The sequence below is a fragment of the Bacillus sp. z50 genome (genome assembly GCF_058313585.1).
In genome coordinates, this window is record NZ_JBZFQL010000002.1 from 230686 (window position 1) to 288356 (window position 57671).

The following is a 57671-nucleotide window of genomic DNA, read 5'->3' on the forward strand; positions in this document are numbered from 1 at the left end:
GAGGCTTCAAATTCCATCATGCCATTTGGCATCTTTTCGTTATCGCCGGAAGTGTTATGCATTTCTTCTGTATTCTCTTCTACTTACTTCCATGGGATAAATAATAACATATTCTTATTACAATTTAAGGCAGCTCTCCCTATCCGGAAGCTGTCTTTTTTATCTTTAACGAATGTTTTATTTAGCCTTTAGTCTCTTCAATTATCCAAATTTACCTCGAAGTTTTTTTAAAACTCTAATGGCCTCATGATTCATTTTACTGATCCTTAATGCCTTATTGCCCAAAACTGTGTACCTTCTGTTTTTTCCTAATTGTTTAGTTACATTCTTAGATGTCATATTTTATGCTCCTAACATGTGCATTTTGTTATAGCTTATGCTATAACACAAAAAAGCAATACAAAAAAAAATAACAAAGTCCCATCACTTTGTTATTTTACAGAGTATATATAAGCCAATGCTTTTTTATTCATTTCTTTTACTTTCTTTGTCTGCTTACTGACTGATTTATCAGAGAGATGGGTGATTTTGGGACCTGACTGGGAGTTTTTTGCCATTGCCTCAGCGGAATCGTCAGACTGAATGTTATTTCTCCTACGCCTCATAGCCATCTTACTCCTCTCTTCCTTAACTTTTATACCCTTATTATACCAAAGTTTTACATAAACGAATCATAAATGTGAACTAAATTAGCAATATGAACACCATCCACTTCAATGGGAATGCCCTTATCTTTCTTTAAAACTATAATAAAGTTATACATTTGTAAATGGATAGGAATTAACAAAGCATCGTGGTCTTCAAGGGTGATAACCTCTAAATTGAAAATCGAATCGGTAAAGCTTTGTAAAAGCTGCTGATTAAAATCGAAATTATGTATATGATCAATCCTGATAAGCTTTTGTTTAATTCTCTCCCTGACGGATATATCTAAGTCAATCGAATCGTCAGCTTCGTACTGATTGATATCAACTGACAAACCAAATTCCTCACAATACAGGACAAGATATTTCTTTAACTCTCTCTCATATTCTTCTCCGTTTTCAGGAACAGGCTTTTGCTCAAAATAATAGATAGCATCCTGTACTAATAAGGACATATGCTCTACCTTTGTCACCGTCGCTCGTTGAATTTTTTCATTTTCCTTTATGGTAGCTTCAAGAAATTCAGAACCTGTTATAAACTCTGCCTGCCATATCTTTAAAATGCTTGGTGTTAAAAGAACGGATAAATCGATAAAAACAACGATTGCAGTTAAACTCAATATATATGTCCAGTTGGTTATATTTATTCCGCCTGCAATAATGCCGATTCCGAGGCAAAGCACAAATAACGTATAAAGGCTTCGGCGAAAATTTTTTAAATGCAAGTCAAATATGGAAGGTTTTACGATGGCCATCATACAAGAAACGAGAGAAAAACATACTAGAATAGCAATATAAATTTTTCCAAACATTTCATCCTCCATCGATAATCATTTATATGAATAATCATACCATTTAATTCCAAATTACCATATAGGTATATCTTCTGAATTGTCAGATGACTGTTTGTAATCTATTTCACCTTAAGTTTATAGTGATAGGCAATCTCCTTACCGTTATACATTAGTGCTTTATGATTATTCGTATTTAACGTAACCTTCACCTTGTACACCCCTGGTTTGAGTGTGCCTAAATCATAATATTGACCATAAATTCTATTCTTTTTATCTCCATTCATATATAGATGGGCATGACCTTCATTAATTCGTTGCTCATTCGAACCCAGCTTTTCTGGTTTAAACGAAAAGTTTTTTGTGTTGATTTTCAGCATCCAACACCCTGTTTGATCCTGCTTGATCCATCCATTAATTTCCGGAATTTTCACTTCGCTTATATTGCTTATTTCTAATCCATCATGTTGTCCCGTATGCCCAGCATGAGCATCATTGCTGAAATGGCTGCTTTGTTGATGAAAATATAGCATGATGGATACAAACCCAGCGATAACAATAAAGCTAAGTATTCTATACATGAATCTCTTCGCCACCCTTATGCCTGTACGCACTATTTTTCAAATACAAACCAATCAAAAATAAAATAGCTCCAACTATCAGAAACGCTATATCATAGAATAAAGCATTGGGATCACCTGGTTTTACCCTATGAATCTGCAGGATATGATGATTAACAATCCCTTCCAACATATTGAATAAACCTGAGCCAATTAAAAACCAACTAATAATCTGTTTGACACCCTGCTTTTGGTCTGATGGGTTACCAGCAAGCCATAAAATAAAGCCCCCTGCCACCAAAGCAATCGTCACCGCAAAATGAAAAATCCCATCACTCATGATTTGACCTGAGCGACTCGTTTCCATCACGACACTATGCCATTGTAAAAGCTGATGAAAAATAATCCCATCCATAGCACCCATAAAGCCGAATCCCAACAGAAAGCTTCCTATTACTAATAATTTCTTTTTAGTTTGACTCCTCAATCGAATTCCCCTCCAGCCCCCATTTTTTTACTTAATATCCAATCAGTCTTCATTATAAACAATCCGTTTATCATAATTAGCTGATTTTTTTAACAAAACATGGGTAACTATATACTATATTGGAAAAACCGGAGGGGTTAAAATGAATCAATTACCTAATCAATCGAGTTCATATTGGACGAAGTTCATGCAGAATCAAGAAGAACTGAAATTTAATAAGCTACAAAATGATTTAGAAACAGATGTTGTTATAGTTGGAGCTGGAATAGTCGGTATTTTAACGGCTTATCAATTGGTCAGCAAAGGAGTAAAGGTTGCATTAGTTGAGGCAAGCGAAGTGATGAATGGGACAACAGGCCATACAACAGCAAAAATAACCGCCCAGCATGGATTAATTTATGACAAATTAATTAATTCGATAGGTGAAGAAAAAGCGAAACTATACTATCAGGCAAATATGGATGGCCTTGAATTTATCCATTCTCTCTACAAAGAAGAAGAGATCGATTGTGATTATGAAGAACAGGAAGCCATCCTTTACGCAGAGACTGAAAAATTTGAAAAGAAAATCAAGTCAGAGTTCGAAGCTTATCAAAAACTGGGCATTCCAGGTAAACTTGTCGAACACCTGCCTTTGCCTTACCCAATCAAAAATGCCATTATTATGCCTAATCAAGCACAATTTCATCCAGTTAAATACTTAGGCCATATTTTAAACCTGATTATAAAAAAAGGCGGACAAGTATTTGAACAATCGCCAGTAGAAGCTATTGAAGATGACGATAAAGGACCTGTTCAAGTTAAAGTGAAGAATGGACATACCATTTATTGCAATAAAGTTGTGATTGCTTCCCACTATCCATTCTATGATATGCAGGGACTGTACTTCTCTCGCCTGAGCCCGAAACGCTCTTACATTGTTGCCGCTGAAATCAAGGAAGACCTACCAGATGGAATGTACATTAGCGCCGAGCAGCCTACCCGCTCAATCCGCCATACAAAAGACAGGGATAAAGCCCTGGTATTATTTGGAGGAGAAAGTCATAAAACCGGTCAAAGCGAAAATCCATTTAAGCATTATGAAGCACTAAAGGATTTTGCCGAAAAGTATTACACAGTTAATGACCTTCCATACAGATGGTCAGCACAGGATTTAGAAACATTGGATTATGTCCCTTATATTGGTCCATATTCTTCTATGAAGGATCATATTTTTGTTGCAACTGGTTTTGGGAAATGGGGAATGTCGAACGGAGCTGTCGCTGCTCTAATTTTAAGTGATTTAGTACGTGGAAAAGAAAATCCATATTTTGATCTGTTTACCCCCACTCGTTCAGAAACACATATACAATCTGCCGGTAAATTCATAAAAGAAAATATAAATGTAGCAAAAGAATTAATTAAAGGAAAACTTGCTGATAAAGATATCAGTCCAGATGAACTTAAACCCGATGAAGGCAGTATCGTTACCTTTAATGGTAAAAGAGCCGGTGCCTATCGCGACCATACAGGTAACGTTTGTGTAGTAGATACTACCTGTACCCATATGGGGTGTGAAGTGAAATGGAATAATGGAGAACGTTCCTGGGATTGCCCATGTCATGGATCCCGCTTTGCACCTAACGGGGAAGTCATCGAAGGCCCAGCAGTTAAACCGTTGGAACGTTTGAATTAACAGCTTGAAATGAGATTCCCATATCCCTACTATATATCCTTTGAATCCTAAAACTAAAATGCACTTTTTATGCCGGGTAGATAATCTATGTGACATAAGGAGTGTATTTTTTCTTCATGTAAATACAACTCAAGAATCAAGTATTTAAACTTATATGAAACCAAATACCTTTTTAAATGGAATTGAGTTATAGTTAAAGTTAGAAAAAACCAGAGGAACAAACCGATTCTAAGTACATAAATAAGCGAGGATTTTCATGAGCATACTGTTAGCTTTACTGGCTGCTTTATTTGCAGCATTAACGTCAATATTAGCAAAAATCGGGATTAATAATGTGAATTCAAATTTGGCCACTGCGATTCGAACGTTTGTAGTCCTAATTATGGCTTATGCCGTTGTTCGAATAACCGGGCAATGGGATGAGCTGTATACTATCCATCCTAAGGCATGGATTTTCATTATCTTATCAGGTATAACCACTGGCCTATCGTGGCTATGTTTTTTTAAGGCCATACAAATTGGTGATGTATCAAAAGTAGTTCCTATTGATAAATCAAGCGTCATAATTACAATTATTTTATCCTTTATCATCCTTCAGGAACCGTTGACTCCGTTAGTGATTGCAGGAGGGGTCGTTATTACGATTGGTACTTTTATTCTTATCGGTAAGAGAGAAAAAAAGAAGAAAGAAGGCTATCTTCAGTCGTATATTTTCCTGGCTGTCTTATCAGCCGTTTTTGCAGCACTAACCAGTATATTGGCGAAAATCGGTATCGAGGATGTCGATTCAAATGTCGCCACCTTCATTCGTACTGTAGTGATCTTAATTTTTGCCTGGAGCATTGTATTTTTCCAAAGAACGCAAAAAGATCTTAAAACGATCTCTAATAGGTCCTATGTCTTTTTAATCCTATCGGGTATCGCAACTGGCTTATCTTGGTTGTGCTACTTTGCTGCCATTCAAATCGGAAAGGTGTCTATCGTAGCTCCCATCGATAAATTCAGCGTAGTCATTACAATGGTGTTAAGCTTTATTATTTTAAAAGAAAAACCTAATAAAAACACGATTATTGGTGGTATTGCGATTACAATTGGTACTATTCTGCTTATTTTTTAACAAACGCGTCATTTATCGTCCTTTATATATAAAAACAGTGGGAATTCTTAATCGAATCCCACTGTTTTTATTGTTTTCTATATTAATGGTAAATCCAACAATATAGTATTGATGTTTCTTAATTAGAAGCGGGCAGCAAGTTTAGCTGTTTTCTCAAGCCCTTCTGCAACAATTTCAACCGTACGGTCTGGGTATTGATTATGTCCTTCAATAACCATAACTTCTGGGTTAGTAATTCCCCAAAGGCTAATAGCAGATTTAACTAAATTAACTGCCATTTCCGCTCCTGGTATAGCTGAGTAATCAGAACCTCTTGCAGACAATAGTGCTACCTTTTTATCAGCTGCATATCCTATCGGACCTTCAGCAGTATACTTAAACATTTTTCCGGCTTGAGCCAAATACGAAATATACGTAATTAATGGCGCAGGAACAGTTGAATTCCAAAGAGGGAAGGCAAAAACAATTTTATCCATGGATAAGAATTGATCGATATATTGATTTGCTAAATTAACATATTTAGTTTCTTCTTCTGTTAATTCGATTCCTTGATTGTTTTTATAAAGAGCGGTAATCGCCGCATTTCCATAGTAAGGGAGTTCTACTTGGAATAAATCCAGCTCTGTAATTTGATCAGTTGGATTTGCTTCTTTATATGCATGTAAAAATGCATTGTACATTTGAACAGAAACAGCTTGGTCTGCCGGTCGATCGTTTACTTTAACAAATAAAACTTTAGTCATATGTATACCTCCATGTACGATATATGATTTGTAAATTTATTTTAATATAGTTTGAATTCAAAGCAAAATAATATGCCTATCTTTTACCATTATAAAAAGACTGGACATCTTCTCCTCTTCTCTGCCATAATAAAAAAATTGGATTAGTTAACTAAAGTAACTAATTTATAAGGAGGTAAAATGGAAAGATATCAACAGTTATTTCACGAGTTGTCTATGGTGCATAAACCTTATATTGACCAGTTAAATGAAATTCTAGGTAGATATGCTTTGAACAGACCACAATGGACAATTATGTATATCCTTTTTAATTATGGGCCACATACCCTTGTTGAGATATCTAAATATCAAAGTATCGAAAAGCCAGCGATAACCCGCACAGTCAACAGCCTCGAGCAGCAAGGGTATATTCAGTCATTTTCAAGCTCAGATAAAAGGAAGAAAAATATTCAACTGACTGCTAAAGGAGAGAAACAATATAAAGTTGTAAGAAGTGAGATTGATGAATTTCAGATTGGTAAGTTAATAGGTATTACGACAGATGAACAAGAACAATTCCTAAATATCCTAGAAAGGATTAAGCAAAATTTTAATGAGTAAGGAGATAACTATGCAAACGGAACGAGCAAAATTATGGACAAAAGATTTTATCATTGTATCCACCATTAATTTTTTATTAACACTTGTTTTTTATTTATTAATGGTGTCAATTTCGGTCTATGCTGTTGAACAATTTAGTGCTTCAACGAGTGAAGCAGGACTGGTTACCGGAATTTTTATTATTGGAGCACTTATTGGCCGACTTCTGACAGGTAGAATTATCGATAAATACGGCAGAAAAAGAATATTATTATTCGGACTTATCGTTTTTACATTAACAACTATTTTATATTTTGGGATTAATAGCTTGTCTTTTTTGATGGTTAACCGCTTATTACATGGAATCGGATTAGGAATTGCAAGTACGGCTACCGGTACCATTGTAGCGCAAATCATACCAGCAGAACGACGTGGTGAAGGCGTTGGATATTTTAGCCTTAGTGCCACTCTTGCTACTGCGATTGGTCCTTTTTTAGGTATTTATTTAAAACAGCATACAACATTTGAAGTCATTTTCAGCTTTTGTATAGCATTGGGAGCTGTTAGCTTTTTAACTGCCTTTCTATTAAAAATACAAAATGAACAATCTCACACTTCTGTTGAATCAGAAAACAATAGAGTTAAGCTTTCCAGTTTTATTGAACCAAAGGCTATCCCCATTGCTATCGTTATGATGCTGGGAGCCCTATGCTATTCAAGCGTCTTATCATTTATTACTTTCTATTCAGAAGAGATTCAATTAGTTGAAGCAGCAAGTTTCTTTTTTGTCGTTTATGCAGCAGCGGTTTTAGTGTCAAGGCCTTTTACTGGCCGCTTGTTAGACTTAAAAGGATCTAATATTATTATGTATCCCTGCTTACTTGTATTTGCCCTTGGACTTCTTCTATTAAGCTATGCTAATAACGGATTTATTTTGCTTTTAGCCGGCGCAATTATTGGACTCGGTTTTGGGAATATCCAATCTACAACTCAGGCTATTGCCGTAAAAGTGACTCCTCCTCACCGAATCGGTTTAGCAACAGCAACCTTTTTTATCTTTTTGGATGTAGGCTTCGGAATTGGCCCATATGTACTTGGAATGATTATTCCTTTCACAGGCTATCGAAATCTCTATCTAATCATGTCGATTCTCGTATTGGCATTAATCGTAGTCTATTATTTTATGCATGGAAAAAAGGATTCTTTAGAGATGCGCAATAAATTAACAAAGCTAGAGGAAACAAAATCAAATTAAAATCACCATTAAGGAAAAAAAGCGGAATGTCCGATTTTGGATATTCCGCTTTTTTCTATTAATTCGATTTTCATTCAGCATAATAGCATTCTCATTCTATTTTAACCGCTATGATAAATGCTCTAAAGCAGCTAAAACTTCAAGTAATAAAACGTATTCTCCAAGAAATATTCAGTAATGTAAAAAAGAGTGAGGCATGCATTAAATTGTTGCCCCACTCTTCCCTGCGCTATTCTTCAATATTTTCCTGTTTAATATGCTTGAACTTCAGCGAAAAGGTTGCTGATTGATTTGTACTATTTACATCAATATTCACATCATAAATTTCAGAAACCCTTTTAACAATCCATAACCCAATACCCGATCCAGACGTTATCTGCTTAGCCATACTTAGACGTACATACTTATCAAAGATCTTATTGATATTAGAATAATGGATAGATGAGCCAGTGTTGGTTACGTCAATATTAATAGTATTATCAAGCTTATTCTCTCTAATTCCCACAAAAATGGTTGATTCCTTTGTAGAATATTTCACTGCATTGCTCAATAAATTCTGCATGACTAATTCAAATGAATACTCATCAATCCAGATTTTGGTGGTTTTACTTACATTATCATTAAAAATAAATGTGTAGGAGGGGTAATTCCTCATATAGGCAGCCATTAATGGTTCAATACAGCTTTTTGGTTCTATCCAGCTATCTGGAGGATTTCCTCCTAAATAATAAAGTTCATGCGATAGTTTAATACCCTTTAATAATGAATCTATATTACTAGATTCATTTTTAATATGAAATAATCCTTCCTTTATCTCAGGAAGGGTATCCGTTTCAATCAGGTCCTCCAAATATTCGATGGTATTCTTAATATTATGAGCAGGATTCCGAACCTCATGGACAATCTCTTCTAGGAAAGCATGCGTCTCGTCGGTTACAGCGAGCATTTTTTCAACACTACTATTGGTAACATTGTTTAACTCTTCCATTTCCCTTAACATATAGTCATTCATAAAATGGGGTGTAATATTAAACTTGTTTTTCAGCTTATAATGATTGGTCATCTTCGATAAAGGTTTAAAAATAGTTTCAAATAATAAGGCCTGAAACAAAAAGAAAAAAATGAATATAATCAAATATAAATAACCATTCGTGATGAGTATTTCTTTAAAATCTTCAATAAGCAGAACCGAGAGATTTATTTTCGTATATAACTGACCATTGAATGCTTCCGTATGAATGGCATGCTCAATTTCAGCTATTACAGATCCATTAACTTCATAAAACTCAACCTTAATTTTTTTATCACTTAAACCATCTTTTACATAGATGTCTTCTCGACTCTGACCTAATAACCACTTAATTATTGGTAAATATTTTTTATCTTTTCCTTCATAAATATTGATATTCTTTGATGTTTGGTTATAAGCAATATTTTGATAACTTGAGTCATTATCCAAAATCATCATATACTCATAAGCACCAGGTAGCTTACCGAATTTATCATTTAGAAAGTCTTCCTGTAAACCGTATTCAGCTAAATGAGTTTCAACCAAATAGAAGTTCGGCAATACTTCATTGATTCGATGTTTTGCATAATCGTTTACCCGATTAATATTTTGCAGTAAGACTATGCCTGTAAATATCAAGAACATGAGAATATTGGATAAAATGGTAAACCGTTTAACAGTAAGCCAATTTTTAGTCATTGATTTCATATCCAACATTTTTAATCGTATTAATGCTATTCTTACCTATCTTTCGTCTAATCCGATTTATCGTTGTATTAATAATGTCATCACTCATATCCCCATGCTCAGTCCATATTTTTTCCCATAATTCTTGTTTACTGACAACTTGATTTTTATGTTCTAATAAATACGTATACACCTGCATTGGAATTTTCGATAGCGTTTCAACACTGCCATCTTCTTTCGTAATCGTACCACGAAGAGGCTCAATTTTTAATCCTCTATGTATATAATACGAATTATTTTTTACTGCTGTACTTTCCATAATATTTTTTATGTTAAGGACAAGTTCTTTGTAGCTGAAAGGCTTTGTAAAATACAAAAGCGCACCTTCCTGTAATCCTCGCAATCTTGCATCTGACGAATCTGCTCCGGTAACGAGGACAAAGGGAATATTATGTTTTTTCCTTATAATAGAAGCAGCTTCCAAACCATCAATAATTGCACCATGAATGGTAATATCAAAAATTAATAAATCGTATTTCACTTTATCACAAGCTATAATTGCATCCTCTGGATCGTCAAAATCATCTACTGTATATCCTTGTAATTCAAGCCTTTTCCTTAGTACTTTTCTCGCAACAGGCTCATCTTCTAAAATTAACATTCTAATGGGAATCACCCTCTTTAAAAAAGTAAATAAATTATATCACCATAATTTTTTGAGGTAAATACTTACTTGTATTTTTATGCATAAAAATGCCATCATTATTTCATATAACTATTAAATCTAAAGGGATGTGTAGTTTAAGCAAAAAAAGAGTGATTCCATTAATAGCGGAAATCACTCTGTGTTTATATTGACTTTAAAGTACGACCAATGAGTATACGTTTTATTGATGAAACCACTCTGCTCACCCGCTTTTATTATTAAGAAATTAATAAATTAATAGCTTGATCAACAAAAAACGCCTGCAAGCCATCAATAAATAGACCTGCAGACGTTATATTAGTTTCGTCTCACAAGTTCCACCTTCCTTCTCATAAAACGCTGAGGAGTTAGCTGTCGGATTCGTGCCTACTGAGTAGCCCTACCATAATGGATTCACCCCAGAACACAATGGGTCCCCCGCGCAATTATGCTTAAGCGATTTAGAAATTAGAAACTTTGATAATAATACTCCCGATATGAAAAATGTAAATATTTTCATCTACTAATTTTTGTATATTTTTAATTTATTCACATAAATTTCTTTTTGTTTTTTGGTCACAGTCTACTTTGTATTTCAACCTATACAGAAGTCACAAAAGTAACATCAACCATTTACAAATCAAAGTCCTGAAATGTTGAAGCACTATTCATAATGACTTCTAATACTAACAATCAGTTTTAGTATGATAATGTTTTAAATATCAACCTCATAACTAGGATAAAGCCTCTCTTTAATCCTCATATTATAAGTAGTTATTGCAAATAATTAATATAATTATTAATTTGTGGTTGAAAAATAACCTAAAAGCGAATATTATATTAAATGTCGTCAAAAACGTTCGCTTTTTTGAAGGTGAATAGATGGAGGTATACGAATTGTTAGACAAATTTTTCTCAATTAGCCAAAACGGGTCTACTGTTAAAACGGAAGTTTTAGCTGGTATAACTACTTTCTTTACAATGGTGTACATTGTAATAGTTAACCCGGCAATCCTTTCCGCTTCAGGAATTCCCTTTAATCAGGTATTTATTGCTACCATTATCTCGGCAGTAATTGGTACTTTAATTATGGGCTTGTATGCAAAATACCCAATCGCCGTTGCGCCAGGTATGGGAATAAACGCTTACTTTACGAGTGTTGTTGCGACACAAGGACTTAGCTATCAAGTGGTTTTAGGCGCAGTATTTATCGCCGGACTTTTATTTATGTTATTAAGTTTTAGTAATTTACGTGAAAAGATCATTAATTCCATCCCTCTTTCTATTAAATATGGAATTACATCCGGTATTGGTTTATTCATAGCGTTTCTTGGTTTTAAACAAGCACAAATCTTTGTCGCAAACGAAAGCAATCTTGTTGGTTTAGGTGATTTAACTGCTCCTGTTCCATTATTAACAATTGCCGGTTTATTCATTACCCTTATTCTTATGGTAAGAAAAGTACCTGGTGCTTTGTTTATTGGAATGATTATTACAGCAATTATTGGCTATTTTACAGGCATGCTGGACATTACAGCCAAGCAATTACTCCCTTCACTTCCAGAAGGAATAGCATTTTTTGATTTAGATCTCGGTGGTGTATTCACTAACAGCTTATACGCCGTTGTATTTTCATTCCTACTCGTAACGATTTTTGACACAACAGGTACAATGGTGGCTGTATCCGAACAGGCCGGATTATTAAAAGACGGTAAGTTTCCTAGGGCAAAGCAAGCTTTCCTTGGTGATTCTATCGCTACTACTGTTGGTGCTGCTTTTGGTACAAGTCCTTCAACAGCATATGTAGAATCAAGTACAGGTGTTGCTGCCGGTGGTCGTACTGGTTTAACAGCAGTAGTTGTTGCTATATTGTTCAGCTTAGCATTATTCTTCTCACCATTTATTGGAGCCATCTCAAACTTAGCTTCCATTACAGCTCCTGTTTTAATTATTGTTGGGTGCTTTATGATGGAAGGTATATCAAAGATTAGATGGTCTGAGTTTGATGAAGCTTTTACAGCATTTGTTATTATCCTTGCGATGCCTTTAACTTCAAGTATCTCTACTGGAATCGCATTTGGATTTATTATTTATCCAATCTTGAAATTAGTTGGTGGCAAAGCGAAAGAAGTTCCACCTCTTGTTTACATCTTTGGTGTACTATTCCTTATTCAATTGGTCTTCTTAGGAGGACATTAATAAAAATGCTATATAGAGCTGGATTTCTTATAGATCCAGCTCTATATTTTTATCCAAATAAATTTTTGATATTTTCTGATATCTAGATGATATACTTTTATAGTAAATAATATTGTATGGGGAGGATTAATCCATGAATAATTTTGAAGAAAAATTAGATCGTTATGCTGACTTGACTGTTAAGAAAGCTGCTAATGTACAAAAGGATCAAATTGTATTCATCATATCCACTATTGAAACTGCACCATTTACACGTAAACTTGTTAAAAAAGCCTATGAAGCAGGTGCAAAGCAGGTTTTTGTGGAATGGAGTGATGAAGAAATTAACCGAACGAAATATTTGCTGGCACCTGACGAGGCATTTACTGAATTTCCTTCATGGATGGCTGCCTCCAGAAACGAAATGGTTGAAAGAGGTGCAACTTTTATAACGATTGTCTCTCAAGATCCGGATTTACTGAATGGGATCGACTCAAATCGGATCGCTAATTTTCAAAAGGCTGCAGGTAAGGCTCTCAATAATTTACGCGAAGCAATGCAGTCCAATAAGATCAGTTGGACAGTCGTTGCTGCTGCAGGTGAGGGTTGGTCCAAAAAAATATTCCCTGGACAAGAAAACAGCTTAGATTTACTTTGGGATGCCATCTTTTCTTCAGTCCGTGTTGATCAGGAAAATGTTATCCAAGCATGGGAGGAGCATCTTGATACATTAATCAGTAAAGCTGATTATTTAAATAACAAAAAATATAAATACATACACTATAAAGCACCTGGTACGGATTTAAGAATTGAACTTTCCGAGAAACATAAGTGGTGCGCAGCAGGAGCTAAAGACTCAACCGGCAAAGAATTCGTAGCCAATATGCCTACTGAAGAAGTATTTACGATTCCTTTAAAAAATGGAGTAAATGGCACGGTTTCAAGCACAAAACCGTTAGCTTATGGCGGCAATGTAATTGATGAATTTACGTTAACATTTGAAGAAGGAAGAATCGTAAATGCCGTGGCAAAAAAAGGAAATAAAATTTTAAATCATCTTATCAATGTTGATGAAGGAGCTAAATACCTGGGTGAAATTGCGCTGGTACCTCACCATTCACCGATCTCTGAATCAAATATCTTATTCTATAATACGTTATTTGATGAAAATGCTTCTAACCACCTCGCCATTGGAGCTGGATATCCATTTTGCCTCGAAGGTGGAGAAGAAATGAATATCGAACAATTGCATAAGTATGGGGTAAATATCAGCCAAGTGCATGAGGACTTTATGATTGGTTCAGCTGATATGGACATTGATGGAGAATTGCCTGATGGTACACGTGAGGCCATATTCCGAAATGGGAATTGGGCGTTTTGATTCTATTTACAGGTTTATAACCCTTAAATAATAGTAAAATTGCTTTTAAAAAAACCAAAACGCGCTTAGTAAAATATTTCTAAGCGAGTTTTGGTTTCGTTTAGCTAGTTGTTCATTCTTAAATATCAAAAAAAATTGTTATGCTTTGTGCAATTTATGCCTTCTCTTTTAAATTCTCATTAATTTTTAATTGCTGTGTTGCGAATTCATGGTAGAGCTTGTGAGTTTGCATTAATTCTTCATGTGTTCCTCTACCTGTAATTTCACCTTTTTCAATAAATAACAACTGATCGGCATTGACGACGGTTGATAATCGATGGGCAATAACGATTGTCGTCCTCCCTACCATTAGTTTATTTAATGCAGCCTGCACGATTTGTTCAGACTGGCTGTCTAAACTTGATGTGGCCTCGTCTAGCATTAGAATACTTGGATTTCTCAATAACGCTCTTGCTATCGCAATTCGTTGGCGCTGTCCTCCTGACAGCTTCAATCCCCTCTCCCCTACATCCGTTTGGAATCCTTCTGGAAGCTGCTGAATGAATTCAAGTGCATGAGCCATTTCAGCTGCTTGCTCCAGTTCAGCGGAGGTGACTTCCCTTTCCAAACCATAACATATATTATCCTGGATCGTACCTGCCAACAGCGGGCTTTCTTGAGATACATACCCAATATGCTTCCGCCACGATTGCAAATTGTATTCACCGATAGGAATTTCACCTATCCTGATTGATCCCTCACTTGGTTCGTAAAAGCGTTCAAGCAATTTAAACAGAGTCGTCTTCCCTCCACCGCTTGGTCCAACAATCGCTGTTACTTTTCCCGCTTCAATCTTTGCATTTAAATGACGAAGAATTAAAGACTCCTCTGCATATCCAAATGATAAATCATCGAGAACGATATCGACATTTGCTTTTACTAGTTCTTTCCCTTTGAGTAAATCCTCTTCTTTTTCATTCAGGATTTCAATTATTCTCATGGTTGCTCCCATCGAACGCTGCAATTGAGTAAAAAATGTCGTAATTTGCCCCATAGGCATAATAATTTGAAAAATGTAAAGAATAAAAGCTACAAGCGAACCTGCTGTAATAATTCCGCTCGCTACCTGCATACCGCCATACCCAATAATTCCTACTAGAGCAGCCATTAGCACTAATGTGATAATTGGTGAAACAAGAGACTGGGTCTTCGCTTCTTTTAAACCAAGAGCGAACAACCGGTTTACACCTGACATTCCCCTATTATATTCAATTTCTTCTGCATTGGATGCCTTGACTAAGCGGATTTCAGGTAGGACCTGATTTAATACCCCTGTAAATCTACCAGTTTCAGCTTGGGTCTCCTTCGAGATATTAAGCATAATTCGGCCAATTGGTATTAAAATCATGGCTGCTATTGGGAAAACAATAAATATTAACAGGGTTAATTTCCAGTTCATGATAAATAATATCGTTATAGACCCAATAACTGAAATCATTCCAGTAATAGCCCCAACTAAATGGGTAGTTATCAATTCTTTGACGACCATTGTGTCATTTGTTAATCTGCTAATCATTTCCCCTGAACCATATTTGTCAGAGTACGATACAGGCAGCTTAATCAACTTTTTCCATAATAAATCCCTCAAGCCTGCAATGATTTTTTGACCATTATATCCAAGTGCATAGGTCGCGTATGCACTTAAACCAGCTTGAGCAATAAACACCAATACAATTATGAGAATCTGACTTTTAGATAATGAAGACATACTGAAGCCGTCTACCAATTCCTTTGTTAACAATGGAATGAGCAACCCAATAAGGGTAGTAATAATACTCAGACCGAGTGCAAAACCAAGTCTTCCATATGAAGGGTTCGTTGCATGCAATAACCGAAAAAAGCGTTTATAACTCCCCTTCTGTTTTCTTTCTTTCATAAACTTTCTTCCTCCTGAGTTTAGCTTCTATATATAACGTTACCGAAGAACTGATATAAAGACAATCCTAATTATGTAAAACATTGGGATTTTAAGCTGAATTTAATATGTTTTATACATTATACATTTTTTCATTTCCTATTTCTTTTATTTAACAGACCTACAAAACCATCGTATTTAATTTGTCATATTTTACACTTTCTGAAACCGTATAGCTATATTGACTTGTATATATTATATAAATATAATTTTATTTGCTTTTAATTTGGTTACTTAACTATTAGGAAGACTTTGTTTTAGAGGTGGAGGTATGACAGTTAACAAAGACCGATCAGTTGAAAAATTGATCAGGGCTTTTACACAGTTTGACAAATTGGATTGGGAAAAGAAAACAATAAAAGGATATAAACCAAGTGAAATAAGAGTTTTGACATGTATCAAAGAAAAAACTCAACATATTACCGAGATTAAGGTATCCGAGATCAGCAAGCAGTTAAATGTTAAAATGCCATCTGTTACCCCCATTTTAAATAAGCTGGAACAGCATAACCTAATTACCCGCAGAATTGATAAAAATGATCGCAGGGTGGTACTGGTTACATTAACATGTGAGGGAGATTCTGTAGCAGATGCAGCACTTGCTAAATTACATCAAACTTTTACCCTTCTAGAGGAATATATCGGATTAGATGATAGTAAGGAACTCACCCGATTATTAACCAAAGTGTATGAGTTTTTTAATGAAAATCAGTATTAAGGAGTTGTTAATTTTTGAGGAAATTGTTTCGCTATTTAGCACCGTATAAATTACCGATTGTTTTTATATTCGCATTGGTATTTATACAGTCATTATCAGAATTATTCTTACCCACATTGATGTCTGACATCATCGACAAAGGTGTCATTAATCAGAACATACCATACATATGGAAAATTGGCGGATTTATGCTTTTGGTTGCTGCAGTTGGTACGCTTTGCTCTATTACGGCAAGTTACTTCAGCGCCAAAGTATCCATGTCATTTGGCAAAAATCTTCGCTCCAGAGTATTCTCCCATGTTGAGAATTTTTCACTTCATGAATTTGAACAAGTTGGTACTGCTTCCTTAATTACAAGAACAACCAATGATATAACACAGGTACAATTGGTCCTTAACATGATCCTTAGAATGATGATAATGGCACCTTTAATGGCTATTGGTGGCATTATTATGGCCTTTTCAAAAGATCCCGAACTATCCTGGGTTATCATCCTTGCGATTCCGGTCTTAGTGGGCGTTATTCTTTTTGTCATCTGGAAAGGCGTCCCTCTATTTAAACTGGTTCAACGCAGATTGGATGCTGTAAACCGTGTCATTCGCGAAAATTTGACTGGTGTCCGTGTCATTCGTTCCTTTAATCGGATCAATTTTGAAAAGGAACGTTTTAAGAAGGCCAACAAAGACTTAAGAGACACTACTATCAAAGTGAATAAATTAATGGCTACACTTATGCCGCTCATGATGCTGATTATGAACTATACAACCATTGCGGTTGTTTGGTTTGGTGCAATCAGGATTGATCATGGAGATATGCAGGTCGGTGATTTAATGGCCTTTATTCAATATGCCATGCAAATTATGTTCTCCATGGTTATGCTTTCCATGATGTTTGTCATGATTCCTCGTGCTTCTGCTTCCGCAGCTCGTATTAATGAAGTATTGGCGATTAAGCCCACTATTAAAGATGAGCCAATTAAACATGAAGCTAAACCAACTAAAACTGGCTACCTGGAATTTAAGAATGTTACATTCAGCTATCCAGGTGCCGAAGAACCTGCCTTAAAAGGCCTTTCATTTAGCGCTGGTCCTGGTGAGGTTACAGCCATTATCGGCGGAACTGGTTCTGGGAAATCAACATTATTAAAGCTGATTCCTCGTTTTTATGAACCGACTGAAGGCAGTATTTATCTAAATGGAATCAATATTAAGGAACTGGAATTAGTGGATTTACGTAACCGAATTGGTCTAGTTCCTCAGAAAGCTGTTTTATTCACCGGTACCGTAAAGGAAAATATCCTCTACGGAAATGAGAATGCCAGTGATGAGGAAGTCACCCATGCTGCAAAAGTCGCACAAGCCTATGATTTTGTTTCTAATATGAAGGAAGGCTTTGACTCTCCTATTTCTCAGGGCGGTACAAATATTTCCGGAGGACAAAAGCAACGTCTGTCCATTGCGAGAGCCTTGGTTCGAAAACCGGAAATCTATATGTTTGATGACAGCTTTTCTGCACTGGATTTCAAAACGGACGCTAAGCTGCGGAAAGCTTTAAAAAGTGAAACCACGGAAGGAACGGTTTTATTGGTTGCCCAACGTGTATCTACGGTTATGGATGCCGATCGTATCATTGTATTGGATGAAGGAAATGTTATGGGAATTGGTACACATGAAGAATTACTAAAATCATGTGATACCTATCAAGAAATTGTGAAGTCACAGCTTTCTGAGGAGGAGATTGCATGAGCAGAATGACAAGAAGACAATCAAATCCGGGATTTGGTCCTCCAGGTGGTCCAGGAGCACCGATACAAAAAGCAAAAGATTTTAAGGGTACGTTAAAACGATTAATTCGTTATTTAGCACCTTATAAATTTCGCCTTTTAACTGTATTGCTGGCTGCAATCCTCAGTACGGTTTTCACCATTGTCGGCCCAAAAGTATTAGGTAAAGCGACAACGAAAATATTTGAAGGCATTATGAAAAAAATGTCAGGTATTCCTGGCGCAGGCATCGATTTTGAGTATATCATTCGAATTCTCTTCCTACTCGGCGCCTTATATTTGTTTAGCTCAATCTTCGCCTTTATCCAGCAATATATTATGGCAAGCGTTGCTCAAAATACGGTATTTACATTAAGAGAAGAAGCTGAAGCTAAGGTATCTCGGCTGCCTTTAAAGTATTTTGATGGAACAACTACAGGTGAAACTTTAAGCCGGATTGTGAATGATATTGATAATATCAGCACTACCTTACAACAAAGCTTAACACAGCTTATTACCAGTGTAGTAACGATTATTGGTGTTATTATTATGATGCTGTCGATCAGCCCGGTTATGACAGGAATTCTTCTTTTAACATTACCTTTAAGCGGAGTAGTCGCTGTATTTGTAGCCAAAAAATCTCAAACCTACTTTGCTGGCCAACAAAAATCACTTGGAAATTTAAGTGGCCATGTTGAAGAAATCTATACTGGACATGAGGTCGTGAAAGCCTTTGGCCAAGAGGAAAAAGCTTTGGAAGAGTTTGAGGCAATAAATGAAAAATTATACGAATCATCCTGGAAAGCACAGTTTATTTCAGGTGTAATTATGCCCTTCATGCAATTTATCGGAAACATCGGATATGTACTCATATGTGTAGTTGGCGGTATTTTTGTTACAAACGGAAGAATAACAGTTGGTGATATACAGGCTTTTATACAATATGCACGCCAATTCACACAACCGATTACTCAAACGGCGAATATCGCTAACATTATTCAATCTACTGTTGCTTCTGCAGAACGTGTATTTGAACTGCTAGATGAGGAGGAGGAGGAAGCAGAAACAACGAATCCACAAATGATTTCTCATCCAAAAGGACATGTGGTTTTTGATCATGTTGCATTCGGATATAAGCAGGATCAGCTATTGATTGAAGATATGAATCTTGATGTCAAACCAGGGCAAAAAGTAGCCATAGTAGGTCCGACCGGTGCAGGTAAAACAACAATGATTAACCTGTTAATGCGTTTTTATGAATTAAATGGCGGAAGCATAAAAATTGATGGTGTCGATATTAAAGAAATGAAACGCGGAGATCTCCATGGATTATTCGGTATGGTTCTTCAGGATACATGGCTCTTTAATGGTACCATTGCAGATAATATTGGCTATGGTCGTGAAGGTGCCACTCGTGAAGAAATTATTGAAGCAGCCCAAGCAGCTCATGCCGATCATTTTATTCGTACATTGCCAGAAGGATATGAAACTGAATTAAATGAAGAAGCATCCAATATATCACAGGGTCAAAAACAATTGCTTACAATAGCTCGTGCCATTTTAGCAAACCCTTCTATTCTAATCTTGGATGAAGCAACAAGCAGTGTTGATACAAGAACTGAAATCTTTATTCAGAAAGCGATGAATCGCTTAATGGAAAATCGTACAAGCTTTGTGATCGCTCACCGTTTATCCACGATTAAAGATGCAGATTTAATTCTAGTAATGAATAAAGGAACCGTCATTGAACAAGGTACTCATGATGAGTTGCTGAGACAAAATGGTTTCTATGCGGATCTTTATAACAGCCAGTTTGCAGATGAAGCCGTATAAAACAAATGTGCCGGGAAGAAAACTTCCCGGCACATTTGATAATATTAAATATTATTTCCGCAGCGCCAAAGTTTGACCAATCACCCCTCTCATGTCCTAATCGTTTCTAGATGTTTTCGTTGACTTTAATCTTTTAATTCAGACTAAAATCCCCTGTAATAAGTCTTTGTCTGATGTTTCAAAAAAATTACTTAGGGATAAATGATAAGAAAGTCACAAAGCCTGAGGTGTATGATATGGAAATAACAAAAGCCGAAAAAGACATTAGCAGTTATATAGGAAGAATGCTAAGAGAAACCTTCGGACGGGGCCCCAGCCACGTTATTTGTACGTTATCGTCTCCTACTCTTGCTGTGCATCTTGCCGATTTCCTTTCCCCTATGGAGAAATCCTTATTGGCTAATCAAGATGGTGAAGTTTACGTGCAAAAGAACCGGGACCTTCTCATGGAAACCATAATCAAAGACATCACCTCCTATATTGAAGCAGCATTAGGAACAAAAGTTGATGAATTCTTTTATGATTGGAATTTGCAAACTTCGACTGGCATGTTTATTATTACGCTATCAAAAACAGCAACGAGCATCAGTGATTATAGAAATAGAGAGAAAGTCGAACGAGAATTAGCGAAGGTTACCAAGCTTGCTCAAAAAGAACCAGTGGAAATCTATTCAACTATGCTCAATAAGCGGCAGCTGATGATTGTCCGAAAAGGTATAATGGTTCCGATCGAAAAGGAAATGATCAAGTTCGGCTTTACTGAACAATTAACGATCGCGAAGCGGGATTTGGAGAAACGTTTGATAATAGAGCATAAAAGAAACTTCGAGAACTATTTAAACACCAAAATAATCGATAAATTTACTTTTTGGAATTTCGAGAAAGATACTAGCTATATTATTTTCATTTTGCAAAGTTGATTGGTTGATTGACAATAACCCCCATCTGCGATAAAGTTATCTGTAACATCTTAATAAAATAACTGATAGCAATGAGTGGGCATAGAACCATACATAAGTCAGGAAAGGATTAATAAATTTGTCCTTTTCTGGCTTTTTTTATGAATAAATTCAAAAAAAAACAGGGGATGATTACCTATAAATATGGAAGATTGTATACTAATAAAGAAGGAACTATTAGACAGATTAGATTCGTTTAAGAAACAGAAATTATTAGGCAGCCACATAATTAAACGGATGGAAATGGAACATTATATAGAAAATGTTGCAAGCTCTTTATCAATTAATTATAAAAAAGAGTCAAATTCGACTAACACTGTTTATTATTTCTGTATCAATGAGAGTCAATTACAATTGAAATTCTTGTTTCGCTACGGTACATATTATACACGACACCAAATTATTAACCGATATGAATAGAGACTGATTTTATCGGGTGATCCTTTTATTAAGTATACTGACTATCTAGCCATTCAATCAGCTACCTTTATGAAATGTCAATGCAAACATATGAAATGTACATATAGACTAAAAGAAACCTGGTTTTTGTGTACAGCTGCAGATTAATCATTTAGGGTTAACCAGCTGAGATAGTTGTGTCTCTGAACATACCGATTTAAGGCAAGAAGTATTAGATTAATCCTTAGGCACTTCATTTGAATGTCTTTCACTAAACAAATGACGGTAATTAATACCTGATCAACAAACGCACTAAAGGTGCTTGAGGAATTCTTCTTATTGTTTTTTATAATCTTTATCTCTGTATATTCCTTTACCATCCTCCCCTCTTTTAATCTATTAAACCAATCAATTCAGCGCACACTTTTAGTAATGTTTGGGATCGTTATAGAATAATAAAATCATGGTGAGTTACGGAGACAAAACATATTCTCTGCTGATTTTCACAACAAAGAGTTTAACAGACGAGGAATTTATAAAAAATATGCCAGGAATAAACTTCCCAGCATGTTTTTTTCACACTTTTTCTGTTACTGTTTCGATTTTCATGGAAGGTCCAAAAAATTCAAACCGTACTTTTTCTTGCGGTACGCCTAGTTTATAAAGCATTTGAATGACACCTTGCATAAATTCGACTGGCCCACAAACATAGAAAATTCCATTCTGATCTAATTGCCTCAATACCTCTTCATTGATTCTGCCTATTTTATAATTCTCCTCGATTACATCAGCTTCTTCATTATAAAAGTTGATTGTCATATCATGCATTTGCCTGTTTAACATGGAGAGCTCATCAGCAAATGCTTGAACCTTCCTGTTTTTAAACGCGTGTATCAAAGTAATTTTTCTTAATGATTCCTGTTTATAAAGTGTATTCAACATACTAATAAATGGCGTTATCCCTACTCCGGCAGCTATAAAGGTAATTGGCTCGGTGTCCTCTTCTAAAGTAAAATCTCCCGCTGGTACCGTTAGTTGTACTATATCACCCGTACAAACTTCCTTATGCAGGTAATTAGATACTTTACCATCAGGATTGTCATGCATACTTTCACTTTTTACAGAAATTCGATAGTATTCACCATTGGATACATTCGTTAAGCTATATTGGCGATTCATCATAAACTGTTCTCCTGGAATTTGAACCCGAACAGTTATATATTGGCCCGGTTCAAATTCGGGTATTGCCAGCCCATCGGTTGGTTTTAAATAGAAGGAAGTAATACCGTCACTTTCCCTCACTTTCTTTATGACTTCAAATTCTCGATAGTCTCTCCAACCACCAACCTTATTTTCCGCTTCTTCATACATTTCACGTTCAACCCCTATGAAGATATCAGCGATTGCCCCATAGGCCTCTTCCCACGCTTTTAAAATATCATCTGTAGCCGCATCACCTAATACTTTTTTAATAGCCAACAATAAATATTTTCCTACAATCGGATAATGCTCAGGTTTAATCATTAAACTACGGTGTTTATGTGCAATTTGTTTTACAACCGGCAGAAGCACTTCCAATTGATCGATATAATAGGCCGCAGCTGTTACCGTATTTGCTAATGCAGTCTGCTGTCTGCCTCTTTTTTGATTTGCATGATTAAAAATATTCAAAAGCTCAGGATGTGCTTCAAACATCGTTTTATAAAATACCGTAGTTATTTCCTTACCCCTTGTTTCCAATATTGGTGCAGTTGATTTCACAATTTCGATTGTTTGAGTAGACAACATATAAAAATCCCCTTTTAAAGATGTATTTGAAATACATCTTTAATTTTACTCTATTGGAAAGTAAAAGCAATATTTCAGATACATCTTTTCTGTGAACTTTCTTTGGAAGCCTATTTATGTATGGTAGTATTAAAGATGAGTAGATAATCTGAAGCGGGGCGTGACTATGCGATTAACAAATTTCAGTGACTATTCCATCAGGGTGCTTATGTACTTGGCAAGTCATCCCGATCGATTAGTAAATATAAAAGAAATTGCTGATGCCTATGGCATATCCAAAAATCATTTAATGAAAATCATATACCAGCTGGGCAAGTTAGGTTATATAGAAACAATACGTGGGCGTAATGGCGGCATGAGACTGGCAATGAAACCTCATGAAATCAATATCGGGGGTTTAGTAAGAAAAACTGAAGAAGATTTTAACATAGTTGAGTGTTTTTCTGATCATAATACATGTCCCATCTCTCCTGTTTGTACGTTGAGAGGTATTTTAAATAAAGCATTGTATGCTTTTTTAAACGTATTAGATGGCTATACACTCGCAGATATATCTCAAAACAAAGAAGTGTTAGCTCAATTTCTAGGAGCTTATTCCGAAGTAAACAATGATTCGTAAAATCCACTTTAGAAATAACATTTATGATACAAATCTATTTAAAAGGCAGTGCGGCAGTCATTTATGGCCTGTTGCACTGCCTTTTTAGACAAATTATATTTACGTACCACATTAAATCGTTGAAGAGAACCGTCCTATATTAAATCTTCATTCTTCTATCATCTAAATTCCAATAATCATAATCGTTCGCTGTGAGAGTATTATAGATAAGCAAATAAAAAAACGAGGCTGGGAAATAACTTGAAAACAATCCTGTAGACGAACGATATCTAAATTAATCTTACTAGACTTTGTTGCTTATTAAAGAGTTAAGTTTGAGAAAAAAGTCTGTTCCATTGGGCGCTTCCTCGGCTGAGCCTGCTGGGTCTTAAGCCTCCTCTACTTCCCAAGGAGTCGAGTGGCTTCCGTTCCATTCCACTTGATATGAATAATCGTATGCAGAATGAACCTTTCTATTGAAGACAATTAAAACGCAACCTAGCCGGCGAATATCCAATTGAAATATCACCTAATAGTTTGGGTTTATCATTAACTGAAATACTTGTCCCAGCCTCGCCTCTCTTTAAAAGGCAGTAAGTTTTTCTCTTTGATATCATGGTCTATTTTAGACCATTTATCATTACCTGAAGCTTTTTTGAATGTCATTCTATGCGAAGGTTGGAACCTACGAAAGGAAATTCGTCGTGATACAATTTTTACTATAAACAATCTCGGTCTAATTCTATACCTTTAACAGGAACTTGATACTAACCATTAGTCTTAAGGGTTATAATTTACATAATATTTTGAATGTGGAAAAATTTTAACGGTGAATTAACAGAATCTTTTGTGATATTATTTAAATATAACATCATGAGGAAAGAAGGTGATATAGTGTGCGCTCAAAAAAAATATAATGAATTATTAAATGAATTGAGAAAAAATTATCAAATGTACTATGATAACCGGTCCATATCACACAAAGATTTTTATAAACGACGCGTACATTTAATTATGAAACTTCGTACATTGGATATCAATGAAGATAAATCATTAATAAGCGATATTTCAAACTATTCATCTGATTTTAATAAACACAATTAACCCTTTCATATAAATTGAATGAAAAAGAGATTGAGCAGTTTAAAAATCAATTCAATCTCTTCATCCAATTCTCTGTAGGAAGAAAATCTCTTACTTTTTTATGTCTTAGTAAGTCGTCTACTCCTATCTTTATCTTGAATGCTCTATATTCTATTGAAATGCTAGGAATGCAGATACCATTTTTCTCATTCACATTTAGTTAGAGGATCTGATAAAATTTTAGTGAATCTCCTTTAAATCAATAACTTCCTGAGCCAATGCTTGGATCCTATTATTCTCCTCTTCATTTACAATTTTATTGCCAGGTCCAAAGCAGCTTGTATGTAAAAATACATTATTAAATGGTATTATCGCTTTGAAATAAGATAATATCGGTTTTAATTGGTACTCAGTTACTAAAAAGTGTTTTTCAGATCCTCCATTCGTAACAATTCCTACCACTTTTCCTTTAAAACAATCCGGAGCTAAATGATCAAATAGATTTTTTAGAACACCCGGTATCGACGCCTGATAAATGGGTGTACCAATTATTATAATATCCGCATCGTTTAGTTTATTGACTACCGTTCGGGTATCCTGATTATAGGATGAAAAAGGAATGCCTCTTACAAATTCCACATTATAATTTCTAAGATCTATTAATTCTGTATCTAATTGATTATCTATTTTGTTTACAGCTGCCAATACCTCTTCCACTGATTTAGGTGTTTTTTCACCAATTATGGAACCTGATAATCCTATTACTTTCATTACCTATTCACACTCCCACTCCATGCATCGCCATATTTTGTTATTTCTATACTTTTATCATACTTTTTGGAGGACGGAATATCTACTATTTCTGCTTTTCGTAAAAATCTGTATTCGAAATAACAAATCATTAACATAAAGGGGTGAAAGCCTCTTTAATGTCAGCAAAACAAGAAGTACCTCGGCCCAAACAGATTTTGTATATCCATATTTTAAAAACAAAAATCCTTACTTTTGCAAATAAGGAAGTGAAATAGGTGTGTACATTTTAGATTATTGGATTACATTAAAACATCCTGATATTCTTTTTTATTTTCAAGCATCATTTTTGCAAATGGACAAACGGGCTTAATATATTTATTTTCATTTCTTGCATGCAATACTACACGGTTTACTAATGCCTTGCCCAAACCTTTCCCCCTGTAGCTATTTGCAACTAATGTATGATTAATGATGATACTCCCTTGTTCAGATACCTCTTGCTCATCTGCCACAAATTCTATCTGAGCAACAATATTACCGCCAATTGCTATATAAAAATCGTTACTACAGCCAGGCACAATAACCCTCTCCCATCTTTTATTATTTATGACATCTGTAAAGTATATGAATAGACTGGTTGATTATCGGTATATAACATTTTAGAAGTTAATCCTCATAAGGACTATTGAAGATATAATTGAATACAAATTTTATATTAAAGTCTTAAACTTCGAGACAGTTAAAGTTTCTTTGTCTCATTAAAAGTATATGAATAGCATCTTTTTTATGGCTGTTGTTTTTCACGTAATAATTCCATTTGCATGTTCGGTATTTTCTGTTAAAATAATTAAAACTGAAAATAAGGGTGTAAAGAAGAATGAATTTGGAGTATTTTATAGGGATTGTTCCACCTGAAGAATATTTGGAACGTATTGAGCATTTTCAAAGTAAATGGATTAAACAATCGGGTGTAGAACCACACATAACATTGAAAGCACAAGGAGGACTAACTCCAGATAAACAATGGATTGATAAGGTACAAACCGTATGCGATACCTTCAAACCTTTTCAAGTATCATTAGATAAGCCCAACTATTTTGGAGATAGCGTTTTATATTTGAGTGTTAACTCAACTAACTTACACAAATTGCATCAAAAAATCATTAATGAGATTTCACCGTCAGAAGACTTAATAAAACAGTATTTTGAACTTGATGCCTTTGTACCTCACTTAACTCTGGGGAAAGAAAAATACGGTGGAAATATTTCTACTGGGCTCTCTAAAAAAGAACTAATAGAAATGGAAAAAATAGCAGATAGAGAGTTGAAACCGTACCCTAATTTTACAGTAGATTTTATTAGAATATATGAACTGAACATTGAAAAGCAAAGATATGAAAAATATTTAGATATCTCTTTAAGGTGATCACACATATCAAGGTCTTTTTATGCATTTCTCAACATTCCAACTGTTTTATAATTAGATTTTTTTGAAATAAACATTTGTTCCACGCGTTTATTAAATCCTAAATCTTTTCCTGATTCAAGCCAATGGAACCAATAGAGATAATTTCCAATATTATCCTTAAATCAATTATACCCATTTATACAGGGCACAAACTATACAAAACAGCCTTATTATTAATAAAATCCATCATTCATGTATATATATCCATTTAATAACATTATTATGAACTTTTTTAATAAATATGTTTAAGGATATGCGCTTATAAAAAGAAGCAGTCCAACTCTAAATGAATTGAACCGCCATTGTTTTTCGATTTATTTATATAGATTTATCAAAAATCATCAGGACAGCGTAAGCCCAGCATTAATCTAGGAAAAGGCCTCTTTTAATTCATCACTAATTAAGTGCCATGCCTCTTCAGCCTGTTTCAATTCACCTGTATGAGTAAATGCATGTGCAGCTTCCATGTACCTCTTCTTCTTGACTGTCACCCCAGCTTCTTCAAGCTGGCTTGCATAGTAGTCGGCTTCATCTGCAAGAGAGTCAAATTCAGCAGTGATGATTAAAGCAGGCGGCAAGTCTTCCAAATCCTCAGCATATACAGGAGAGACCAATGGGTTTTCCGCATCTTTCATTGATTTTAAATAGGATTCATTAAACAGTTTTGCCAGTCTGGGTGGTATGGCTTTTTTATGCTTGAATTTCAGGTCCGGATCAGTAGCAAGGTCCAGCGGTGGATAATTAAGGATTTGCTTCACTAAAGGAATCTGCTCTCTCTCCTTGTTCAGCAAACAAAGAGCAGCTGCTAAATTCCCACCTGCACTATGTCCCCCAACTGCTATTCGCTTATTGTCTACCTGAAGGACATTGGGGTTCTCATAAAGCCATTTCAGAATATCATAGCATTCATATATTGCAGCAGGAAATTTGTATTCTGGTGCCAGATGATAATCAATATTCACTACTAAACAACTGGCTCGGTCCGCTATCACAGGACACCACGCATCATCCAATTCAGCACTTCCCATCACAAATCCACCGCCATGCATATTCACAAAAACGGGTAATGGTCCCTCTGTATTCCGGTTTGGCCGATATGTAATGACGCGAGTATTTCCTAAATTTGTTTCAATCAACCGCTCCTCCCTTTCAACGTTAGGTTTTATACTAGGTTTCAGGAAGGAGGCCTGTACCATCTTACGTTCCATCATCCGAATGGTCTTTGCGAGTATTTTTTGATTTAGAACAAGCAATATACACACTCCTTTTATCTGGGACTGTAACAATTGAGTCAAATAGTACGTTTTTGTACAAAAAGTTTTTGTAATATAAATTATATATATATTAAAATAATAATAACAATATTATTATACGGCAGGAGAATGGATATGGAAAAGACAGCTATTCTTTTAGTTAACTTGGGTACACCTGATCAACCAACCACGTCCTCTGTACGTTCGTATTTAAAAGAATTTCTAAGTGACAGTAGAGTAATTGATTTACCTAGGTGGAAATGGATGCCTGTCCTGCACGGAATTATTCTGAGAACACGGCCGCCGAAAACCGCAAAGCTCTACCAATCTATATGGACGAATGAAGGATCACCTTTATTAACCATCTCTATTAAACAAAAACAAGAATTAGAGAAACAATTCGCACATTCTAATATTAAAGTCTCACTTGCTATGAATTATGGTAAACCATCTATAAAGGATGAATTAGAAAAGCTGCATAAATGGGGAATGCGCCGATTAATTGTCGTGCCTTTATTTCCGCAATATTCCTCCACTACTACAGGATCTGTATGGGATCATTTGAACCAAACATTATCTAAATGGAGAGATATCCCGGAAGTAATATTTATACGTGACTACCCTGATCATCCAATATGGATTAAATTATTAAAAACGCGTATTGAACTATGCACAAAAGAACATGGCCACCCTGATGCGGTAGTCCTGTCCTATCATGGCATACCTAAAAGATATGTATCTGATGGTGACGATTATCCATACCAATGCTTAAAAACCACTCAAGCTCTAAAAAAAGAATTGCCAGATCACACTATCATTACATGCTATCAATCTAAATTTGGTAAGGAACCTTGGCTTGAACCTTCAACCAGTGAAACGTTACGTCATCTTGCCAAAAGCGGTTCTAAACATATTCACATTCTCGCTCCCAGTTTTACAGTAGATTGCCTGGAAACACTGGAAGAACTTCAGGTTGAGAATCATACTATTTTTATGGAAAACGGCGGTGAAAAATATCATTATATAGAAGCTGCCAATGACGATCCTTTATTTATTGAATGCCTGATGGATATCATTAAGCCTTATTTGGCTCCAATAAAAATCATTTAGCATAGCAATATTGGAAAATATTCCAATTTAATTTTATCATAACCAGCAAAAAAATAAACAATAAAGAACCAACCCTTTTTCTGGAACGTCCTTTATTGTTTATTTAGCTCGGTTCATGAATTTCTAATCTAGCAACATTTCTTCCATTTTTATCATATATTCATTTAAAGGAACCTATTCCACTAGATAATTTTCTCTCCTAATTAACTCCACTAAAAAACAGTATGATTATTATCATACTGCCTTAACGAACTATCTTGAAATTTTTAATCATATATAAACTGCTCTTAAATAGGATATCAGATAAAACCAGTCCAATTGCAATCCCAACTGCACAGTAACCAACATTTAAAAATCCGATTAGCGCACCATCATAGTCCTGTAGTGTTAATAAACGAAATGCCTGAAAAGCTGTTATTCCCGGAACGATTGGCACCAGTCCCGGTACATAAAAGACAGTCAGCGGCATCTTAAAAATTCGTGCAGAGATTTGTCCGGCAAAGGCTAATAACAACGAACACACTATACTGGATAGAAATACGCCGTACCCTTCCGTGCTTAAAATCCAGTATCCCATCCAACCGCACATCCCTACAAGTCCTCCTATTGGTATAGACTTGCGCGGAACATTACAAATAACTGCGAAGGATATCGATGATAGAAAGCTAAAAACCATATGAATAAGGATCTGATTCACTATTTCCGCCTCCTAATTGATAAATAAATAATAGACGGTAGCAATACCCGTACCAATCGCACCCGCAATGAAGACAGCCTCCACTAACCGGATTGTTCCTGAGAGATAATGCTTTGCCATCATATCGCGAATAGCATTGGTCATCGCAATTCCAGGTACAAGCGGTGCAACCGTCCCTATCATGACGGAATTTAAATGACTTCCCATTATACTGTTAATATAATAGGCAACAATCCCACCCAAAAAAGCAGCTATGTATTCCACTATGAATGGTGTTTTCATTATTTTAAAGCCAATTAAATAGGTTATATAACACAAAAGGCCACCAATCATACTAGCCGGTAAATCCACAAATGTGCCATTCATAATCAGCATAACGCTTCCGCTCAATACAGCTGTACAAATAAGTCTGAACCATAAGGGGTAGTCAAGCGGGTCCTGATCCACTGCTTTCAGTTCCGAAAGAACTTCCTCAATTGTCAGACGGCCTTCTGAATACATTCTTGATATTTGATTGACCTTCGTTACCTTTTCAAGATTATGATCCCGATTATCGATTCTAACGAAATTCGTATTGTCCAAGCCTATATTCACAAAAATTCCATTAACTGTCACATATGTAAATGCATTTGTTCCATGCTTTATTCCTAGTGAAGTACTAATCATTCTTTCCATTGTATCCTCTACCCGGCTCGTTTCCGCTCCGTTTTCCAGCATAATACGCCCGGCCAGAAGACTGGCATCAATAATAATCTTATTTTTGTCTACTGCCACTTTCGTCAACTCACTTCACATTTAATATCAATCAATGCCTATATATTGTACAATAATTTTTCTGAAAAGATAGAGGTAAAATGAGCGAAAACTAAAACTTTGTTAATAGAGAGGATAAGACTAATAATCTAACCCTATAATTCACTATTTCGCAATGATTAAGTCGATATTCTTGTTATGAATTATCCAATTATCAGGAAATCCATAAATTAGACTAAATTACTTCAAATATTATACTACTGTAATTCAGCTTAAATAACAGGGCTCTGTCCAGACATTTGTTGCTAATAAATCAATAATGGAGACAGCCGACTATAGCTGTCTCCATTATTGATCTAACGCCCCAATTTATATTATTAGGATTATTCATTTGAATTTAGTTCATCTATTGTCTTGAAAATCCTGGAATATACATCTTTTATATGTTCATCATTTTTTTCATCATTATATAAACCATATCCCCACTTTTTTAATGTATCATCATCTTGTGTTGTAAAAATTCCAACAGCATAACTATTACCTGAAGTCCAATTCATTATTTTATCGTATTCCAAATCTTTTTCAGTAAAAGAGGCATAATGATTTGTTCTCATAAAAAAGTAAGGGATAGCAGAATTTAAGTAAACATCTGCATATTGACTTTCAGCAGCTTCAAAAGGTTATTTTCCGAAATAATGACAGCATCATAAGAGTTCATTTCTTTGTTTGTCATTTCTCCAAATGAAATTTCTGTAAATTCCACTTGTTCTTCTTTCACTTCCGGTTTTTCTCCAACAACAGCTATCCGTAAGGCATTTCCTTCGTATAACTCGAAATCGGGATTTGAAACACAAGCTGATAGGACAGATATTATCAGTATTAAAAATGCAATATTTAAAGATTTCGTTCCGTTTATTTTCTTCAGTTACTCCTTATATTCTCGTTTATTTACATTATATAGTGATAGATATTTTTCATTTGCATGCTAAGGTCCTTCTCTAGGGAGCGAACAGCTTAGCGGATCGAATCCCTCTCCACTCGCTACTGAGTAATTATATTCAAAAAGTTTAATCAGAACGTTCTCACTGGCTATAGAATCCATTCCCATTCAATGAGAAGCATCCATATTAGACCAACCTAGTTTGAGACGTACTATACATATCTACTTCTCTTATAAAGCAAACTATGTAAAATAGGTGCAAAAGCAATAATATATACGAATAAAGCCAATAATAAAGAGCATAACAGATATGATATTCTAATCTGTTATGCTCTTTATTTAATCTACTTTATGCCTGGATAATTTTTCTCAGCAATAGAGATGATTGGTTAACCTCTTTTTTAGAAATTGCTTAAAAAATCTCTGACTTGATCAGGCGTTTTAGCATTAGCGCTATGTAAATGAGCTATTTTTTCTCCATTTTTATAAACTAATAAGGACGGAATTCCCATAACATTTTCTTTTTCTGCCAATTCGGGTAATTCATCTTTATCAATTGTAAACCATTGTTTATCTTGATGCTCCGTAATAATTTCGTCAATAAATAAATCAAGTCGTTTACAATCTGGACACCAAGTAGTCGTAAATATATTTACTGTTAGTTTATCGCTTTTTATTTGATTATCAAATTCTTCTATAGATGTAACTTGTTGCATTCTCTAAATCTCCCTTCTCTTTCTCTATTACTATAGTAAACATTTTAAATACTTTACACATTTTAAATGCTTATTATGATGTTTACAATAATAACTATTCTCTTCAAAAATTGGTACAATAGGCTTATATAAGGAGATTACTGTAATGGAGGTTTTTTATGCTATAGTTACATCTAATGTCTATAGAATAAACAGAAGAAGCGATTGATTTATTAAAAAACACACTGCAAGAATCAGTAGAGATGTCCTCATTTGGGTCGCTCGTTCGAATGGGTGTAGTTCTATTCGAATGCAGAAAACAATTTTTACATATAAGCTTACCTTTGCTTCTGCTATTTCAATAAATCCTTTTTCTATTAATCGATATGGTCATTCCCAACAGATCCTTTATTATAGTGTGAATCCGTAAAAGCTAGGTTTGTTCTTTTTCTAAGATATTCATCTATTACTACATACAAAATCGCTACAACAATCCCAAGATAAGCAAAAAATTTAGTCTCCATTGCTACAAATAAAAATCCTGAATGAAACATTCCATATACTGTAATTTTTATTAGAAGTCGTGCTTTTTTATGCTGTACTAGACCAGCGATTATTTCTCCAATGATTGATGCTATAAATCCATAAAGAAAAACAAACAGGAATGAATATGGAAATGCCAAGAATTAAAAAAAATTAATTACATTATCACTTTGTTCTCCTAAGATATATGAAGTACCTGTAAGAAATAAGGATGTTAATACAGAAACAATAATAACCGATAGTAAATTTCTTATGATTATCCTAATGTTTGCTCCCCCAGTGCGTTAAACTTTACCGTTACATTGTAGATACTAATTTCTTAATCCATCTTGAATTATCACTTATAAAATTTCCCTTAGCTCTCGAAGTATAAATTAAACGCCTACCATCAAAATAAAATTAGCATATTCGTTATATATTTTCCGCTTTTCACCAAATATTTCTGTAAGTGGGGATTAAATCCTCATATCCTACCCATTCTTAACCCAATCATTTATTTTCACTGAAGCTAATAGGATATTCTTATGCCCTTTATCTATTATCAGAGTCTTCTCTCCATTTCAATTTTAATAATTTTATAGAATCTCAATTATAAGAATGTTGACATACTTCTAAATTAATGACCATAATATGGGATATGAATTTTTATGAGGAGTAATAGGATGATCACGAAAAGCACACAAAAAGCAACGCCTTTAAGCCCGGATTATGACCCATGGGAAACCTATATGGATATAGAACAATATGGAAAGCTAACCCTTTCTAATATAGAATTTACAACCACAACTCTATGTAATATGCGTTGTGAGCATTGTGCTGTTGGATATACCCTGCAACCGAAAGATCCTGATGCTCTGCCTTTGGAACTAATCTTACACCGTCTGGAAGAAATCCCTGCTTTACGTTCCATCAGTATAACCGGCGGTGAACCTATGCTCTCAAAAAAGAGTGTTGAAAATTATGTTCAGCCTCTATTAAAATATGCACACTCACGTGGGGTGCGAACACAAATAAATTCTAATTTAACACTTCCGTTAGAGAGATATGAAACAATTATTCCTTATTTGGATGTTTTACATATTTCACATAACTGGGGAACCATCGATGATTTTATAGATGGCGGTTTTGCTATGATGGAAAGAAAACCAACTCGTGAACAGCGAGAAGTCTTATTTAATAGAATTATTACCAATTCCCAGGCATTAACGAAAGCGGGAGTACTCGTATCTGCTGAAACCATGCTCAATAAAAGAACGCTCCCCCATTTAGAACATATTCACAAACAAATTGTTGAAGAAATGGGCTGCCAAAGGCATGAGGTGCATCCTATGTACCCTAGTTCTTTTGCATCTACTTTAGAAACACTTTCATTGGATGAAACAAGAAAAGCCATTCACCATCTTCTGGATATTCGTAATGAAAACATTTGGATGCTGTTTGGTACACTGCCTTTTTACCCATGCAGCCAAAACAGTGAAGATCTCGAATTACTGCAAAGATTATATTCAAGTAAAAACGTGACTGTTCGGAACGACCCTGACGGACGATCTCGTTTAAATGTAAATATCTTTAGTGGTGATGTAATCGTAACTGACTTTGGAGATACTCCGCCACTTGGCAATATTAAGGAGCAGTCATTGCCTGTCGCCTATAATAATTGGATGAAATCAAGCCTGGCCGATTCATTAAATTGCCATTGCCCGACAGTAAAATGCCTAGGTCCAAATGTATTGGTTAAAAACGCTTATTATCCAGAAATGAATTTCAAATTAAATAAAACCAATTTATAACGGTTCCATCTTTTAAATACGAACAGACCGCTATTTAAAAAAAGAATGGTCGATTTTTAGAAATCGGCCATTTTTTATGTCTATATAGATAGGAAAGGATCGATTAAACCACCAAACACTTTGTTCAATCCCCGACATCCCTCATTTCTTCTCCATTCTTTTTTATCTTTTGATCAATCTGGTTTATCTAATTTAGTTTGGTGATATTATGGAATTTTAAGGTAAAATTAAATTTAATACCGATAGTTATTAAAGACTGATGATCGAGGTGAATTAGGTGGAACTGGAGCAATCTATTCATTACAAATTTTGGACTGTTTGTTTGGTTCAGAATGGAGATTATGTCCTGTTATTAAATAGACAACACGATCATTTCAAGGGATTTATACCACCAGGAGGAAAAGTAGAGTTTCCAGAAAGTTTTACGGATTCCGCTATTAGAGAAGTGAAAGAAGAGACAGGGTTAAATGTAAGTAATCTTGTCTACAAAGGGCTTTATGAGTATGTCAATCCCGAAAAACATGACAGACATATTATTTTTAACTATTTAGCTACTAGTTTTAGCGGCACATTGTTGCAAAACTCAACCGAGGGTAAACCTGTATGGGTTCATATAGATGAAGCTTCTAATCTCCCTATGCAAGAATCTATAAGAAGAAGATTTCCATTGTTTTTTGAAGAAGGAACATTTGAGATTCAGGTCGAATGGGATAATGAGAGAAATCAAGAAGGTAAAGTTTCTATAAAGAAGACCTAAGCTACTGGTACAGGAGATTCTAGATACTTCTTTTTAATTGCTGTTTAAATAAAATTCTTCCGATAAACCTTAATCATTATAGTACTGTTCCTTATAATTATAGATATTTATGCACTTTCATTAATCAAACAACAACAGCGTCCGATAAACGAACGCTGTTGTTAATTAGTGTTAATTAGAACCATTTTTTAACTTTCGCTAGACATTGGTTATGCTTTTTTATGTAGGCTTTGGCTTTTCCATACTTCTTAAATCCACCTTCACCTTTGTTATAAGCACTCAAGGTAGCTTCTTTTAAAGCAGTACCCTTATAACCTTTTTTCTTATATTTCTTTTGTAAATCGGATAACATGTATGTTCCCCAATTCATATTTACGTATGGATCATAGGGTTTGTTCTTTGTCTTTGTAATTTTAGCTAAATTTTTATGGTTAATTTTATTAATTTGGAAATATCCGTAATTACTTCCGCCTTTTGCTTTTACTTTCATATTGCTTTCATGCAGCATCACTGCCAGCGTTTCTTTATAATCCAATCCTCTTTGTTTAGTCATTTTATAGAGATATTGTTGTTGAGCTTTAGGCAAAGGAACTTTTTTTGAATACTTAAATCCAGCTAAACTGCTACTTGCTGCATCAGCTTTTTGTCCCGGTATAGTCGTACTTGCGATTAACGCAAAAATGAATAGTAAACTGATAGCAATTTTCCCAAATAGTTTAGGTTGTAATTTAATCATATAAACTCCTTTTCATTAGCAACTTTTTTACTACTTTTTGTTACTCTTGTACTATATCAAAAGTCTTTGCCAGAAATGTATGAATTCATCAGATTATAACGTTATTGTAAGGATGATGTCTTCTATGTAATCTGTTTGTAAAATAAGTAGTACAATTTCAATATAAAAATGGAGTGAACTGATTTAGAAATCAATATTCTTCTATATAAAAAGGTTTTACTTTTTATAGGAAAATCTATCATTTCAGTATGGTTGCAATAGCAGCAATTCTCTTAGGGGGGTTGGAAAATAAATAAAAAAGAACCGCACACGCACACCCTTTTTTTAGCCACAAAGCTCTGTACTTCAATTTAATAATCCACGAATAGAAGGTGAATCTATGTTTTTGAACGAGTTAGAAAGATACAGAGAAACAGAAATTCTTCAAGCTGCTACTTTTGCCGCCAGTCTTAAACTACAAAAAGAAGAAGCAAAATTGATAGATAATTGGGTGGAATCGTTGATCGAAATCAATACAAAGAAAGAAATAGGGAGCAAACAAACGGAGGGTTTTTTTTCGATTTATAATACTCTGCAGGAAGCATCAGATTCTTTAGATAGTAGTTCTTTAAAATATATTTTAGGTCGGCTTCTTAAGATTTACGACTCTATGTGGGGCAATGTTTTTTCATCCGTTATAGATCGTACTACATGGAAGATTAAAGAGTATATAGATGAAGCATTTTCTTTAATAGGTTTGATTATATTTGGAAAATAGAAAAACTAAGTAAATTCTTTCATTCTACTGATTTTTTTATGCGCAATAAAGCTCTTAAATACCTACTGGACCTAAATGAGATAAGAGGATTCCATCATACTATCAAGGATTTCAAGAAAATTATAGGATTTATAAAACCAGATAATACGGATATCATACATTACCTTGTTCATTACAAAGTAAATAATAATAAGGGGTGCTATCAAATTATAAGCTTCATTTTTAATGATCTCAAAACTAATAGTTACAGGACATTCGAAATTAAAAGAGATTGTATAATTTGGTTAGATAATGCTGTTGGCAGTTCACCAAAAAAGCCTTGGTTGGACAAATTAACAGCTATTCAGAAAGAGCTTAAAGATGAGGAACTACTAAAAATAGCTCGTTGGATTTTGAATCATGGAGATTTCGAAAAGGAACAAAGTACAGGATGGACTGATGGAGTTTATAAAAAATTACAAAAATCTTCATTATGGTATTTGGATATTCGAAGTAATGATATTTAAGGAGGTCAGCCATTTAACAGTACCATTAAAACATTTCCGTTTCTTAAAAAAACATATCCATTGGGAATTGCGAGGCTTTTAGATATATTATATATTACAGTTTCTGATCACTTTATGGATTCCATATGCACTTTAAGTGCACTTCTTCATATTTTTCCAAGAAAATCATTACAAATAATTATTATTTAGAGTTATATAATTTAATTGATTTAGCACAAGGGATATATGGCTACTAATTAAAGAGGAAAACAAATAAATGGAGTTGAATGTTTTTTTATTCTATCATGCATATAAAATAGGGATTCATTCAGCTTTTTTTACTTGTCTTCCTATAAGGATTAAATTATTTTAACTTAATACCTCTTGAGATGTAACAAGCTTTTTCAATGCAAGAATATTCCCCAAATGTATTCCTTCATGAAAAATAGTTCTAACGAGGACTTGTTCCACTGTAAACATTCCAGATTCCGTTACAGAATATTCTTCTTCCAGTCTTTCTCCATATAAATCTCGAATCATAAAAGGCTGTACAGCAAGCAGTCTTTTTAAATAATCAAGTTTAGGAACCTCTCCCCTCCAATCTTCCGGGCTCGTACCATAACCAAACCATTCATTAAAATGATTAGGCAGGATGATTGGTTCCTTTGTCAAATGTTGAATCCACAAATATTGATCCAGGTATACATGTCCCAGGTTCCATCGTATATTATTTCGAAATCCCTCAGGTACAATATTCACCTCATCCTCATTCATCGAATCCACCGCCACTAACAATTCATGCCGATAATCAGCCAATTGCTTAAAGAGCACTTCATGTCTTTTTAACATATTCAACCCTCCTAAATTGTGGTATATCCATTTATTTCGGGCTGTGATTGACAATTCCCTTCCTACTTTGTAACCAATTAGAATAACTATTTAAATGAAGCTAAAAATCAACTAAATTACCATTCCATAGTACGAAACCTCTAAAGATAAGAAATTCAATTCAATCAAAAAAACATCCAATCTTGGTTGGATGTTTTCTTCTTTATCAGGAGGACTTTAGACACTTAAGTATAGTAAGCTGCATCGATATACCGTCTGTTATGATTTTTTTCCGTTCCTTTATCTTGTAATTCATTCCATCAACGATAAAATGTCCATTGCCAGAGTAGGCAACATATTTCCCTTGTTTCTCCAACTCATATTTAATGGCAACTACATATTCATTCGCATTTGGATACGTTTCATTCATCCTGAGTATAATTGTATTTCTCTCATCCCGTTTATATTTAATAAACAATAAAAAAGCAATCATAACAATGAATAAAGTTAATATATACACCACGCAGACTACCTCCGCCTCCATATATTAACTTTATTTTATAACAAAAAATGACAATACACCACATACTTTACTATTATTAAGAAATTCACTTTTTATAAACTATTAATATGTACTTGAAATAGAATTATTTTTCATTGATTTAAGAAGACTCCTCAGTCCAGTTTTCTTAAATCGGTAAATAGATAAAAGACATATTTACCTTGTCCTATAACCTGATCCTGTTTAATTAACCCTAATCCATTGCGACTATCCATACTTACAAGACGATTATCACCCATAACAAAATATTCATTTTCAGGAATAAGAATCGCTTCGAAATCTCCATTTGATTTTTCGCCTTCTTCATGGGTTTCTTGTCGATTTTTATCCAGATATCTTTCCTTTTTCTGAACATCATTAATATAAAGGATATTATTTTTTACTTCAATCTTATCCCCTGCTACACCAATTATTCTCTTAATGAACATTTCACTGTTATCACCCTTAATGATGACAATATCTCCTCTATTATATTTCTTTTCTACTAATGATTTACTGACCAGTATTCTCTCTTGATTGCGGAGAGTAGGTTCCATCGATACTCCTTCCACTTTATACGGAGTAAATAGGAAAGTCCTGATTAACATAATGACAGCAACAATGATCAGAATGGACTTTAACCAGCTAAATGTTTCATTTTTCATATTTCTATCAGGAATCAAATAATTCACCTCATCTTTCTAAAAGGGCTGGAACTCAAGTAATAAAACTTTTCAATCCTCCAAGCATATAAGGCATTATTTAAGTTCTTATGTATCCAGTCAATTCTTTATTACATACTATCCAGATATGGCAACAGTTACTCTCTTTCGTTCCGATATCTGACTAAAAACAATCTCCTCATCTTTATAAGCTCGACATACGGTAATTTAGCGTTTCATTAGCAGATTTCTAACAAATTGTTATCGTGTTTCTTCTATTATATTGATTCTTTCAAGAACTGATTAATTATCTTTTTGACGAATTAAGTCCGTTAACCTAATTTATTTAAAAAAACCTTAGAACTATGTCATATTTTAGGGTATAATAGGAATAGATTATTTTATTACAACAAAAGAATGAAAATCGACCAGCTAATATGCTTCCTTACATACAGGAAAATGAATTTACTAAAGTTTCTTTTAATTACTAACTAGTTATCAACATCCATTCTCTTAAAAACTAAATTTACATCTATTCTTATAACTACGAACTATAATTTTTGATATTTTCATTTTTTACTTTATAGCAATCACACCCATTCATTACCCTTTTCTTCCAATTTTAAGCATTGTTTTTCATAAGTTTAATATTTTTTCTCAGTTTTTTCAATCTCTTTTTTTACCATTAATTCAAAATAATGGATATTTTTGTGACAATTATGACAAAAACTCCTCTATCTAAATTTACTAGAAAAATATATTAATACCATGGTTTTATTAAGTTTTTTTACCTATAGTTTTCTGAATATTCAAATTATTAGATATGTATTTGACATATTCCCGTTATATCAGTAATGAATTTATCATCTCCTCGTTATTACTTCTTTCTCGTAAACCTGATAAGATTGTCACTGTTAGCTCAAAACAAACAATTTTAGGAGGTTCAAACTACATGAAGAAAACTTTGTTATCATTCGTAGCGGTAGCTTCCATCGCCGTTGCTATGGGCGGACCCCAAGCATCTGCCCAAGAAATCACAATCAAAAAAGGTGATACACTATGGGGTATCTCAAATAAATACGACACTTCTGTTGATCATATTAAAGAACTCAATAATTTAGATTCCGATATCATTATTGAGAATACTAAATTGATCGTAAAGGAAGACCAACCAAAAACTTATACCGTTAAAAAAGGTGATAGTCTTTGGAAGATAGCTGTTAAAAATAAAATCTCTATTAATCAGCTAAAAAGTTGGAATAGCTTAAATTCAGAAATTATTCAACCAGGTCAAGTCCTTAATTTGTCTGGTGTAGGCCAACCGGCAAAAAATAATACTGAAGCTGTTCAACAAAAAACAACAACTACATCAACAACTACTAAAACTGAAACAAAAACAGAGACAACAACTACTACTGCAAAGTCTACTGGGCAAAAAGCAGGAAAAACTCTCTCTGTTTCAGCCACAGCTTATACAGCTAGTTGTAACGGTTGTTCTGGCGTCACTGCTACCGGAGTCGATTTAAATGCGAATCCAAATGCTAAAGTAATCGCAGTTGACCCTAGTGTAATTCCATTAGGTTCAAAAGTTTATGTTGAAGGTTATGGATATGCTACTGCTGCTGATACCGGTGGTGCTATTAAAGGGAACAAAATAGATGTTTTCATCCCTACACAAGATGCTGCTCTTAATTGGGGACGTAAACAAGTTAACATTCAAATTTTAAACTAACACATTTCGCTTTAAACGACACCTTCGAGTTTACATCCAGTTCTCGAAGGTGTTTTATATATATTTTTCTTTTTCAATCTACTATTTCTCCTTAAAAACAACTGAAATACATTCTTACTCACCCTGTCTAAACCTACGTACAACACTATAAATATATCAAGAACAATTACAATCAATTAAATTTATTTATGATCTATTCATCCTCATGACTTCTTAAGGGTATCGGGGATTTAAATAGCATGACCTCTTTAAAGTCAGGTTCCGCTCATCTTCCATTTATAATGATAAAGATAGAACTTTGTGATGCTACTGACAAAACAATAAGCCAATCTTTTTTAATCTAATTTTGTTTATTAAAAGCTGTTTCTCGTATTTTTATTGGCTTATTAAATCTTGAAAAATCACATATTTATTTCTTATGAATTATGAATTGAGAATCATCGGTTACTTCAATAAATCATCTATGTCCATTCAATGAACCACTTCCTGTAAAGTAATTCCTATATAGGAATTTAAATAGCTACTCGAATATACTTATTCTACATCTCCAAATCATTATTTATCATTTCTTTAAGTATTATGATTTACTAATTAACTTTGTGGGTCGCTTCTATAAAATGCTGTTTTCTAATAGATTTTGATTTATAAGAAGAATAAAATTACTATTTTGTGGTGCCATTATATATGAAGTTAGCTACTTCAACAAACCAAAAAAGAGTATGTCATAGTGGAAAATAAACATTTTGAGGATGTTTATACAGGGGATTATCTAAAATTATTCGTGATAATGAGACAGGAGTCCTATATTTTCATGATAGCTTTCCAGCTTCCGAATTGACTGTCATGGGCGTTAAAGGATGGAAAGCCTTTAATTGATAATAATCTCCCATTCCGCAGTCGGGGACTTAGTTGAATAATCCGTTGTCCGTTTCCTAATGAAGCTGGCTTTTTCACACTTCCATAAATATTTTTCCGTGATAAACTTTATATCTTTGTTAAAGGTATTTGATTCACTCGTTCTTTGGTCGCAAAGAGTTGATCAAATTAGTAACAAATCCCCTATACAAAGAGCATACCTCCATTAACAGTTATGCTTGTTCATTAATCTATTAATCATGTACTACTTGTATTTATTCATTTTTTCGACTTTATGGCCGCCAAACTCATTTCTTAAAGCAGCTACAACCTTACCGTTAAATGTGTCATTTTCCTGTGAGCGAAAACGCATTAATAGGGCCAATGCCATTACTGGTGTCGAGGCTTGAAGGTCTAAAGCAGTTTCTAGTGCCCATTTTCCTTCACCAGACGAATGCATAACTCCCTTAATTTCTTCCAAACGGGCATCTTTAGCAAAAGCTTGCTCCGTTAATTCCATTAACCAGGAGCGCACAACCGATCCATTATTCCAGACTCTTGCTACTTGTTCATAATCAAAATTAAACTCACTTTTTTCGAGGATTTCAAATCCCTCACCAATAGCTGCCATCATCCCATACTCAATTCCGTTATGAACCATTTTTAAATAATGTCCGCTCCCCGAATCACCTGCATATAAGTACCCATTTGGTACGGAAGTGGCTGCAAATAATGGTTCAATTACTTTCCATGCGTTTTGATTGCCACCAATCATATAACATGCCCCATTTCTTGCTCCTTCCATTCCCCCGGAAGTACCGACATCCATAAAATAGATTCCAGCTTCTTTTAATACCCTGCTTCGTCTCATCGATTCCTTATAATTTGAATTTCCCCCATCTATTAAAATATCTCCAGGACTTAACAGTGGAAAAAGCTCTTCTATAACATTATCAACCACAGTATGTGGTACCATCAGCCATATGACTCTGGGTTGCTCCAGTTTATCCACTATGTCTTTCATATTAGGACTGCCAATGGCTCCATATTTTTGAAGGCTCTCAACCGAAGCTGAATTTACATCATAAGCATGCACAATAATTTGGTGGTCTATTAAATTTTTAGCCAAATTCATCCCCATCTTGCCAAGACCAATTAAACCTAACTTCATCAAGTCTCCTCCTTATTAATATCTTTATTAGTTACATACCGTTATTTTCAACAAATAAACCTTTCAATCCTTCACATCTTGCCAAATAGTCTAATACTAAACTTTCGAATTCTTAATTGTGCAGTGAGGTTTCCAATTCTTTGCCTAATCAACAAAAATTGGTTAAAATTCTATATAGATAAATAATAAAGGAGAGTAATAAGATGGCAATTTGCAAAGAATGCTTTGATGGGAATATAGTTGATGAACAACATGAGCAATATGAAAATCTAGATCGTGAGTTAGTTCGCCTTATTGAAGTAAGCCATTTTTCCTATGACGAAGCCTTTAAAAGGGCAACCAGATTATATCCTGCCATAAAGAAATGTCCTGAGTGCAATGGCAATGGCAAAATATAATAGCTTAATAATAAAATTTAGTAGCAGTCATTGATCAACCATCATTCAATCGTGTAAATAAAAATGAGGTATTTTTATGGTTAAATTAAAAGATTCTCAGCAGGAAAAACAAGATGTAAAAGTATATATCGGCGATCACTATCATTCATTTTTAAATGAGAATCATAGAATTAAAAGATGGAATTTTTTCGGTTTAGTCTTCGGGATGTTCTGGCTTGCGTATCGAAAAAGATATCTGATTGTCGGTATTTTCATCCTGATTGATATTTTAGTATCTCTCCTATTCCGTAACCACCTGTTTTATTGGTTAGTTTTTGCCGCATTAATGCACCTTTATATAGGCAGAAGCGGTAATCTTTTATATTTAGCCGGTACAAAAAAACATGTTGAACAGATAAGACGTAGACATCCACATCTCGATGAAAAGGAGATGAAACGCTTACTAATAAAAAAAGGGCGAACCAGCTGGTGTTTTATTCTGCCTTTACTTATCTATTTTGTTCTTATTCATACCTATGTGTTTATCGACGATATTAAAATTATAGTAGCCTCATATTTTTAAATGATACTTAACAAAAAATTAGAGTGATTATCCAAATCACTCTAACACTATTGACCTATAAGGTTTTCAATTTAGATCAGACGATTCCTATCCTTCGGCAAATATGTACATTTTTTCCCTCTGTCTAGCATAATTAGACCCCAAAATTACTTCAGCGAAAATTCCATAATGGATAACCTTACAGAAGTTGATTATTCTTCGTTCTCCTTTTGTTCTTTTACAGAAATACTTACTGGTTTTTTCGTCACTGGGTTCTACTATTAATTGTTCCTCTTGTTTATTGTCTAAAAGATTTCCTTCAATAACATCCTCTTTTTCAGCCTCAGATTGATTATTATATTCCCCATCTACCTCATACCAGTCTTCAGGAATTTCGTAATAAACCCCTGGCTCATCAGTTGTTTCTCCACCTTCAAAATATCCTCCGTCAATCTCTTCATCTTCTTCCTCAAAATGATAATCACCGGTCTCCGTATAAAAAAAGCCTGTTATATCACTCTCCGATAACGGATTTGAAACCCAACCACTGATAAACGAATAAACATCCTTCAGGGGAATGCTAAACCCAATTGATTCATCCTCAATTGATCTCGCTGAATTGATTCCAATTACTTTGCCTGATTTTACAGATACTAATGGACCGCCACTGCTTCCAGGAGATATCCGAGCAGTCATTTGGTAAATATTTTCATATATACGCTCCCCAATATAAAAACTTCGGTTAATGGCTGCAATTGTTCCCAAAGTTGCTGTATTAGTTTTTCCGAGCGGACTCCCCAATGCTATTACTTCCTCACCTATCGAAGCATATTCCTGGGTAGCTAGCCCCAAGGATTGCTGATTCGCCAATTCAGGTATCCTGATAATTGCGACATCATGGATATTCGAATATCCAATGACTTTTCCTGCATAGGATTGACTTGTATAATCGATTGCTGTTATATCAACAGAGCCCTCTACTACATGAGCATTTGTAAGGATATCTCCATGATCATTAATGATAAATCCAGTACCTTGATTATCCTCAGTGAAAATAGTAAAAACTTTTGCAAGTGATTCAGTTATAATCTCAGAAACCTCTTTTTTGGTATCTACTTTTATTTCAGTTGCCGGTTTAGGCGTTGTTTTAATTTCCTCTGCTTGATTCGTTTTTCCATTCTCTTTATGTACCAATTTTATTTCTTTTATGCTTCCATATTCGACCTGCTTATGATTATCCGTTTGATTTGCAGCTAATAAATAGATGCTTGCTGAAAGAATAGCGATGATACTAAAAGAAACCAAGACAACTTTTGATCTCTTTCTTTTTGGTCCATTCTTCAATTTACCACAATGCAAACAGTACTTACTTCGGGTATTTATTTCATTCTGACAATAGCGACATTTCATTCTTTACACCTGCTTCTTCATTGACAGCTAAATGACCATCATCTCTTATACATTATTTCGTCATTCACGCCAGAAAAATGAAGCATGGTCATAAAATATTCTACAATTCAGCGTAGAATAGCCTAATAAGAGCTAAACTGAAAAAGAAAAACGATAGCACACCGTTTACTATAGCTAATCCCTTATGTTTTAAACGTATTTGTTCAATACACGTCACCATAAACATGAATCCTATCGACATATGCAAGTACGGATAAAGCCAAATGCTCTCTTTAACGACAAAAATAAGCTATTACAATTACAAATGAAGAACTGATGAACTTAAAAACTTTCATAAAAACTCCTTTTATCCTTTTTACCTAAAATCTTCCCTTAGCATGTTACCATACTTTAAACCGCTAGATGAATAAAGAACATAAACAAAACAAGGATTGCTCAATAAACTGCTTCTGTTCAGCTTATTAGACAATCGCTTCATTTACCTTTGAACATTTTAAATAAAAGAATTTCTTAATTTTCTATGTTGGAAATTTTTAAACACGATTCCATGGGTAGGTGAGAACAAAAACACGTCCAAAAATCAAGCCAGACACTGCAACCATACAACCGGCAATAGAGACATCTAAAACAACGGCTGTGTAATAACCGAAAACGGAGCTTACCCCAACTATTAAACTGATCATAATCATGACACTCAGGCGCTCTGTTAAAAGATAGGCAGTTGAGGCCGGTATAATCAACATACCTATAACAAGAATAGCGCCCACACTCTCCCCCCTTTAAAAAACACTTATAAACCTTTAAAATATCAATATCACTAAAAAAGTTTTATAAGTGTATCTATTCCATCCCATTCGCTCTCCAAGAACCCTTTTTATTTATAATAATTATAAATAAAAAATATTACAGTTTTGGTCATTTAAAAGAACTTTCTCCATATTAAATTTTTGTTAACAATATCGAAAATCTAGCTATGGTGAAAATTCAGATAAAATTATATAATTAAATCTTATAGGACACCATACACACATGTTTCTTATAAAAAACTCATGTTAAGAGTAGAATAATAAATTAGGAGGGAACTTGTATGAAGGTCATTGTGTATAAAAAAGATATCGATCAATTCCTGGCTGATTTTAAATCTATCTCTTCTTATGATGAAGTTGGTAAGAAGTATTACTTTATCTTTGAAGACCATATTAGAGGTGGCCACTGGACCTTAATGTTTTATGATAAAGAAGGAAAATGGACAGCGCATGGTAAGGGAGAGTTTTATAGCGACATAGATGAATTACAGCTTTCAGGTGATCAATTAAAACTTTTCATTTACAAAAACAGAAAATATATTAATAATGTGATTCGACAATTAAGAGTAGCTATTCCATCTTAAGTCTTAGGATCCACAGACAATATAAAGAAGCCAGTGTTTACATTTAAACACTGGCTTCTTTATTAGTTCTCTAGTACTTTGATAAATTCACGCATGTAATCCGGTAAATCAGGCGGGCGTCGACTTGAAACAATATGTCCGTCTACGATAACCGCTTCATCATACCAGGAAGCTCCTGCATTGACCATATCATCTCGTATTCCAGGTGTACTTGTCACCTTTACTCCCTTTAAAATATCAGCTGATATCAATACCCAGCCTGCATGGCAAATTTGTCCGATTGGTTTTTGCCGTTCATCCATTTTTTGGATAAACTCTAATACTTCTGGAAATCTGCGAAGTTTATCAGGAGCCCAGCCTCCAGGAACTAAAACTGCGTCATAATCATTTGGATTTACTTCTGCAAAGCTATACTCACTTTCTGCGGGTACGCCATACTTGCCAATATACTTGACTTTTGCCTGTTCACCCGCCAAATGAACTATTGCTCCTTCTTCACGCAGTCGATGAATTGGATACCACAATTCGAGGTCCTCAAATTCATGATGTACAAAACTTAGAATCTTCTTATCCTTTAATCTCATAATGTCACTCCCTATCAATCATTTCTTATGTACCTATTCCCTATTCTTATAAAACTATTCTTCGTAATCATATCAACCACTTATGCATTTATTAAATCAATTTTATCAACACACTTTAGCAACTCAAGATAAAACGGAATATTCGCATTTTAGACTACACATCTAGCCTATTTATTTATAAAATTATATTAAAATAACAAGAGGGAGATTCATATGAGAAAATTAAACACAAGAAAAATAGTACTATTATTTGTTTTAGCAGGTTTGTTTAGCCTCGGATTAATCATTCAATATTACTATCAGCATTCTAAAGCTTCCGCTGAGCTGGAACAATTAAATAAAGAAATTAATCTTGCTAAAGAAAACAATAAACAGTTGGAAAGGGAAATCATAAATTTACACAAAGAAATCGAAAAATACGCCGAAGAGGAATCACCTATTACCGATGATGTTGATTCAAATATAAACTCCACAGAAGATAAAATAAACACTGCTGATACAACGAATACGGTTGAAGATGAAACAACCAAACTCTCGTCTGATGAAGAAAACGAAAAACAACAGGGCACTTCTGATCTCGAATCCGCTCAGGATCAGGCTATTAATCTCGTAAAGGATCATATTAATTATACCAATGAATCAAACGTTCATTTCGAAGTCCAAGGGAAGATATCAGGCACTGAGGATTTATCTATACATGTATATGAAGTAGTAGTTGATGAGGGAGAAAGCCAGCATACCGCAACCTGGGGATGGTATGGAGTTAACGTTACAACAGGAAAAGTTTACGAAATTAATGGTTGAGCCATACTGATTGGCAATACTTAAATATGGATTACGGCATTGTTTAGACAACAAGAAGGATAAAAGAGATCATAGGCACAATTTGGGTGATTTCTAATTATGCACGATAAAAAGACATATAAAATGTACTATAAAGAGACATTTTACACCTTATTACTCGCTCATTTGTAACTTTTGTCCTATAATATATATATACAATACGTTTCGTAAAAGGTGGGAGCAACCATGAAATCCTCTTTTGGAAGCAGGTTAAAAGAGTTGCGTAAAGAGAAGCGTTTGTCACAGGAAGAACTAGGAGCTATTATAGGGGTCGCACAATCAACCATGGGATCTTACGAACGGGAAACACGCGAACCAAGTATTGACGGAATATTGGAACTTGCCCATTATTTTGATGTATCTGTCGATTATTTACTGGGTAACTCTAATGAACGAAAAATACCTGAATTAACACAGTTACAAGGATCCTATGACTTGCATAAATTCATGCATGAGAATGAGATTGTGCTATATGGCAGAACCTTAACAGAGGATGAAAAACAGCGTCTGTTAGATATCTCATTAGGCCTCTTCTATCGTTAATCATTTACCGGATACAGGCAGCTTAAAAGCTGCCTGTATTTAACTAGTTTCGTATAAATAATACACTACGGTACCTTTCAGTACCTCCTGCTCTTTTTGATTAATAGCAGAAACGATAAAATGTAACTCATTTTCTAATTTTGTTTCAAGCTTTGCTTTTAATCTTATTGAATCGTTCAAAAAGACCATGTCACGAAAACGAATTGTAAAATCTTTTATAAATCCATCCTCATAATAAGGGGTAAACAGTTTTGACAGATTCCCCATTGTCCACATTCCATGTGCTATAATACCCGGAAGTCCTAATCTTTTTGCTTGCTCTTCATCCTTATGGATAGGATTATGATCCCCAGAAGCATTAGCGTACTCAACCAATGCTTCTTTAGAAACAGGTTCCAATTTTACTTCTTCCAATTCATCACCAGTCTGTATATCAAGCAAACATGTCATGCTTTCAACTCCTTTTGCACAACTTCATTTATAATAATGACAATGGTAGAAGTAAATATCGAGTTTCCTTCTTTATCTTCACCATTGTTTTCAATCCGCAAAATGCCCATTTTTCCGTTACTTCCAGTTCTCTCTTTATAATCTTTTACTTTTGCAAAACAATATACTTCTTCATCTATTAATAAAGGTCTCTCATAATGATAGATTTGCTCTCCATGGATTAGTCCTTTAGATGGCAGCTCCAGACCTTCTAACTCTCCATAATTGAATACTCTTGGATATGTTGGTGGAGCGATATTCTCACCGTATCTTGATTTCTTGCCATATTCCCGATCAACATATATAGGATGCTCATCTCCAATTGCTTTGGCAAATTGTTTAACACGTTCTCTGTCAACTCTATTTAACACTCGATTTGATCTCTTGCCTACTGCTTGAGCAAACATTCATCTCACCTCAATTAATTTTTAGGTCCACCTGCCACATATAAAACCTGTCCGTTTACAAACGAAGACTTTTCATCAGCAAAAAATAAAACAGCGTTAGCAATATCTTCAGGTTTACCACTGCGTCCAACAGGAATGATTGAAACATTTGCTTCAATTAACTGTTCAAATGGTATACCGACTCGAGCAGCTGTCTCCTTTGTCATATCTGTTTCAATAAATCCAGGTGCCACTGAATTAGCCGTAATACCAAACCCACCCAGTTCAATAGCCAAGGTTTTAGTAAACCCCTGCAAACCGGCCTTTGCTGCAGAATAATTCACTTGCCCTCTGTTCCCAAGCGCTGAGGTGGAGGAGATATTAATAATGCGCCCATACTTTTGCTGGACCATATATTTTTGCGCTGCTCTAGTCATATTAAAGGAGCCCTTCAAGTGAACATCCATTACCAATTGCCAATCTGTATCTGTCATTTTAAAAATCAGGTTATCTCGGATGACTCCTGCATTATTAACCAGAATATCAATAGCGCCATAGTGTTCATATACTTCCTTTACAGCTTTCTCCACTTCCTCTGATGAAGTAACATCTGCAACACGAGTCATACAATCAAATTCTTTCTGTTTAAATTGTTCCGCAGTCGCTTGCAGTGCTTCTTCATTTACATCAAAAAGCGCTACCTTAGCACCTTGTACGGCCAAATTTTCTGCAATTGCTTTACCTATCCCTCTACTTCCTCCGGTAATAATGGCCACTCTATTTTCAAATCTCCCAGTCATGCTACGTTCACATCCCTTTCAAATAAGATAAACGTTAATTATTTCTACAAAAACCACAAAATTCCTTTTATTAGGAGTTGATTCAGCTAAATTCTCCTATTTTAACATGACCTTTTATAAGATTACGGGCGATGATCATTCGCTGGATTTCGTCAGTTCCATCATAAATTCTCCAAAGTCTTGCTTCACGGTACCAACGCTCAATCGGTAATTCTCTCGTATAACCCATACCACCATGAATTTGTAAAACCCGATCGACCACCCGATTTCCCATATTGGCCCCATACAATTTTGCAATCGACGCTACATGCCGGTTATCTTCCCCATGATCAAGAGTAAATGCAGCATTTAAGGTAAGCCACCTCGCTGCTTCAATCTCAACCGCAGAATCAGCTATCTGCCATTGAATGGCTTGTCGCTCGGCAATTGGTTTACCGAATGTGATACGCTCCTTTGCATAATCAATTGCCATTTGCAATAATCGCTCAGCCGCACCAACAGCGCGCGCTCCTACAATCCATCTTGCAAAGCCAATCCATTCAAGCCCTAAATTATATCCTTTATGCAATTCACCTAAGATATTTTCCTCAGGAACTCGAACATTATCAAACACTAATCCGGCTGGACCTCCTTCCCCCATCGTTTGGATAAACTCAGAACGCCATCCCATATCACGGTCTACGATAAAACAGGTTACTCCTTCACGACCTCTTGATTCGATGTGCTGTTGTTTATCGGTAATTGCCATGGCCATAACAAAGTCAGCATCATTTCCTCCCGTAATAAAGGTCTTCTCTCCATTAAGGACCCATTCTGAGCCATTCTTTACAGCTGTCATTTTTATATTTTGCGTATCCGAGCCTGCACCTGGTTCTGTCATGGCGAAACAGGATTTCTTGTCACCGTTTATTGTAGGGATCAAGTATTTTTTCTTTTGTTCATCATTTGCATAGTACAGAATATTGTCCGCTGAACCGCCAAAGGTGAAAGGGACAAACGTTTTGGCTACCTCAATAGCTACAATAGCCATCATCATCTGACCTAAGTCAGCGCCGCCATATTCTTCAGGTGTGTTAATGCCCCAAAATCCAGCTTCCTTCGCTTTTAATTGTAATTCCTTAAGCTTACCCGGAGAGAGGCTTGGTTTCCCTTCTCGTTCATTTCGTAACACTTCATTTTCTAATGGCATTAATTCCTTTTCCACAAATCTACGAATTGTTTTTTGAACCATTTTTTGTTCATCAGTTAAACGTAAATACATACTAATCCCCCTATCATTTAAATACTAACCAGTCGGTATGTTTTATTTACAGATGCTCTATAGAGCACCTGAATAGATTTACTAGATTTATAGAGTCGAGTGTTCTTACTTAAATCATGCCAACTTCGCTTTCAGAAGTTCTATAGATCTCTTCAATTTTCTTTCCTCTCGCCCTTGATAGAATATCCATTCTAATTTGAAGCTGCTTCATGGAAAAGTTAACAACCTCTTCAGGGCTTGTCCCAAATGCCTCTATATCCGCATCTGTTAATCCCTCTTCCACAATTGTTAGAGCCATCGGCGTTAACTCCGCCATCCGTTTCATGACAACATCATCATATATATGAGGATGCTCACAAATCAAACGCTGAAGCAAGTAAGTACCATAGCCGATATGGCGAGATTCATCCCTCTTCAAATTGCCAATTCCCTCAAGCAATCCTGGCATTAAATTTGATTTTTCCAGCGATTGATAAAATGAAAAATATCCCGTTTCAGCAAGTACCCCTTCTACAAACATGTTATATACAGTGGAGGCATCCGCAATCGCCTCAGGTGATTGATCTGTAAGCAGGCGATCCATTGCATTTGGTAAAATGACTTGAAATACTTGCTTATACGTATCTGTTAATAAAGGATTTAACTCACCCTTTTCTCCAATTGCGTCCAAGACGGCTCTAAAAAATTCAGTATGCTTTGCTTCTTCAAACAGGAAGGTAGTCAGGAACATTTCCTCTTCAATCCGTCCCTCCTTGGCAATTGCCATCATAAGCGGTAATAAATCAAGTGTGACAGCTTCTTCTCCTGCCTGAAATTGTGAAAGAAGACGAAGAATGCTATGCCTTTGTCCCGGTGTTGCCTGCTTCCAATCCGTAGCATCCTTTGTAAAATCGATATCAGCTGGATTCCATGTCCCCACCCTTTTTGCTTTTTGATACAAACGATATGGAAATGAATCTACCAAGAGGCCTCTTGACGTAGCTGTAATGGTTTCTCTCATATTTATAAACTCCCTTCATTAAAATTATTTATAGTCCCGCTCTATTATTCTCTCGGATGCGGCAGTTCGGAGATGAGTCTTCAGAATTTTCCCTACACCATTCCGCGGTAGTGCATCAAAAAATAATATTTTTCTTGGCGTTTTATTTTTTGCAAGATGTTCCTGACAATATGCAATTAGTTCCTCTTCCTGGATATCTTTTTTTGATTCCCTGACAATGCATGCTACCAACTCTTCACCCATACTGGCATCTGGTATTCCAATGACAGCCACTTCAGATACCGCATGATGCTGACTTAATATCTCCTCTACATCACGTGGATAAATATTGAACCCTCCACGGATAACTAAATCTTTTTTTCGGTCGACAATATATAAATAACCATCTTCGTCGATACGTCCTAAATCTCCCGTATGCAACCAACCGTCTATTAATACGTTGTTTGTTTCGCTTTCATTGTGAAAATAACCGGGTGTCACATTTTCTCCCTTCACCACCACTTCTCCAATCTCACCGGTTGGCAGCTCCAAAGCCAATCCATCCACAATTTTAATTTGTACCCCCGGTATAGGAAATCCAACAGATCCGGGTCTAACCGGCTGACCCTTTTTATGAGCTGTAACAATAGGTGAGGCCTCAGATAATCCATAACCTTCATAAACCTTTGCCCCAAACCTTTCTTCAAATGCTGCCAGCAAGGCAGTGGGTAATGGCGCAGAACCTGAACTTATAGATTCCAAGCTTTGAAGATCGTATTGATTATAATCAGGATACGAGACCAAGGCATGAATCATGGCAGGAACACTGGCAAACGATTTAATTCTGTGCTTTTCTATTGCTGCTAATGTTTTTGCAGGGTCAAACCTGGAGAAGATAACAATTGAACTTCCCACTATGTAACATGTATTTGATATGGTTAACCCATACACATGAGCTAGCGGAAGAATTCCGAGTGTCGTTCCTCTCTCTGTATTAGCATGTTTGGCAGAGTTAACCGCATTTGAATAGAGGTTTGAATGAGTCAGCATAACTCCCTTTGGGTTACCTGTAGTACCTGAGGTATAGAGAATAACAGCAGTATCTTTTGAATCGATATCTATAGAAAATCGCTTGTCCAAATTCTCATTGGAATCCATATATTCATATATATTAATCGCAGTACTGGAAGTATCATCATCTGTAATAATTACGGTTGGTTTTATGTTTAATAAATCAATCGCTTGTTGGATATGATCGAGTATGATTTTAGAGGTGATAATTAGTTTGGCTCCGCAATTTGCGGCAATATAGGCAATTTCTTTTGGATGGAGTGAAAACATAACAGGTACAATGATAGCACCGGCTCTTGTTATCCCTTGATACGCAATTAATACTTCAGGCATATTTGGCATAATGACAAGGATTCTGTCTCCTGGCTGAATCCCTCTATTTCTAAATCCATTGGCCAATCGATTGGCATATCTCCTTGTCTCTACATTTGTAAATTGCTTGTTTCCATAGAATAAAAAAGAGTACTCATCGAATTTTTCGATATTCGAATCAAGCAATTGTGATAGCTTCACTTTTTCTCCTCCAATTCGCGGAATTTTTCACAAAAAAAATAAATTCTCATGTCTCCAGCTTGAAGCTTCCTATAAGGACCTACCAATTAAAACTACCAATTATATCAAACTGAACACTGCTAATCTTGAAGTGTTATTCCTATTTAAAACGCTACGATACCTCAGAGGATTCATAAATTTACCAAAGGATTTTCAATGTAGCAGTTAACCATTCTCTTGCATATTAGAAACAAAGAAAGATTACGGTACTACTTTACCTTTTTATCTAAAGACTCCAGGACGTAAATAAAAGAATAAACAAAGCCTATTAAACACCCCCTTTGCATGTAAGCGTTTTCAAATAAAATTTTAAAAAACTGTCGATACAAACAAAGCTATCTTTTTTCAGATGATTAATTCCACTATGCTTCTTACAATATGTTCTTTACACGACCTTTAAATTCCTACCTATAATTTTAAATATTCAGAAAAATTATTATGATAATTTGTTGGGGGAATAAATTTTTTTTGTTGTGGGAATAACCAGCTTTTTATACAGATTGATAGACCAAGTCCCTGGTTACAAGAAGAATGAACAGATAAAGGCACTCAGCATAAAAATCTGAACTAAGAAAGTTAGATAAGCAGCTAACTTTTATGTACAGTTCATAAACCGAGTGCTTTTATCTATATATGAATATTTCAGATTATTAAATCTATTTCATTCAGTTTAAGTGCTAGTTTTATAGACAGATACAGGTTACATGGATGATGATCTAACTACTTTGTAATTATTATGGCGCACGACCGTTCTCGGTGTTTCATAACAAAAATGCTCTGCTACTTCTTCATCTATTTCAACAATACATGATAACTCCCTAACAATTGATACTTTTCCTAAAATAGAAAGACCACGTCGCTCAAATTCAACGATATCTCCCACTTTACCTTTATCCTCTATAGCAAGTTCATTTAGTAGCATATTATCCACTTCTTTTCCTCCTCATCAGACTAATATATAAATTTTTATGCATAATTTAGTAATTAATTCAACAAATCAGTGTAATTTGTGACCATTTACATAGAATTTAACACAAATAGTATTAAGAATCAATTGAGTTTTCAAAAAAAAGAGTCTATTTTCTCATTTTGTTTTCTAAAATAACTACTATTCTGATTATTTACTATTTATATCTTAAATAGATAGAAGTAGCAGTACGTCTGTCGCTTTGCACTTAAAACCTAACAAAAAAGAATCCAGTCTAGTGCTGAATTCTTTTAATCTAAACTTTTAGAATATCATTTTTCAAAATTACGAAACTTTCTATTAAACAGCCTTCATGATTTCAAAGAAAGATCATTAAGTGAGACTGAACTTTTCTATTTTATCTTTTAGCTTTAATGCGTTATTATATCGTTTCATTAGTATGGATGCTTTACAATTAATGTTTATAGTTGTTTGATTGGAAAGGTATACGTAACACTCACTACTATCAATCGGGTCGCATCCTCGATAGTGATCTAGTGCTATCCAAGCACATTCTACATCACGACAAGAATGAGTCGGAAACATATAAATACTATGTTGGCCGCTAATCTGCAGAGGCAAAATATAACTTCCTCCCAGATATGATTTTGAACTGTTTTTTGCCCCTTGATAATCAGCACCATAGCCAATGATACTGTCTTTTAAAATAGCAAGCGGAGATTTCTCCACCATATAAAAAGTATCCTGAAAATATAACTGAGTATACAAATAACCTTCCACAAAAACGGGTAATAAAACCTTTGTATCTATCCTAATATATGGTCTGTTTTCCACTATCATATACTCCACCCTTTTTGAATTATATTTGCTTTCTATTCAATAATGGGTATACTACTATTATGTTGGTGTACCCAGCAACAGACTATTGGGCCCGGTCCCCCAGACTGCAGGCCCAATTTCTGATATCCTCTTAATCCCCTTTCCTGGAAATAGATAGGATTTTTATCCTATCCTTAAATAATTATATGACAACCGACATTCTTCTCCAAATCTTTCCTATATCATTTTTTATAAGCGTCTTTACCTTAAAATCTATCGTTTATTTACATCCTTAGGTTTTTATATTATAATAATATATTTTGAAATTGGTATTATAGCAAAATCATAATAAATAAGCAGTTTTTACCGTATAATTTTCATGTTTCCCGTAGGAAAACCTTTAAATTCGGAGAAAATTTACCTGTAAAATTTAATTTTTAATTTTTCACAATAAATTCAAATAAATGCTTTTACGCATCTCAAGAAAATAAAAAGAAGGATGACTCTACTGTCATCCTCCCTACCTTAATCAATCATCCTGTATTACGAAGACCTGCGGCTATACCATTAATCGTATGTAATACCTGAACAACTAATTGGGTATCCACTTCCTTTAAACTTCTTAGTTCTTTAATTAAGTGAACTTGAATGAAATTCAATGGGTCCACATAAGGATTTCGAAGACGAACTGAATCCTTAATATTCGGTGTTTGATCAAGTAATTCTTCATCTCCAGTTATCTCAAGCAGAACTGATTTGGTTTTGTTGTACTCTTCCACTATATCCTCAAATATCCGATCTCCAATTAAAGGATCTTCAACCAAATCAGCATATTCTTTCGCTGTTTTAAGATCTGCTTTCATTAATGCCATTTGCAAATTATCAATTGTGGATCTAAAGAATGGCCAATCCTGATACATCTCTTTCAATGTCTCTATATTGCCTTTTTCTTTATATGCGTATGTTGCTAGACCAGTACCGGAAGCATACCAAGCAGGAAATAACTGTCTGCTTTGTGTCCAGGCAAACACCCAGGGAATAGCTCGTAAATTTTCAAACTTATCACTGTTTTTACGAGCCATCGGTCTGGAACCAATATTCAGTTCACCAATTTCTTTTAGAGGTGTAGCTTGGTTAAAGTAAGTTAAAAAACCTTCATCCTTAAATACAAGTGACTGATATTTTTCATAAGAGATATCAGAGATACTTTCCATGGCGCGTACCCAGCTATCATCCCTTAAATGGCCTTGTTCAGAAGATTTCGAA

58 protein-coding genes, 1 pseudogene and 1 riboswitch (2 of these 60 only partly in view) are annotated in these 57671 nt (G+C 34.8%); of the genes and pseudogenes, 24 read left to right on the forward strand and 35 right to left on the reverse strand.

Translation table 11 applies throughout. The features are described from left to right. Positions 1-104, forward strand: partial view of a PAQR family membrane homeostasis protein TrhA gene (gene trhA / locus AC4G3N_RS06950; RefSeq protein ID WP_066100039.1) — the final stretch only. It extends 547 nt beyond the left edge of the window; 104 of the gene's 651 nt are visible here — the last part of the coding sequence; the start codon falls outside the window, past its left edge; its stop codon occupies positions 102-104. Between the two features lie 327 nt (positions 105-431). On the opposite strand, the gene AC4G3N_RS06955 is transcribed toward trhA, so the two are convergent. The 4 genes from AC4G3N_RS06955 to AC4G3N_RS06970 form a co-directional block, all read right to left on the reverse strand. Next, positions 432-605, reverse strand: a complete 174-nt coding sequence (locus AC4G3N_RS06955; protein ID WP_181161988.1) for a hypothetical protein — start codon at positions 603-605, stop codon at positions 432-434. A 53-nt stretch (positions 606-658) separates the two neighbouring features. After that, positions 659-1456, reverse strand: a complete 798-nt coding sequence (locus AC4G3N_RS06960) for a type II toxin-antitoxin system SpoIISA family toxin (RefSeq protein ID WP_066100042.1) — start codon at positions 1454-1456, stop codon at positions 659-661. A gap of 101 nt (positions 1457-1557) precedes the next feature. Continuing rightward, entirely contained in the window at positions 1558-2016 is a 459-nt protein-coding gene (locus AC4G3N_RS06965; RefSeq protein ID WP_066100045.1) for a hypothetical protein, read from the reverse strand. Beyond that, on the reverse strand, positions 2009-2482 hold the full coding sequence (locus tag AC4G3N_RS06970; protein ID WP_066100048.1) for a DUF2243 domain-containing protein: 474 nt from the start codon (positions 2480-2482) through the stop codon (positions 2009-2011). The genes AC4G3N_RS06965 and AC4G3N_RS06970 overlap by 8 nt, the downstream gene beginning before the upstream one ends. Before the next feature lie 142 nt (positions 2483-2624). Here AC4G3N_RS06970 and AC4G3N_RS06975 point away from each other — a divergent pair, with 142 nt between their 5' ends. Together AC4G3N_RS06975 and AC4G3N_RS06980 are read left to right on the forward strand one after the other, a co-directional pair. After that, positions 2625-4157, forward strand: a complete 1533-nt coding sequence (locus AC4G3N_RS06975; protein ID WP_491089960.1) for an FAD-dependent oxidoreductase — start codon at positions 2625-2627, stop codon at positions 4155-4157. A gap of 256 nt (positions 4158-4413) precedes the next feature. After that, entirely contained in the window at positions 4414-5274 is an 861-nt protein-coding gene (locus AC4G3N_RS06980) for an EamA family transporter (protein WP_066100054.1), read from the forward strand. Positions 5275-5396: 122 nt separating this feature from the next. Here AC4G3N_RS06980 and AC4G3N_RS06985 read toward each other — a convergent pair whose 3' ends face one another. Beyond that, positions 5397-6017 carry an FMN-dependent NADH-azoreductase gene (locus AC4G3N_RS06985; RefSeq protein WP_066100058.1) on the reverse strand — a complete coding sequence of 207 codons (621 nt, stop codon included), beginning with the start codon at positions 6015-6017 and terminating at the stop codon, positions 5397-5399. Between the two features lie 180 nt (positions 6018-6197). Between AC4G3N_RS06985 and AC4G3N_RS06990 the strand changes: the two genes are divergently transcribed. Continuing rightward, on the forward strand, positions 6198-6617 hold the full coding sequence (locus AC4G3N_RS06990; RefSeq protein WP_066100061.1) for a MarR family winged helix-turn-helix transcriptional regulator: 420 nt from the start codon (positions 6198-6200) through the stop codon (positions 6615-6617). Between the two features lie 10 nt (positions 6618-6627). After that, entirely contained in the window at positions 6628-7851 is a 1224-nt protein-coding gene (locus AC4G3N_RS06995) for an MFS transporter (RefSeq protein ID WP_066100066.1), read from the forward strand. Between the two features lie 229 nt (positions 7852-8080). On the opposite strand, the gene AC4G3N_RS07000 is transcribed toward AC4G3N_RS06995, so the two are convergent. Beyond that, positions 8081-9559: a sensor histidine kinase gene (locus AC4G3N_RS07000; RefSeq protein WP_181161987.1), complete on the reverse strand. Its 1479-nt coding sequence runs from the start codon at positions 9557-9559 to the stop codon at positions 8081-8083. Next, positions 9552-10208 carry a response regulator transcription factor gene (locus AC4G3N_RS07005; protein WP_066100072.1) on the reverse strand — a complete coding sequence of 219 codons (657 nt, stop codon included), beginning with the start codon at positions 10206-10208 and terminating at the stop codon, positions 9552-9554. The genes AC4G3N_RS07000 and AC4G3N_RS07005 overlap by 8 nt, the downstream gene beginning before the upstream one ends. A 366-nt stretch (positions 10209-10574) precedes the next feature. Next, positions 10575-10701: riboswitch (cyclic di-AMP (ydaO/yuaA leader) on the reverse strand. A gap of 428 nt (positions 10702-11129) precedes the next feature. On the opposite strand from AC4G3N_RS07005, the gene AC4G3N_RS07010 reads away from it, so the two are divergent. Both AC4G3N_RS07010 and AC4G3N_RS07015 read left to right on the forward strand, forming a co-directional pair. Then, complete coding sequence (locus tag AC4G3N_RS07010; RefSeq protein WP_066100075.1) at positions 11130-12431, forward strand: NCS2 family permease; 1302 nt, start codon at positions 11130-11132, stop codon at positions 12429-12431. Positions 12432-12564: 133 nt separating this feature from the next. Next, positions 12565-13791, forward strand: a complete 1227-nt coding sequence (locus AC4G3N_RS07015) for an aminopeptidase (RefSeq protein WP_066100078.1) — start codon at positions 12565-12567, stop codon at positions 13789-13791. 154 nt (positions 13792-13945) lie between these two features. Here AC4G3N_RS07015 and AC4G3N_RS07020 read toward each other — a convergent pair whose 3' ends face one another. Next, on the reverse strand, positions 13946-15706 hold the full coding sequence (locus AC4G3N_RS07020) for an ABC transporter ATP-binding protein (RefSeq protein WP_139891185.1): 1761 nt from the start codon (positions 15704-15706) through the stop codon (positions 13946-13948). Positions 15707-16016: 310 nt separating this feature from the next. On the opposite strand from AC4G3N_RS07020, the gene AC4G3N_RS07025 reads away from it, so the two are divergent. The 4 genes from AC4G3N_RS07025 (at position 16017) to AC4G3N_RS07040 (ending at position 20978) form a co-directional block, all read left to right on the forward strand. After that, positions 16017-16463, forward strand: a complete 447-nt coding sequence (locus AC4G3N_RS07025; protein ID WP_066100083.1) for a MarR family winged helix-turn-helix transcriptional regulator — start codon at positions 16017-16019, stop codon at positions 16461-16463. Between the two features lie 14 nt (positions 16464-16477). Then, positions 16478-18208, forward strand: a complete 1731-nt coding sequence (locus tag AC4G3N_RS07030) for an ABC transporter ATP-binding protein (RefSeq protein ID WP_491089961.1) — start codon at positions 16478-16480, stop codon at positions 18206-18208. Then, positions 18205-20058 (forward strand): ABC transporter ATP-binding protein, encoded by a 1854-nt coding sequence (locus AC4G3N_RS07035; protein WP_491089962.1) that lies wholly within the window; start codon positions 18205-18207, stop codon positions 20056-20058. Before AC4G3N_RS07030 ends, AC4G3N_RS07035 begins: the two co-directional genes overlap by 4 nt. Positions 20059-20294: 236 nt before the next feature. Then, positions 20295-20978: a Na-translocating system protein MpsC family protein gene (locus AC4G3N_RS07040; protein WP_491089963.1), complete on the forward strand. Its 684-nt coding sequence runs from the start codon at positions 20295-20297 to the stop codon at positions 20976-20978. Between the two features lie 1014 nt (positions 20979-21992). On the opposite strand, the gene hmpA is transcribed toward AC4G3N_RS07040, so the two are convergent. After that, positions 21993-23204: an NO-inducible flavohemoprotein gene (gene hmpA, locus AC4G3N_RS07045; RefSeq protein WP_490551779.1), complete on the reverse strand. Its 1212-nt coding sequence runs from the start codon at positions 23202-23204 to the stop codon at positions 21993-21995. A 166-nt stretch (positions 23205-23370) separates the two neighbouring features. Here hmpA and AC4G3N_RS07050 point away from each other — a divergent pair, with 166 nt between their 5' ends. Next, positions 23371-23823: an RrF2 family transcriptional regulator gene (locus AC4G3N_RS07050; RefSeq protein ID WP_066100101.1), complete on the forward strand. Its 453-nt coding sequence runs from the start codon at positions 23371-23373 to the stop codon at positions 23821-23823. A 1302-nt stretch (positions 23824-25125) separates the two neighbouring features. Here the strand turns inward: AC4G3N_RS07050 and AC4G3N_RS07055 are convergent. Both AC4G3N_RS07055 and AC4G3N_RS07060 read right to left on the reverse strand, forming a co-directional pair. Beyond that, positions 25126-25656 carry an NADPH-dependent FMN reductase gene (locus AC4G3N_RS07055; protein WP_066100107.1) on the reverse strand — a complete coding sequence of 177 codons (531 nt, stop codon included), beginning with the start codon at positions 25654-25656 and terminating at the stop codon, positions 25126-25128. A gap of 281 nt (positions 25657-25937) precedes the next feature. Next, the gene (locus AC4G3N_RS07060; protein WP_077247930.1) at positions 25938-26264 is read right to left on the reverse strand and encodes a GNAT family N-acetyltransferase; all 327 of its coding nucleotides are present in this window, start codon (positions 26262-26264) and stop codon (positions 25938-25940) included. Positions 26265-26515: 251 nt separating this feature from the next. Here AC4G3N_RS07060 and AC4G3N_RS07065 point away from each other — a divergent pair, with 251 nt between their 5' ends. Next, positions 26516-27064, forward strand: coding sequence for a 2'-5' RNA ligase family protein (locus tag AC4G3N_RS07065; RefSeq protein WP_066100113.1), 549 nt, complete (start codon positions 26516-26518; stop codon positions 27062-27064). A 410-nt stretch (positions 27065-27474) separates the two neighbouring features. Here AC4G3N_RS07065 and AC4G3N_RS07070 read toward each other — a convergent pair whose 3' ends face one another. Then, positions 27475-28368, reverse strand: coding sequence for an alpha/beta hydrolase (locus AC4G3N_RS07070; protein ID WP_373925461.1), 894 nt, complete (start codon positions 28366-28368; stop codon positions 27475-27477). A gap of 126 nt (positions 28369-28494) precedes the next feature. Here AC4G3N_RS07070 and hemH point away from each other — a divergent pair, with 126 nt between their 5' ends. After that, positions 28495-29469, forward strand: a complete 975-nt coding sequence (gene hemH / locus AC4G3N_RS07075; protein WP_490558298.1) for a ferrochelatase — start codon at positions 28495-28497, stop codon at positions 29467-29469. 244 nt (positions 29470-29713) lie between these two features. Here hemH and AC4G3N_RS07080 read toward each other — a convergent pair whose 3' ends face one another. The 6 genes from AC4G3N_RS07080 to AC4G3N_RS07105 all read right to left on the reverse strand — a co-directional run bounded on the left by AC4G3N_RS07080 (position 29714) and on the right by AC4G3N_RS07105 (position 33078). Further along, complete coding sequence (locus tag AC4G3N_RS07080) at positions 29714-30166, reverse strand: threonine/serine exporter family protein (protein ID WP_490551780.1); 453 nt, start codon at positions 30164-30166, stop codon at positions 29714-29716. A gap of 12 nt (positions 30167-30178) precedes the next feature. Then, on the reverse strand, positions 30179-30940 hold the full coding sequence (locus AC4G3N_RS07085; protein WP_225983679.1) for a threonine/serine exporter family protein: 762 nt from the start codon (positions 30938-30940) through the stop codon (positions 30179-30181). 362 nt (positions 30941-31302) lie between these two features. After that, entirely contained in the window at positions 31303-31476 is a 174-nt protein-coding gene (locus AC4G3N_RS07090; RefSeq protein WP_225983678.1) for a hypothetical protein, read from the reverse strand. Positions 31477-31556: 80 nt separating this feature from the next. Next, complete coding sequence (locus AC4G3N_RS07095) at positions 31557-31697, reverse strand: hypothetical protein (protein ID WP_225983677.1); 141 nt, start codon at positions 31695-31697, stop codon at positions 31557-31559. Between the two features lie 563 nt (positions 31698-32260). Next, on the reverse strand, positions 32261-32575 hold the full coding sequence (locus AC4G3N_RS07100; RefSeq protein ID WP_066100123.1) for a thioredoxin family protein: 315 nt from the start codon (positions 32573-32575) through the stop codon (positions 32261-32263). Between the two features lie 356 nt (positions 32576-32931). Then, positions 32932-33078 carry a hypothetical protein gene (locus AC4G3N_RS07105; protein ID WP_491089964.1) on the reverse strand — a complete coding sequence of 49 codons (147 nt, stop codon included), beginning with the start codon at positions 33076-33078 and terminating at the stop codon, positions 32932-32934. A 681-nt stretch (positions 33079-33759) separates the two neighbouring features. Between AC4G3N_RS07105 and yfkAB the strand changes: the two genes are divergently transcribed. Together yfkAB and AC4G3N_RS07115 are read left to right on the forward strand one after the other, a co-directional pair. After that, positions 33760-34887 carry a radical SAM/CxCxxxxC motif protein YfkAB gene (gene yfkAB / locus AC4G3N_RS07110; RefSeq protein WP_140461303.1) on the forward strand — a complete coding sequence of 376 codons (1128 nt, stop codon included), beginning with the start codon at positions 33760-33762 and terminating at the stop codon, positions 34885-34887. A gap of 283 nt (positions 34888-35170) precedes the next feature. Beyond that, positions 35171-35644: an 8-oxo-dGTP diphosphatase gene (locus AC4G3N_RS07115; protein ID WP_490551998.1), complete on the forward strand. Its 474-nt coding sequence runs from the start codon at positions 35171-35173 to the stop codon at positions 35642-35644. Between the two features lie 175 nt (positions 35645-35819). On the opposite strand, the gene AC4G3N_RS07120 is transcribed toward AC4G3N_RS07115, so the two are convergent. Then, positions 35820-36380, reverse strand: a complete 561-nt coding sequence (locus AC4G3N_RS07120) for a transglycosylase SLT domain-containing protein (protein WP_066100133.1) — start codon at positions 36378-36380, stop codon at positions 35820-35822. A gap of 385 nt (positions 36381-36765) precedes the next feature. On the opposite strand from AC4G3N_RS07120, the gene AC4G3N_RS07125 reads away from it, so the two are divergent. Together AC4G3N_RS07125 and AC4G3N_RS07130 are read left to right on the forward strand one after the other, a co-directional pair. Next, on the forward strand, positions 36766-37137 hold the full coding sequence (locus AC4G3N_RS07125) for a hypothetical protein (protein ID WP_139063781.1): 372 nt from the start codon (positions 36766-36768) through the stop codon (positions 37135-37137). 38 nt (positions 37138-37175) lie between these two features. Next, complete coding sequence (locus AC4G3N_RS07130) at positions 37176-37643, forward strand: hypothetical protein (RefSeq protein WP_491089965.1); 468 nt, start codon at positions 37176-37178, stop codon at positions 37641-37643. A 348-nt stretch (positions 37644-37991) separates the two neighbouring features. Here AC4G3N_RS07130 and AC4G3N_RS07135 read toward each other — a convergent pair whose 3' ends face one another. From AC4G3N_RS07135 to lepB, 3 genes are all read right to left on the reverse strand, one after another. Further along, positions 37992-38471 carry a DinB family protein gene (locus tag AC4G3N_RS07135; protein WP_066100145.1) on the reverse strand — a complete coding sequence of 160 codons (480 nt, stop codon included), beginning with the start codon at positions 38469-38471 and terminating at the stop codon, positions 37992-37994. A 205-nt stretch (positions 38472-38676) separates the two neighbouring features. Beyond that, positions 38677-38973, reverse strand: a complete 297-nt coding sequence (locus AC4G3N_RS07140) for a hypothetical protein (RefSeq protein WP_066100150.1) — start codon at positions 38971-38973, stop codon at positions 38677-38679. A gap of 152 nt (positions 38974-39125) precedes the next feature. Beyond that, entirely contained in the window at positions 39126-39656 is a 531-nt protein-coding gene (gene lepB, locus AC4G3N_RS07145; RefSeq protein ID WP_491090085.1) for a signal peptidase I, read from the reverse strand. A gap of 1438 nt (positions 39657-41094) precedes the next feature. Between lepB and AC4G3N_RS07150 the strand changes: the two are divergent. Further along, positions 41095-41385 (forward strand): annotated as a pseudogene (locus AC4G3N_RS07150) (3D domain-containing protein); the annotation flags it as partial. 1120 nt (positions 41386-42505) lie between these two features. Here AC4G3N_RS07150 and gnd read toward each other — a convergent pair. After that, entirely contained in the window at positions 42506-43411 is a 906-nt protein-coding gene (gene gnd, locus AC4G3N_RS07155; RefSeq protein ID WP_491089966.1) for a phosphogluconate dehydrogenase (NAD(+)-dependent, decarboxylating), read from the reverse strand. A gap of 203 nt (positions 43412-43614) precedes the next feature. On the opposite strand from gnd, the gene AC4G3N_RS07160 reads away from it, so the two are divergent. Beyond that, complete coding sequence (locus AC4G3N_RS07160) at positions 43615-43809, forward strand: hypothetical protein (protein WP_140461299.1); 195 nt, start codon at positions 43615-43617, stop codon at positions 43807-43809. 76 nt (positions 43810-43885) lie between these two features. Next, on the forward strand, positions 43886-44371 hold the full coding sequence (locus tag AC4G3N_RS07165; protein ID WP_491089967.1) for a hypothetical protein: 486 nt from the start codon (positions 43886-43888) through the stop codon (positions 44369-44371). Positions 44372-44458: 87 nt separating this feature from the next. On the opposite strand, the gene AC4G3N_RS07170 is transcribed toward AC4G3N_RS07165, so the two are convergent. Both AC4G3N_RS07170 and AC4G3N_RS07175 read right to left on the reverse strand, forming a co-directional pair. Then, positions 44459-45760, reverse strand: coding sequence for a S1C family serine protease (locus AC4G3N_RS07170; RefSeq protein WP_491089968.1), 1302 nt, complete (start codon positions 45758-45760; stop codon positions 44459-44461). A 533-nt stretch (positions 45761-46293) separates the two neighbouring features. Continuing rightward, entirely contained in the window at positions 46294-46527 is a 234-nt protein-coding gene (locus AC4G3N_RS07175) for a metal ABC transporter permease (RefSeq protein WP_262365954.1), read from the reverse strand. A 320-nt stretch (positions 46528-46847) separates the two neighbouring features. On the opposite strand from AC4G3N_RS07175, the gene AC4G3N_RS07180 reads away from it, so the two are divergent. Next, the gene (locus tag AC4G3N_RS07180) at positions 46848-47150 is read left to right on the forward strand and encodes a hypothetical protein (RefSeq protein ID WP_066100171.1); all 303 of its coding nucleotides are present in this window, start codon (positions 46848-46850) and stop codon (positions 47148-47150) included. A gap of 62 nt (positions 47151-47212) precedes the next feature. Here AC4G3N_RS07180 and AC4G3N_RS07185 read toward each other — a convergent pair whose 3' ends face one another. After that, complete coding sequence (locus AC4G3N_RS07185; protein ID WP_066100172.1) at positions 47213-47734, reverse strand: type 1 glutamine amidotransferase domain-containing protein; 522 nt, start codon at positions 47732-47734, stop codon at positions 47213-47215. A 213-nt stretch (positions 47735-47947) separates the two neighbouring features. On the opposite strand from AC4G3N_RS07185, the gene AC4G3N_RS07190 reads away from it, so the two are divergent. Together AC4G3N_RS07190 and AC4G3N_RS07195 are read left to right on the forward strand one after the other, a co-directional pair. Beyond that, positions 47948-48538, forward strand: coding sequence for an FtsB family cell division protein (locus AC4G3N_RS07190; RefSeq protein ID WP_066100175.1), 591 nt, complete (start codon positions 47948-47950; stop codon positions 48536-48538). A gap of 225 nt (positions 48539-48763) precedes the next feature. Continuing rightward, a complete protein-coding gene (locus AC4G3N_RS07195) occupies positions 48764-49120 on the forward strand; it encodes a helix-turn-helix domain-containing protein (RefSeq protein ID WP_066100178.1) in 357 nt (118 codons plus the stop codon). 39 nt (positions 49121-49159) lie between these two features. On the opposite strand, the gene AC4G3N_RS07200 is transcribed toward AC4G3N_RS07195, so the two are convergent. The 9 genes from AC4G3N_RS07200 to ppc all read right to left on the reverse strand — a co-directional run. After that, positions 49160-49570 (reverse strand): MaoC/PaaZ C-terminal domain-containing protein, encoded by a 411-nt coding sequence (locus AC4G3N_RS07200; RefSeq protein WP_066100179.1) that lies wholly within the window; start codon positions 49568-49570, stop codon positions 49160-49162. Then, positions 49567-50016 carry a MaoC family dehydratase N-terminal domain-containing protein gene (locus tag AC4G3N_RS07205; RefSeq protein ID WP_066100182.1) on the reverse strand — a complete coding sequence of 150 codons (450 nt, stop codon included), beginning with the start codon at positions 50014-50016 and terminating at the stop codon, positions 49567-49569. The genes AC4G3N_RS07200 and AC4G3N_RS07205 overlap by 4 nt, the downstream gene beginning before the upstream one ends. A gap of 14 nt (positions 50017-50030) precedes the next feature. Beyond that, positions 50031-50795 carry a beta-ketoacyl-ACP reductase gene (locus tag AC4G3N_RS07210; protein WP_066100185.1) on the reverse strand — a complete coding sequence of 255 codons (765 nt, stop codon included), beginning with the start codon at positions 50793-50795 and terminating at the stop codon, positions 50031-50033. 82 nt (positions 50796-50877) lie between these two features. Continuing rightward, on the reverse strand, positions 50878-52056 hold the full coding sequence (locus AC4G3N_RS07215; protein ID WP_066100188.1) for an acyl-CoA dehydrogenase family protein: 1179 nt from the start codon (positions 52054-52056) through the stop codon (positions 50878-50880). Between the two features lie 109 nt (positions 52057-52165). Then, positions 52166-53056, reverse strand: a complete 891-nt coding sequence (locus tag AC4G3N_RS07220; protein WP_066100189.1) for a R2-like ligand-binding oxidase — start codon at positions 53054-53056, stop codon at positions 52166-52168. A 24-nt stretch (positions 53057-53080) separates the two neighbouring features. Further along, positions 53081-54619, reverse strand: coding sequence for a class I adenylate-forming enzyme family protein (locus tag AC4G3N_RS07225; RefSeq protein ID WP_066100192.1), 1539 nt, complete (start codon positions 54617-54619; stop codon positions 53081-53083). A gap of 739 nt (positions 54620-55358) precedes the next feature. Continuing rightward, positions 55359-55580, reverse strand: coding sequence for a DUF2187 family protein (locus AC4G3N_RS07230; RefSeq protein WP_066102241.1), 222 nt, complete (start codon positions 55578-55580; stop codon positions 55359-55361). 378 nt (positions 55581-55958) lie between these two features. Then, positions 55959-56420, reverse strand: coding sequence for a competence protein ComK (locus tag AC4G3N_RS07235; protein ID WP_175354212.1), 462 nt, complete (start codon positions 56418-56420; stop codon positions 55959-55961). A 518-nt stretch (positions 56421-56938) separates the two neighbouring features. After that, on the reverse strand, positions 56939-57671 hold the 3' portion of the coding sequence (ppc, locus tag AC4G3N_RS07240; protein ID WP_139891202.1) for a phosphoenolpyruvate carboxylase. It continues 2018 nt past the right edge of the window; only the last 733 of its 2751 coding nucleotides appear in the window; the start codon falls outside the window, past its right edge; its stop codon occupies positions 56939-56941.

Excerpts from the sequence above, each read along its gene's own strand:
- AC4G3N_RS06955 (WP_181161988.1), bottom strand. The coding sequence starts at position 605 with ATGAGGCGTAGGAGAAATAACATTCAGTCTGACGATTCCGCTGAGGCA.
- AC4G3N_RS06960 (WP_066100042.1), bottom strand. The coding sequence starts at position 1,456 with ATGTTTGGAAAAATTTATATTGCTATTCTAGTATGTTTTTCTCTCGTT.
- AC4G3N_RS06965 (WP_066100045.1), bottom strand. The coding sequence starts at position 2,016 with ATGTATAGAATACTTAGCTTTATTGTTATCGCTGGGTTTGTATCCATC.
- AC4G3N_RS06975 (WP_491089960.1), top strand. The coding sequence starts at position 2,625 with ATGAATCAATTACCTAATCAATCGAGTTCATATTGGACGAAGTTCATG.
- AC4G3N_RS06980 (WP_066100054.1), top strand. The coding sequence starts at position 4,414 with ATGAGCATACTGTTAGCTTTACTGGCTGCTTTATTTGCAGCATTAACG.
- AC4G3N_RS06985 (WP_066100058.1), bottom strand. The coding sequence starts at position 6,017 with ATGACTAAAGTTTTATTTGTTAAAGTAAACGATCGACCGGCAGACCAA.
- AC4G3N_RS06990 (WP_066100061.1), top strand. The coding sequence starts at position 6,198 with ATGGAAAGATATCAACAGTTATTTCACGAGTTGTCTATGGTGCATAAA.
- AC4G3N_RS06995 (WP_066100066.1), top strand. The coding sequence starts at position 6,628 with ATGCAAACGGAACGAGCAAAATTATGGACAAAAGATTTTATCATTGTA.
- AC4G3N_RS07000 (WP_181161987.1), bottom strand. The coding sequence starts at position 9,559 with ATGACTAAAAATTGGCTTACTGTTAAACGGTTTACCATTTTATCCAAT.
- AC4G3N_RS07005 (WP_066100072.1), bottom strand. The coding sequence starts at position 10,208 with ATGTTAATTTTAGAAGATGAGCCTGTTGCGAGAAAAGTACTAAGGAAA.
- AC4G3N_RS07015 (WP_066100078.1), top strand. The coding sequence starts at position 12,565 with ATGAATAATTTTGAAGAAAAATTAGATCGTTATGCTGACTTGACTGTT.
- AC4G3N_RS07020 (WP_139891185.1), bottom strand. The coding sequence starts at position 15,706 with ATGAAAGAAAGAAAACAGAAGGGGAGTTATAAACGCTTTTTTCGGTTA.
- AC4G3N_RS07025 (WP_066100083.1), top strand. The coding sequence starts at position 16,017 with ATGACAGTTAACAAAGACCGATCAGTTGAAAAATTGATCAGGGCTTTT.
- AC4G3N_RS07035 (WP_491089962.1), top strand. The coding sequence starts at position 18,205 with ATGAGCAGAATGACAAGAAGACAATCAAATCCGGGATTTGGTCCTCCA.
- AC4G3N_RS07040 (WP_491089963.1), top strand. The coding sequence starts at position 20,295 with ATGGAAATAACAAAAGCCGAAAAAGACATTAGCAGTTATATAGGAAGA.
- hmpA (WP_490551779.1), bottom strand. The coding sequence starts at position 23,204 with ATGTTGTCTACTCAAACAATCGAAATTGTGAAATCAACTGCACCAATA.
- AC4G3N_RS07050 (WP_066100101.1), top strand. The coding sequence starts at position 23,371 with ATGCGATTAACAAATTTCAGTGACTATTCCATCAGGGTGCTTATGTAC.
- AC4G3N_RS07055 (WP_066100107.1), bottom strand. The coding sequence starts at position 25,656 with ATGAAAGTAATAGGATTATCAGGTTCCATAATTGGTGAAAAAACACCT.
- AC4G3N_RS07065 (WP_066100113.1), top strand. The coding sequence starts at position 26,516 with ATGAATTTGGAGTATTTTATAGGGATTGTTCCACCTGAAGAATATTTG.
- hemH (WP_490558298.1), top strand. The coding sequence starts at position 28,495 with ATGGAAAAGACAGCTATTCTTTTAGTTAACTTGGGTACACCTGATCAA.
- AC4G3N_RS07090 (WP_225983678.1), bottom strand. The coding sequence starts at position 31,476 with ATGAATTGGACTTCAGGTAATAGTTATGCTGTTGGAATTTTTACAACA.
- AC4G3N_RS07100 (WP_066100123.1), bottom strand. The coding sequence starts at position 32,575 with ATGCAACAAGTTACATCTATAGAAGAATTTGATAATCAAATAAAAAGC.
- AC4G3N_RS07105 (WP_491089964.1), bottom strand. The coding sequence starts at position 33,078 with ATGGAGACTAAATTTTTTGCTTATCTTGGGATTGTTGTAGCGATTTTG.
- yfkAB (WP_140461303.1), top strand. The coding sequence starts at position 33,760 with ATGATCACGAAAAGCACACAAAAAGCAACGCCTTTAAGCCCGGATTAT.
- AC4G3N_RS07120 (WP_066100133.1), bottom strand. The coding sequence starts at position 36,380 with ATGATTAAATTACAACCTAAACTATTTGGGAAAATTGCTATCAGTTTA.
- AC4G3N_RS07130 (WP_491089965.1), top strand. The coding sequence starts at position 37,176 with ATGCGCAATAAAGCTCTTAAATACCTACTGGACCTAAATGAGATAAGA.
- AC4G3N_RS07135 (WP_066100145.1), bottom strand. The coding sequence starts at position 38,471 with ATGTTAAAAAGACATGAAGTGCTCTTTAAGCAATTGGCTGATTATCGG.
- lepB (WP_491090085.1), bottom strand. The coding sequence starts at position 39,656 with ATGAAAAATGAAACATTTAGCTGGTTAAAGTCCATTCTGATCATTGTT.
- gnd (WP_491089966.1), bottom strand. The coding sequence starts at position 43,411 with ATGAAGTTAGGTTTAATTGGTCTTGGCAAGATGGGGATGAATTTGGCT.
- AC4G3N_RS07160 (WP_140461299.1), top strand. The coding sequence starts at position 43,615 with ATGGCAATTTGCAAAGAATGCTTTGATGGGAATATAGTTGATGAACAA.
- AC4G3N_RS07165 (WP_491089967.1), top strand. The coding sequence starts at position 43,886 with ATGGTTAAATTAAAAGATTCTCAGCAGGAAAAACAAGATGTAAAAGTA.
- AC4G3N_RS07170 (WP_491089968.1), bottom strand. The coding sequence starts at position 45,760 with ATGAAATGTCGCTATTGTCAGAATGAAATAAATACCCGAAGTAAGTAC.
- AC4G3N_RS07180 (WP_066100171.1), top strand. The coding sequence starts at position 46,848 with ATGAAGGTCATTGTGTATAAAAAAGATATCGATCAATTCCTGGCTGAT.
- AC4G3N_RS07185 (WP_066100172.1), bottom strand. The coding sequence starts at position 47,734 with ATGAGATTAAAGGATAAGAAGATTCTAAGTTTTGTACATCATGAATTT.
- AC4G3N_RS07190 (WP_066100175.1), top strand. The coding sequence starts at position 47,948 with ATGAGAAAATTAAACACAAGAAAAATAGTACTATTATTTGTTTTAGCA.
- AC4G3N_RS07195 (WP_066100178.1), top strand. The coding sequence starts at position 48,764 with ATGAAATCCTCTTTTGGAAGCAGGTTAAAAGAGTTGCGTAAAGAGAAG.
- AC4G3N_RS07200 (WP_066100179.1), bottom strand. The coding sequence starts at position 49,570 with ATGACATGTTTGCTTGATATACAGACTGGTGATGAATTGGAAGAAGTA.
- AC4G3N_RS07205 (WP_066100182.1), bottom strand. The coding sequence starts at position 50,016 with ATGTTTGCTCAAGCAGTAGGCAAGAGATCAAATCGAGTGTTAAATAGA.
- AC4G3N_RS07210 (WP_066100185.1), bottom strand. The coding sequence starts at position 50,795 with ATGACTGGGAGATTTGAAAATAGAGTGGCCATTATTACCGGAGGAAGT.
- AC4G3N_RS07215 (WP_066100188.1), bottom strand. The coding sequence starts at position 52,056 with ATGTATTTACGTTTAACTGATGAACAAAAAATGGTTCAAAAAACAATT.
- AC4G3N_RS07220 (WP_066100189.1), bottom strand. The coding sequence starts at position 53,056 with ATGAGAGAAACCATTACAGCTACGTCAAGAGGCCTCTTGGTAGATTCA.
- AC4G3N_RS07230 (WP_066102241.1), bottom strand. The coding sequence starts at position 55,580 with ATGCTACTAAATGAACTTGCTATAGAGGATAAAGGTAAAGTGGGAGAT.